This is a genomic window from Erythrobacter donghaensis (genome assembly GCF_002155425.1).
Taxonomy (GTDB): domain Bacteria; phylum Pseudomonadota; class Alphaproteobacteria; order Sphingomonadales; family Sphingomonadaceae; genus Erythrobacter; species Erythrobacter donghaensis.
Genome location: NZ_MUYG01000006.1, coordinates 224184 through 277725 on the forward strand (window position 1 = coordinate 224184; position 53542 = coordinate 277725).

General features: G+C 66.3%; 64 protein-coding genes (1 of these 64 running past the window's edge). 42 read left to right on the top strand and 22 right to left on the bottom strand.

Features of this window, described 5'->3' with window-relative positions:
* Nucleotides 1–14 precede the first annotated feature (14 nt).
* Both BZF59_RS02360 and BZF59_RS02365 read right to left on the bottom strand, forming a co-directional pair.
* The gene (locus BZF59_RS02360) at nt 15–1766 is read right to left on the bottom strand and encodes a hypothetical protein (RefSeq protein ID WP_143738070.1); all 1752 of its coding nucleotides are present in this window, start codon (nt 1764–1766) and stop codon (nt 15–17) included.
* A gap of 168 nt (nt 1767–1934) precedes the next feature.
* Nucleotides 1935–2882, bottom strand: a complete 948-nt coding sequence (locus BZF59_RS02365; RefSeq protein ID WP_086606629.1) for an SDR family oxidoreductase — start codon at nt 2880–2882, stop codon at nt 1935–1937.
* Between the two features lie 145 nt (nt 2883–3027).
* Here BZF59_RS02365 and BZF59_RS02370 point away from each other — a divergent pair, with 145 nt between their 5' ends.
* Both BZF59_RS02370 and BZF59_RS02375 read left to right on the top strand, forming a co-directional pair.
* On the top strand, nt 3028–4029 hold the full coding sequence (locus BZF59_RS02370; protein ID WP_086606630.1) for an NADP-dependent oxidoreductase: 1002 nt from the start codon (nt 3028–3030) through the stop codon (nt 4027–4029).
* Nucleotides 4026–4565 carry a nuclear transport factor 2 family protein gene (locus tag BZF59_RS02375; RefSeq protein WP_086606631.1) on the top strand — a complete coding sequence of 180 codons (540 nt, stop codon included), beginning with the start codon at nt 4026–4028 and terminating at the stop codon, nt 4563–4565. The genes BZF59_RS02370 and BZF59_RS02375 overlap by 4 nt, the downstream gene beginning before the upstream one ends.
* Before the next feature lie 128 nt (nt 4566–4693).
* Here the strand turns inward: BZF59_RS02375 and BZF59_RS02380 are convergent, their stop codons facing one another.
* The gene (locus BZF59_RS02380) at nt 4694–5098 is read right to left on the bottom strand and encodes a PaaI family thioesterase (protein WP_086606632.1); all 405 of its coding nucleotides are present in this window, start codon (nt 5096–5098) and stop codon (nt 4694–4696) included.
* A gap of 85 nt (nt 5099–5183) precedes the next feature.
* On the opposite strand from BZF59_RS02380, the gene BZF59_RS02385 reads away from it, so the two are divergent.
* A complete protein-coding gene (locus BZF59_RS02385) occupies nt 5184–6776 on the top strand; it encodes a fatty acid--CoA ligase (RefSeq protein WP_086606633.1) in 1593 nt (530 codons plus the stop codon).
* A gap of 82 nt (nt 6777–6858) precedes the next feature.
* On the opposite strand, the gene BZF59_RS02390 is transcribed toward BZF59_RS02385, so the two are convergent.
* Nucleotides 6859–7230 carry a hypothetical protein gene (locus tag BZF59_RS02390; protein ID WP_086606634.1) on the bottom strand — a complete coding sequence of 124 codons (372 nt, stop codon included), beginning with the start codon at nt 7228–7230 and terminating at the stop codon, nt 6859–6861.
* Nucleotides 7227–7760, bottom strand: a complete 534-nt coding sequence (locus BZF59_RS02395) for a carboxymuconolactone decarboxylase family protein (RefSeq protein WP_143738071.1) — start codon at nt 7758–7760, stop codon at nt 7227–7229. Before BZF59_RS02395 ends, BZF59_RS02390 begins: the two co-directional genes overlap by 4 nt.
* Nucleotides 7761–7883: 123 nt before the next feature.
* Here BZF59_RS02395 and BZF59_RS02400 point away from each other — a divergent pair, with 123 nt between their 5' ends.
* Both BZF59_RS02400 and BZF59_RS02405 read left to right on the top strand, forming a co-directional pair.
* The gene (locus BZF59_RS02400) at nt 7884–8240 is read left to right on the top strand and encodes a nuclear transport factor 2 family protein (RefSeq protein WP_086606636.1); all 357 of its coding nucleotides are present in this window, start codon (nt 7884–7886) and stop codon (nt 8238–8240) included.
* 4 nt (nt 8241–8244) lie between these two features.
* Nucleotides 8245–9027 (top strand): SDR family NAD(P)-dependent oxidoreductase, encoded by a 783-nt coding sequence (locus BZF59_RS02405; RefSeq protein ID WP_086606637.1) that lies wholly within the window; start codon nt 8245–8247, stop codon nt 9025–9027.
* Between the two features lie 76 nt (nt 9028–9103).
* On the opposite strand, the gene BZF59_RS02410 is transcribed toward BZF59_RS02405, so the two are convergent.
* Nucleotides 9104–9913: an SDR family NAD(P)-dependent oxidoreductase gene (locus tag BZF59_RS02410; protein ID WP_086606638.1), complete on the bottom strand. Its 810-nt coding sequence runs from the start codon at nt 9911–9913 to the stop codon at nt 9104–9106.
* A gap of 122 nt (nt 9914–10035) precedes the next feature.
* Between BZF59_RS02410 and BZF59_RS02415 the strand changes: the two genes are divergently transcribed.
* Genes BZF59_RS02415 through mobA form a run of 3 tightly spaced genes read left to right on the top strand, consistent with a single transcriptional unit; the run spans nt 10036 to nt 11302 of the window.
* On the top strand, nt 10036–10446 hold the full coding sequence (locus BZF59_RS02415; RefSeq protein WP_086606639.1) for a nuclear transport factor 2 family protein: 411 nt from the start codon (nt 10036–10038) through the stop codon (nt 10444–10446).
* A 5-nt stretch (nt 10447–10451) separates the two neighbouring features.
* On the top strand, nt 10452–10793 hold the full coding sequence (locus tag BZF59_RS02420) for a putative quinol monooxygenase (RefSeq protein ID WP_086606640.1): 342 nt from the start codon (nt 10452–10454) through the stop codon (nt 10791–10793).
* A gap of 14 nt (nt 10794–10807) precedes the next feature.
* Nucleotides 10808–11302 carry a molybdenum cofactor guanylyltransferase gene (gene mobA, locus BZF59_RS02425; protein WP_342744106.1) on the top strand — a complete coding sequence of 165 codons (495 nt, stop codon included), beginning with the start codon at nt 10808–10810 and terminating at the stop codon, nt 11300–11302.
* Between the two features lie 112 nt (nt 11303–11414).
* Here the strand turns inward: mobA and BZF59_RS02430 are convergent, their stop codons facing one another.
* The gene (locus tag BZF59_RS02430; protein ID WP_086606641.1) at nt 11415–12419 is read right to left on the bottom strand and encodes an NADP-dependent oxidoreductase; all 1005 of its coding nucleotides are present in this window, start codon (nt 12417–12419) and stop codon (nt 11415–11417) included.
* 120 nt (nt 12420–12539) lie between these two features.
* Here BZF59_RS02430 and BZF59_RS02435 point away from each other — a divergent pair, with 120 nt between their 5' ends.
* From BZF59_RS02435 to BZF59_RS02485, 11 genes are all read left to right on the top strand, one after another.
* Complete coding sequence (locus BZF59_RS02435) at nt 12540–14678, top strand: molybdopterin-containing oxidoreductase family protein (RefSeq protein WP_086606642.1); 2139 nt, start codon at nt 12540–12542, stop codon at nt 14676–14678.
* Nucleotides 14679–14703: 25 nt separating this feature from the next.
* The gene (locus BZF59_RS02440) at nt 14704–15714 is read left to right on the top strand and encodes an NADP-dependent oxidoreductase (protein WP_086606643.1); all 1011 of its coding nucleotides are present in this window, start codon (nt 14704–14706) and stop codon (nt 15712–15714) included.
* 14 nt (nt 15715–15728) lie between these two features.
* A complete protein-coding gene (locus BZF59_RS02445) occupies nt 15729–16118 on the top strand; it encodes a limonene-1,2-epoxide hydrolase family protein (protein ID WP_086606752.1) in 390 nt (129 codons plus the stop codon).
* A gap of 98 nt (nt 16119–16216) precedes the next feature.
* Nucleotides 16217–17458: a cytochrome P450 gene (locus BZF59_RS02450; RefSeq protein WP_086606644.1), complete on the top strand. Its 1242-nt coding sequence runs from the start codon at nt 16217–16219 to the stop codon at nt 17456–17458.
* Nucleotides 17459–17463: 5 nt separating this feature from the next.
* Nucleotides 17464–18546 (top strand): acyl-CoA dehydrogenase family protein, encoded by a 1083-nt coding sequence (locus BZF59_RS02455; RefSeq protein WP_086606645.1) that lies wholly within the window; start codon nt 17464–17466, stop codon nt 18544–18546.
* A gap of 10 nt (nt 18547–18556) precedes the next feature.
* A complete protein-coding gene (locus tag BZF59_RS02460; RefSeq protein ID WP_086606646.1) occupies nt 18557–18982 on the top strand; it encodes an OB-fold domain-containing protein in 426 nt (141 codons plus the stop codon).
* On the top strand, nt 18979–20133 hold the full coding sequence (locus BZF59_RS02465) for a thiolase C-terminal domain-containing protein (protein WP_086606647.1): 1155 nt from the start codon (nt 18979–18981) through the stop codon (nt 20131–20133). The genes BZF59_RS02460 and BZF59_RS02465 overlap by 4 nt, the downstream gene beginning before the upstream one ends.
* Nucleotides 20130–20900 (top strand): SDR family NAD(P)-dependent oxidoreductase, encoded by a 771-nt coding sequence (locus BZF59_RS02470; RefSeq protein ID WP_086606648.1) that lies wholly within the window; start codon nt 20130–20132, stop codon nt 20898–20900. The genes BZF59_RS02465 and BZF59_RS02470 overlap by 4 nt, the downstream gene beginning before the upstream one ends.
* Before the next feature lies 1 nt (nt 20901).
* Nucleotides 20902–21657 (top strand): ThuA domain-containing protein, encoded by a 756-nt coding sequence (locus tag BZF59_RS02475; RefSeq protein WP_086606649.1) that lies wholly within the window; start codon nt 20902–20904, stop codon nt 21655–21657.
* Between the two features lie 15 nt (nt 21658–21672).
* On the top strand, nt 21673–22881 hold the full coding sequence (locus BZF59_RS02480) for an acyl-CoA dehydrogenase family protein (RefSeq protein WP_086606650.1): 1209 nt from the start codon (nt 21673–21675) through the stop codon (nt 22879–22881).
* Between the two features lie 129 nt (nt 22882–23010).
* Nucleotides 23011–23913: an SDR family oxidoreductase gene (locus BZF59_RS02485; RefSeq protein ID WP_086606651.1), complete on the top strand. Its 903-nt coding sequence runs from the start codon at nt 23011–23013 to the stop codon at nt 23911–23913.
* Here the strand turns inward: BZF59_RS02485 and kynU are convergent.
* The 6 genes from kynU to dksA all read right to left on the bottom strand — a co-directional run bounded on the left by kynU (nt 23910) and on the right by dksA (nt 28952).
* Nucleotides 23910–25133 carry a kynureninase gene (kynU, locus tag BZF59_RS02490; protein ID WP_086606652.1) on the bottom strand — a complete coding sequence of 408 codons (1224 nt, stop codon included), beginning with the start codon at nt 25131–25133 and terminating at the stop codon, nt 23910–23912. The two genes, BZF59_RS02485 and kynU, sit on opposite strands and share 4 nt — an antisense overlap.
* Entirely contained in the window at nt 25130–25921 is a 792-nt protein-coding gene (locus BZF59_RS02495) for a tryptophan 2,3-dioxygenase (RefSeq protein ID WP_086606653.1), read from the bottom strand. Before BZF59_RS02495 ends, kynU begins: the two co-directional genes overlap by 4 nt.
* A gap of 36 nt (nt 25922–25957) precedes the next feature.
* Nucleotides 25958–26347: a DUF4112 domain-containing protein gene (locus tag BZF59_RS02500; protein WP_342744104.1), complete on the bottom strand. Its 390-nt coding sequence runs from the start codon at nt 26345–26347 to the stop codon at nt 25958–25960.
* 39 nt (nt 26348–26386) lie between these two features.
* Nucleotides 26387–27853, bottom strand: coding sequence for an ABC transporter substrate-binding protein (locus tag BZF59_RS02505; protein WP_086606655.1), 1467 nt, complete (start codon nt 27851–27853; stop codon nt 26387–26389).
* Nucleotides 27854–27910: 57 nt separating this feature from the next.
* On the bottom strand, nt 27911–28288 hold the full coding sequence (locus BZF59_RS02510) for a PilZ domain-containing protein (protein ID WP_086606656.1): 378 nt from the start codon (nt 28286–28288) through the stop codon (nt 27911–27913).
* 205 nt (nt 28289–28493) lie between these two features.
* Nucleotides 28494–28952 (bottom strand): RNA polymerase-binding protein DksA, encoded by a 459-nt coding sequence (gene dksA / locus BZF59_RS02515; RefSeq protein WP_086606657.1) that lies wholly within the window; start codon nt 28950–28952, stop codon nt 28494–28496.
* 274 nt (nt 28953–29226) lie between these two features.
* Here dksA and BZF59_RS02520 point away from each other — a divergent pair, with 274 nt between their 5' ends.
* On the top strand, nt 29227–29547 hold the full coding sequence (locus tag BZF59_RS02520) for an SEL1-like repeat protein (protein WP_086606658.1): 321 nt from the start codon (nt 29227–29229) through the stop codon (nt 29545–29547).
* A gap of 6 nt (nt 29548–29553) precedes the next feature.
* On the opposite strand, the gene BZF59_RS02525 is transcribed toward BZF59_RS02520, so the two are convergent.
* The 5 genes from BZF59_RS02525 to BZF59_RS02545 are packed head-to-tail and all read right to left on the bottom strand — an operon-like array spanning nt 29554 to nt 32738.
* Nucleotides 29554–30693: a GNAT family N-acetyltransferase gene (locus tag BZF59_RS02525; RefSeq protein WP_245805979.1), complete on the bottom strand. Its 1140-nt coding sequence runs from the start codon at nt 30691–30693 to the stop codon at nt 29554–29556.
* Nucleotides 30690–31418: a glycerophosphodiester phosphodiesterase family protein gene (locus BZF59_RS02530; protein ID WP_086606660.1), complete on the bottom strand. Its 729-nt coding sequence runs from the start codon at nt 31416–31418 to the stop codon at nt 30690–30692. Before BZF59_RS02530 ends, BZF59_RS02525 begins: the two co-directional genes overlap by 4 nt.
* Entirely contained in the window at nt 31415–31870 is a 456-nt protein-coding gene (locus BZF59_RS02535) for a RidA family protein (protein ID WP_086606661.1), read from the bottom strand. The genes BZF59_RS02530 and BZF59_RS02535 overlap by 4 nt, the downstream gene beginning before the upstream one ends.
* Before the next feature lie 2 nt (nt 31871–31872).
* Nucleotides 31873–32493, bottom strand: coding sequence for an HAD family hydrolase (locus tag BZF59_RS02540; protein ID WP_086606662.1), 621 nt, complete (start codon nt 32491–32493; stop codon nt 31873–31875).
* The gene (locus tag BZF59_RS02545; RefSeq protein WP_086606663.1) at nt 32490–32738 is read right to left on the bottom strand and encodes a DUF3572 family protein; all 249 of its coding nucleotides are present in this window, start codon (nt 32736–32738) and stop codon (nt 32490–32492) included. Before BZF59_RS02545 ends, BZF59_RS02540 begins: the two co-directional genes overlap by 4 nt.
* A gap of 93 nt (nt 32739–32831) precedes the next feature.
* Here BZF59_RS02545 and BZF59_RS02550 point away from each other — a divergent pair, with 93 nt between their 5' ends.
* Nucleotides 32832–33200, top strand: a complete 369-nt coding sequence (locus BZF59_RS02550; protein ID WP_086606664.1) for a response regulator — start codon at nt 32832–32834, stop codon at nt 33198–33200.
* Here the strand turns inward: BZF59_RS02550 and BZF59_RS02555 are convergent.
* On the bottom strand, nt 33197–33682 hold the full coding sequence (locus BZF59_RS02555; RefSeq protein ID WP_245805980.1) for a Pycsar system effector family protein: 486 nt from the start codon (nt 33680–33682) through the stop codon (nt 33197–33199). The genes BZF59_RS02550 and BZF59_RS02555 overlap by 4 nt on opposite strands.
* A gap of 173 nt (nt 33683–33855) precedes the next feature.
* On the opposite strand from BZF59_RS02555, the gene BZF59_RS02560 reads away from it, so the two are divergent.
* The 3 genes from BZF59_RS02560 (at nt 33856) to BZF59_RS02570 (ending at nt 36877) form a co-directional block, all read left to right on the top strand.
* Nucleotides 33856–34098: an acyl carrier protein gene (locus BZF59_RS02560; protein ID WP_086606666.1), complete on the top strand. Its 243-nt coding sequence runs from the start codon at nt 33856–33858 to the stop codon at nt 34096–34098.
* Nucleotides 34099–34100: 2 nt separating this feature from the next.
* Complete coding sequence (gene spt, locus BZF59_RS02565) at nt 34101–35339, top strand: serine palmitoyltransferase (RefSeq protein WP_245805981.1); 1239 nt, start codon at nt 34101–34103, stop codon at nt 35337–35339.
* 191 nt (nt 35340–35530) lie between these two features.
* The gene (locus BZF59_RS02570; RefSeq protein ID WP_143738072.1) at nt 35531–36877 is read left to right on the top strand and encodes a PQQ-dependent sugar dehydrogenase family protein; all 1347 of its coding nucleotides are present in this window, start codon (nt 35531–35533) and stop codon (nt 36875–36877) included.
* Between the two features lie 21 nt (nt 36878–36898).
* On the opposite strand, the gene BZF59_RS02575 is transcribed toward BZF59_RS02570, so the two are convergent.
* Nucleotides 36899–37168 (bottom strand): usg protein, encoded by a 270-nt coding sequence (locus BZF59_RS02575; protein WP_086606668.1) that lies wholly within the window; start codon nt 37166–37168, stop codon nt 36899–36901.
* A gap of 302 nt (nt 37169–37470) precedes the next feature.
* Here BZF59_RS02575 and BZF59_RS02580 point away from each other — a divergent pair, with 302 nt between their 5' ends.
* A complete protein-coding gene (locus BZF59_RS02580; protein WP_086606669.1) occupies nt 37471–37929 on the top strand; it encodes a hypothetical protein in 459 nt (152 codons plus the stop codon).
* A gap of 59 nt (nt 37930–37988) precedes the next feature.
* Nucleotides 37989–39251 (top strand): phage terminase large subunit family protein, encoded by a 1263-nt coding sequence (locus tag BZF59_RS02585; RefSeq protein ID WP_086606754.1) that lies wholly within the window; start codon nt 37989–37991, stop codon nt 39249–39251.
* Here BZF59_RS02585 and BZF59_RS02590 read toward each other — a convergent pair.
* Nucleotides 39238–39822 (bottom strand): hypothetical protein, encoded by a 585-nt coding sequence (locus BZF59_RS02590; RefSeq protein ID WP_086606670.1) that lies wholly within the window; start codon nt 39820–39822, stop codon nt 39238–39240. The genes BZF59_RS02585 and BZF59_RS02590 overlap by 14 nt on opposite strands.
* On the opposite strand from BZF59_RS02590, the gene BZF59_RS02595 reads away from it, so the two are divergent.
* From BZF59_RS02595 to BZF59_RS02670, 16 genes are all read left to right on the top strand, one after another.
* On the top strand, nt 39821–40978 hold the full coding sequence (locus tag BZF59_RS02595) for a phage portal protein (protein WP_086606671.1): 1158 nt from the start codon (nt 39821–39823) through the stop codon (nt 40976–40978). The genes BZF59_RS02590 and BZF59_RS02595 overlap by 2 nt on opposite strands.
* Nucleotides 40975–41280, top strand: coding sequence for a DUF6127 family protein (locus tag BZF59_RS02600; RefSeq protein WP_086606672.1), 306 nt, complete (start codon nt 40975–40977; stop codon nt 41278–41280). Before BZF59_RS02595 ends, BZF59_RS02600 begins: the two co-directional genes overlap by 4 nt.
* Nucleotides 41265–41681: an HK97 family phage prohead protease gene (locus BZF59_RS02605; protein ID WP_086606673.1), complete on the top strand. Its 417-nt coding sequence runs from the start codon at nt 41265–41267 to the stop codon at nt 41679–41681. Before BZF59_RS02600 ends, BZF59_RS02605 begins: the two co-directional genes overlap by 16 nt.
* A gap of 78 nt (nt 41682–41759) precedes the next feature.
* The gene (locus BZF59_RS02610; RefSeq protein WP_086606674.1) at nt 41760–42908 is read left to right on the top strand and encodes a phage major capsid protein; all 1149 of its coding nucleotides are present in this window, start codon (nt 41760–41762) and stop codon (nt 42906–42908) included.
* A 145-nt stretch (nt 42909–43053) separates the two neighbouring features.
* On the top strand, nt 43054–43599 hold the full coding sequence (locus tag BZF59_RS02615) for a head-tail connector protein (RefSeq protein ID WP_086606675.1): 546 nt from the start codon (nt 43054–43056) through the stop codon (nt 43597–43599).
* A 159-nt stretch (nt 43600–43758) separates the two neighbouring features.
* The gene (locus BZF59_RS02620; RefSeq protein WP_086606676.1) at nt 43759–44148 is read left to right on the top strand and encodes a DUF3168 domain-containing protein; all 390 of its coding nucleotides are present in this window, start codon (nt 43759–43761) and stop codon (nt 44146–44148) included.
* Nucleotides 44149–44160: 12 nt separating this feature from the next.
* Nucleotides 44161–44568, top strand: a complete 408-nt coding sequence (locus BZF59_RS02625; RefSeq protein ID WP_086606677.1) for a phage major tail protein, TP901-1 family — start codon at nt 44161–44163, stop codon at nt 44566–44568.
* The gene (locus BZF59_RS02630) at nt 44565–44879 is read left to right on the top strand and encodes a GTA-gp10 family protein (RefSeq protein WP_086606678.1); all 315 of its coding nucleotides are present in this window, start codon (nt 44565–44567) and stop codon (nt 44877–44879) included. The genes BZF59_RS02625 and BZF59_RS02630 overlap by 4 nt, the downstream gene beginning before the upstream one ends.
* Nucleotides 44876–45076 (top strand): phage tail assembly chaperone, encoded by a 201-nt coding sequence (locus BZF59_RS02635; protein ID WP_086606679.1) that lies wholly within the window; start codon nt 44876–44878, stop codon nt 45074–45076. Before BZF59_RS02630 ends, BZF59_RS02635 begins: the two co-directional genes overlap by 4 nt.
* On the top strand, nt 45069–45650 hold the full coding sequence (locus BZF59_RS02640) for a tail tape measure protein (RefSeq protein ID WP_086606680.1): 582 nt from the start codon (nt 45069–45071) through the stop codon (nt 45648–45650). Before BZF59_RS02635 ends, BZF59_RS02640 begins: the two co-directional genes overlap by 8 nt.
* 17 nt (nt 45651–45667) lie before the next feature.
* Nucleotides 45668–47989 carry a DUF2460 domain-containing protein gene (locus tag BZF59_RS02645; RefSeq protein ID WP_086606681.1) on the top strand — a complete coding sequence of 774 codons (2322 nt, stop codon included), beginning with the start codon at nt 45668–45670 and terminating at the stop codon, nt 47987–47989.
* Entirely contained in the window at nt 47989–48798 is an 810-nt protein-coding gene (locus BZF59_RS02650; RefSeq protein ID WP_086606682.1) for a DUF2163 domain-containing protein, read from the top strand. The genes BZF59_RS02645 and BZF59_RS02650 overlap by 1 nt, the downstream gene beginning before the upstream one ends.
* Nucleotides 48795–49214 (top strand): NlpC/P60 family protein, encoded by a 420-nt coding sequence (locus tag BZF59_RS02655; protein WP_086606683.1) that lies wholly within the window; start codon nt 48795–48797, stop codon nt 49212–49214. Before BZF59_RS02650 ends, BZF59_RS02655 begins: the two co-directional genes overlap by 4 nt.
* Nucleotides 49215–49218: 4 nt before the next feature.
* Entirely contained in the window at nt 49219–51402 is a 2184-nt protein-coding gene (locus BZF59_RS02660; RefSeq protein ID WP_158094258.1) for a phage tail protein, read from the top strand.
* A gap of 16 nt (nt 51403–51418) precedes the next feature.
* Complete coding sequence (locus BZF59_RS02665) at nt 51419–51883, top strand: DUF2793 domain-containing protein (RefSeq protein WP_158094259.1); 465 nt, start codon at nt 51419–51421, stop codon at nt 51881–51883.
* 168 nt (nt 51884–52051) lie between these two features.
* Nucleotides 52052–53197 (top strand): OmpA family protein, encoded by a 1146-nt coding sequence (locus BZF59_RS02670; protein ID WP_086606686.1) that lies wholly within the window; start codon nt 52052–52054, stop codon nt 53195–53197.
* 258 nt (nt 53198–53455) lie between these two features.
* On the opposite strand, the gene BZF59_RS02675 is transcribed toward BZF59_RS02670, so the two are convergent.
* On the bottom strand, nt 53456–53542 hold the end of the coding sequence (locus tag BZF59_RS02675; protein ID WP_086606687.1) for a spinster family MFS transporter. 1470 nt of this gene lie beyond the right edge of the window; 87 of the gene's 1557 nt are visible here — the last part of the coding sequence; the start codon falls outside the window, past its right edge — the gene reads right to left on this strand; the stop codon is at nt 53456–53458.

A 53542-nucleotide genomic window follows, 5' to 3' on the forward strand; every position in this document is an offset into this window, starting at 1 on the left:
TTTCCTGCGGCGGATCAGCGCTTGGGCGCGCGCCGCCGGCTCAACTGGTATTCGTAAAGCGAGGGGGCAGAGGCCACCGCCGCGTTCAGCATTTCGACATAGGGTGTCGGCCGGTAATCGAGCTTCACCGGGCGATTGCCATGCAGCCCGACGATCCGCGCGCCCGGCCCTTCGAGCCCGCTGGTGATCGCAACCTCGGCCCCCTCCGGCACGCTGCCGGGAAACACCAGCCTGATGTTCCAGTGGGTGTTGAACAGCCCGTGGCCTGGCTTCCAATAGGGCGCGCCCCCGGCCTCCCACAGCCGGTAGGTCCAGCCATCGGCGGTGCTGCGCGGCGCGACATGCATGGTCAGCTGGTCGAACAGGTTCTGGTGGTTCGATCCCGAATGCTGATCGATGATCGCATCGCGCCGCACATCGGCGCGCAGGAACACCGACCGGGTCGACCGGGTGTTGACGCTGACCGGGTGAACCGCAGGATTTTCCACCACCAGATCGCGCACCAGCACATTGTGCACCGCGCCGACATGGACGGCGTAATGCGCCTTGTGTTCGCCCGTGGTGCGCACCGCGTCGATGGTGAGCGAGCCGGCATTGTCGGTCAGGATGCCGCTGTCGGCGTCGCGGATCTCGACATCGCGCACCCAGCCATCGAACAGACCGGTCAGGTAGATGCCGTTAAAACCCGCCTCGAGATGATGGCCGTACCAGGGGTTGTCGGGAAAGGTCAGCTTCATCGCCTCGATCCCGACCTCTTCGAGGTGCTCCCACGCAGCCAGCACAGCGGGTTGCCCGGCGGAAATGCCATGCAGCAGCGGATCGCCGATGGTGACGGTGTTGCCCTTGATCGCGGTGATCCGCGTCGGCTGCGCCACCACCGGGCGGTTGATGAAGGTCCAGTGGTGAGAGCCGATGGTGAGCGGCGCGGCGGCTCCGGCGGCACTGTCGTTCCACGGCGACAGGTCGCCATACATCGACCGCAGGATCGCGCTGTCGGCCCCATCGACCGAATACCACTGCACCTGCACCACCTGCCCGACCGAGAGGCGCGAGGCATCCTTCACCCGGATCGTCTGGCCGAATTGCTGGCCCGACATCGGATCCGCCAGCACCGGCGTGCGGCGGTCGCGCGCGGGATCGTAGGATACGGGGCGATCCCCCTTCGGCCCCACCAGCAGGAACCCGCCCGACCAGCTATATTCGCTGAACAGGAAATTGATGTTCTGATCGGGAATGACCTCGTACTTGTTCTCGTACTTCAGATAGCCGCGCAGCTCTTCCTGCCGTGCCGGATCGTCGACGATCTTGAGCGGGCGGGGGAAGTAGAGCTCGGTGCCGTCCGCGCCAGAGCCTGCGCCGCGCAGCACGAAATTGCTGCGCTCCAGCGGGATCACTTCGCCGATCTGGATTCGCCCTTTGGGCAGTTGCAGCGTGACCTTGCCGTCGATCTGGTCCGCCGCGGCGATGGCGCGCAGCAGGGCCTTGGCATCGTCTTTCCCGTCATCGGGGATCACGCCATGCGCGGTGGCATCGATCACCGTGTCCTGTGTGTCCGGCAGCGGGGCCAGCCCGAAGCGATAGCCCGCATAGCTGAAATCGGGGCCGCCGCCTTTGGCCGCAAGCATCTGCGGCAGGCGCGCCTGCGACGCGGGGGCCGCATTGGCGAGGCTGACGGCAAGCGCACCGCCGGCTGAAACGGCAACCAGCGCAAGGCGCACCAATTCTCTGCGATACCGCAAGACCATGACGGGTTGACCTCTCTCCATGCTGCCTGCCTTCTTGTGGTGCAGGTTGCTGTCGAAGGGCCATTGTTTATGCGAAAGACACCGGTGTCAACAGGCGAATGGTGCGAAGGCGGGAAATCCAGCGATCGCCCCTCAGGCGCTCACAACAAGAAGCGGGAGCCCCGCCTGCGCGGGGATCAGGATGCGGCCCTATCCGAAAGCTGGGCGATAGTTGGACTCGCCCCACTCCTGCCGCTTGGTCCAGCTGCCCATCGTCTCCAGCTTGCCTTCGAGTTCCGGGAAGCGCTCGTAAACGTGGTCCATGTCGACGGCGAAAGGCTTGGTGGGGGCTTCGTTGTTGTATTCGTAGAAGGCCTGAATGCCCTTGGCGAAGTCGGCGCGCATTTCCGCTGGCATGGTGTCGCCCGCGGCTTCGACCAGATAGCGGCCGAATTCTTCCGGGGTGCAGGGATCATATTTGATTGCCTTGCCGAGCGCGTCGCTGAGGCACTGCGTCACCTGCTTGCCGACCAGCCGCTCCGGCCCGCCGATATTCAGCCAGGCGCCTTCCATGTCGGGCCGTTCGAGGCTGGCGAGCATGAAACGCGCGACATCGTCGAGGCTGATCCAGTTGGCTTCCAGATCGGGATTGTGGGGGTACACATAGCGCCCCTCGCCGACGATGAAGGGCCGTGCCCAGTTGGTCAGCAGGTTGTCCATGAACAGCACCGAGCCAAACACCGTTCCCGGCGCGCCGCTGCGCCACAGGGCATTGATGCCCTTGGTATTCTCGCCATAGGTGAAGGGATCGCCGGGCTTGTCGGGAATCCAGCTCGAGGTGTTCCAGACCACGCGCTTGACCCCGATATGCGCGGCGACCTTGCCGACCTCTCCGATCAGGTAGGCACGATCGGCGCGGGCCTGCAGCGGGTGGGTGTAGAAGATGTAGTCCGATCCTTCGAGCGCATCGTGGAAGGTGGACGTGTCGTAGAGGTCCATGGGCCGCACCTCGACCCGCTCGACACCTTCCACCGGCGCGCCCTCCAGCGCATCGGGACGGCGCGAGATCGCGCGCACGTCGTAGCCTGCCGCCAGCGCCTGACGCACCTGCGCAAGGCCCTGCCTGCCGCTCGCGCCGATCACCGTGATAAGTGCCATTCGTCTCTCTCCCCATTGGCAATTGCGCGCGAGACTAGGAACCGCCCTCCCGCTTCGCACCGCGCCAAATTGATAGCCGGGGGCCGAGAGGCCCTAGCGAAAAGGCGGGGTTGCCGTAGCGGCGCGGGGGCCGGACAGTGCGGCGATGCAGAACCGCTTCTGGCGCATCGCCCGCCGCCCCGAAGGCACCGATTTCGCCAGCGCGCTGGAACTGGCCGAGGCCCCGCTTGCGCCTCTGGCCGAGGGCGAAATCCGCATCCGCAATTCGCACCTGTCGATGGACGCGGGCACCCGGCTGTGGCTCACGAGCCGCGAGGACGGCTACCAGCCGCCGCTCCCGCTCGGCGCGCCAATGACGGGACTGGTGCTGGGAGAGGTGATCGAGAGCCGCGCGGACGGGTTCGCGCAGGGCGATCTGGTGCGGGCTTTCGGGCAGTGGGCGGATGTCAGCACGGTGGATGCGGTGATGTCGGGCGCGCTGCTGCTCGATCCCGCAGTGACCGACCGGCGCGCATGGTTCGGCCCGCTCGGCATGAACGGCTGGACTGCTCTGTGGGGCGTCGAGCGCACCGGCGCGGCAAAGCCAGGGGAGCGGGTGTTGGTCTCCGCTGCGGCAGGGGCGACCGGCATCCTCGCGGTGCAGATCGCCAAGCTCCTCGGCTGCGAGCCGTGGGGAATTGCGGGCGGGGCGGCGAAGTGCGCCTATCTGACGGGCGAATTGGGGATCGCGGGAGCCGCTGATTACAAATCAGATGCTCTGGCCGAACAGCTCGACAACGCAGGCGGCTTCGACGTCTATTTCGACAATGTCGGCGGCCCGCTGCTCGATGTGGTGCTGACCCGCATGAACCACTATGGGCGTGTCGCGGTGTGCGGGCTGCTCGCCGACTACACCGCTGGCACCCGCACCACCCCGGGCGAGTTCGATCAGGTGCTGATGCGGCGACTGCGGATTGAGGGATTCTTCTCGCCCGACTTCATGCACGAAGGCCCCGCCCTCACCGAGCGGCTGCGCGCGTGGCACGAGGCGGGCGATCTGGTGATGCGCTACGACGTGACGCGGGGCCTCGAAAACACCCTCACCGCCTATGCCAAGCTGTTCACCGGCGGCAATCTCGGCAAGGTGATCGTGGAGCTCGAACCATGACAGGCACGCTCGAAGACCGCGAGGCGATCCGCGACATTCTCGCCGCCTATGCCCATGCGATCGATCGGCGGCGATGGGGGATGATGGAGCGATTGTTCCACCCTTACGCAACCTTCCGCTTCGGGGTGATCGAGGGCGACTGGCGCGGGTTTGTGGAACAGGCCCGCGCGGTGATCGACCCGTGCCTCGCCACCCAGCACCAGCTCGGCCAGACGATCTTCGGGTTCGAGGGGCAGGACGTGTGTCACACCGAAACCTACATGACCGCGATGCACACCATCCCCCCCGGCTATCCGCTGGCGGCGGTGTTTCCTGACAAGGGCGTCATCTATTCGGCGGTCGTGGCAGGGCGCTATGTCGACCGCTTCGAGAAGCGTGGGCACGAGTGGCGCATGGCCCAGCGCACGGGGCTTTACGACTGGCGCGAGTTCCGGGTGGTCGAGGGCGTAGACCTGTCAGACACGCCGGAGGGTGCGGCGGGGTATCACGACAAACGCGATCCCTCGACCGCGGCGGTCACAGCTTGGTTGGGGTAAGCAGGCACTTCCAGTTCTTCGTCACCCTGAACTTGTTTCAGGGTCCATCGTTCCTCCCGCACCATCCGCGCCTGCGGAGAAATGGATGCTGAAACAAGTTCAGCATGACGAGAAAAAGAGAGCGAGCCCTACCGCCTGAAATTAAACACGCCCGACATCGTCGCCACCTGCTCCTCCCCGCGCCACACGCCGCCCGAGGTATAGGCCGTATGCCCGCCCAGCCGGTCGATCCGCACCCGCGCCTCCAGCCAGTCGCCCAGCCTTGCCGCCGCAAGATAGTTCACCGTCAGCGTCACGGTCGACGGCGTCAGCCGGGGGCGTTCGGCGTCATAGACAGCGTGGCTCAAGGCGACATCGGCGAAGGTCGAGATCACCCCGCCATGCGCCGCATCCTGATAGTTAATGTGATGCGGGCAGATCATGAGGCCCACCACGCGCACGCCCTCCACCGCCGGCCCGATGTAATAGGGCCCACCGTGATCGAGAAAGCCCGGCGAGAAACCGGCGGGTGCAAAGCCTGACGCAACAGCCATCCCGCCAGCCTAGCGCCGCCGCGCGCCTGCGCTGCTATGAAATGTGTGAATGACAGCCCGGCGTGCAGGGGGTATCCCCGCGCGGATGGGAGAGAACACAGCATTGGCCGCAGAGTCCTTTTGCGACGTCGTGCGCGAGCACGCCCGCGTGGCTGGAGACGTGATCGCCTTCACCTACGGGCAGGAGGATATCAGCTTCGCCGAACTCGATGCAGGCGCAGACCGGGCAGCCAATGCGCTCGCCGCGCTGGGGGTGAAGCCGGGGGACCGGGTCGCCTTCCTCGGCAAGAACCATCCGCTCTATTTCGAGGCCTTTCTGGGCGCGAACCGGGTGGGCGCGGTGATGACGCCGGTGAACTGGCGCCTCGCCGCGCCCGAGGTCGCCTATGTGCTGGACAACAGCTGCGCGCGCGTGGTCTTCGTGGGCGAGGGCTTTGCCGAGGTCCTGCGCCAAATCCGCGCCGATTGCCCCCATGTCGAACAGGTAATCGGCATCGACGCGCCTGACTTCCCCGGCACCGATTACCGCATCTGGCGCGATGGCTTCCCCGCCAGACCCCCGGCGCACCGGGTGCGGGCCGAGGACGACGCGCTCCAGCTCTACACCTCGGGCACCACCGGCAAGCCCAAGGGGGCGGTGATCACCCACGGCTCGATCCTTTCCAGCCGCGACGGCACGGCGGCGGGCGATGCAATGCGCGCCTGGCAGGAGCCGGTCCCCGGCGATGTCACGCTGCTCGCCATGCCGTGCTTCCATATCAGCGGAACGGGCACTGGCATCGGGACGATGGTGGCGGGGACGAATGCGATCGTCCTGCCCGAATATGATCCGACCAAGGCATTGGACCTGATCCAGAACTACAACATCTCGAAGATCTTCCTCGTGCCCGCGGCACTCCAGATTCTGCTGAATCACCCGAAGGTGGGCGAGGTCGATTTCTCACGGCTCAAATACGTCACCTATGGCGCCTCCCCCATCCCATTGGAGCTGATGCGCGAGGCGATGCGGGTGATGGGCTGCGGCTTCGTGCAGATGTACGGCATGACCGAGACCAGCGGCACCATCGTCGCTTTGGACCCCGAGGATCACGTGCCCGAAGGATCGGTGCGGATGCGGAGTGTCGGCAAGCCGCTCGCCGGGGTCGAGATCAAGGTGATCGACGAGGCGGGCCACGAAGTCCCGGCGGGCACCGTCGGCGAGATCGCCACGCGCTCGGCCAAGAACATGCGCGGCTATTGGAACAACGCGGATGCCACCGCCGCCACCATCGACGCCGAAGGCTGGCTGCGCACCGGGGATGCCGGGTATCTTGACGAGGACGGCTACCTCTACATTCACGACCGGGTGAAGGACATGATCATCTCGGGCGGCGAAAACGTCTATCCCGCCGAGGTCGAGAACGCGCTCTATTCGCACCCCAAGGTCGCCGATGTCGCGGTGATTGGCGTGCCCGACCCCAAGTGGGGCGAGGCGGTCAAGGCCTGTGTCGTCGTGAAGGCGGGCGAAGAGCTAAGCGAAGCGGACCTCATCGCCCACGCGCGCACGCTGATTGCGGGTTACAAGTGTCCCAAGTCGGTCGATTTCATCCCGGCGCTGCCGAGAAACCCCTCGGGCAAGATCCTGCGCCGCGAGCTGCGCGCGCCTTTTTGGGTGGGGAAAGACCGCGCGGTCAATTGATTCACCCTCCCCCGGCTTCCGGCTACCTATCCCGCCGGACGAAAGCTCGGTCCCGGGTCAAGCCCGGGACGGGGGAGGTTCGTCAAACCCCCGCCAGCTCCGGCAGGCCCACCAGTTCCGCGCGGCATTCCGCATCCGCCAGCGCCGTGAGCACGGAGAAGGCGACATATCCCGCCTCGCCCAGATGGGCCGAGACCGCCGCCGCCTCGGCATCGGTGATCGCGGTATGCTCGAAGGGCATCCGGTGGGCATAGGCGAGGCAAGTGCGGGTGCCTTCATCGAGGCCGCTCTCGTCCGGTGCTGGCCCCATGCGGTGCACCGCTGCCACCGCCTGCCGGGTCAGCGCCACAAAGGCTGGATCGAGCGCAGCATCGGCGCTGGCGCGGAAGGCGGCGTAGTGCTCGGCCAGCACCGGATTGCCCGCCAGCGCGGCCACCAGTGGCCCGCCGCTCACTCCGCCGCCTCCAGCACCGCGGGCGTGGGCAGCACGGTGCGGTCCATCGCCTCGGGCTCCAGCCCCAGCGTGATCAGCGCCTTGGCGAGCGCGAGGAACAGCGTCACGCCCAGTCCCAGTTCGGCGATCTGCGCGGGGGTGAGGTGGCGCTGCAAGGCCGCCCGCGCATCGCCGGTCAGCAGGTCAGGATCGTGGATCAGCGCGTCGGTGAACTTGAGTGCCGCCTTTTCGGCATCACTCAGCCTGGCCGAGGTCTCGTAGCCATCGGCGATGTCGCCGACCGCCTCCTCGCGCAGGCCTTCCGCCACCGCCTTGTCAAAGCGGACATTGCGGCAGAACCCGCATTGCGTGACGCGGGCGTTGCGCATCCGCGCGACCTCCTTGATCCGCGCGGAGAGCACGTCCGATCCCCAGAAGCGGCCATAGAGCGCGAAGAAATGTTCGGCGATCGCGGGCTGGTGCGCCAGCACGGAGCCGAAATGCGCCGGCTCTCCGGGGGTCGCGGATGACACGCGGGGGATGGTCGACATGCAGCCTCTCCTTCGCGCCGACAGTAGCGCGCCCGGCCCGCATCGCTCGCCTCGCCATTTTCGCAGGGGCAAGCGCGGCAGCGGGCGTGGCACAAGGCACTGACGAACCCTTGGGAGAGAACAATGCCGGGCGAAGCACAGCGCGTGATCGAGGAATTCTGGCGCATCCAGGACGGCGGCGACTACACCCGGCTGGTCGATCTGTTCGCCGAGGACGCCTTTCTCGAAGACCCGATCTGGGGGCAATACCGGGGCCGCGAGGCGATCATGGGCTTCATGACGACGATGGTGAAGGAGATGGGCGAGCGCCGCGTCCACTTCACCGTCGACGAGATCTGCGGTGACGATCACGCGGCCTGGGCGCGCTGGACCATGCACATGGACGGCGCGTCCCCCCGCGGCGGCGTAGGCATCTACAAGGTCGAAGGCGGCAAGCTCACCTATTACCGCGATTACATCGACCCGGCGAAGGAGGGGTAAGGCAATGGCAGGCAAACTCGAAGGCAAGATCGCCGCGATCACCGGGGGCACGGCAGGCATGGGGCGCGGGATCGCTGAGGCGTTCCTCGAAGAGGGCGCGCGCGTCGCCCTGTTCGCCCGCAATGCGGACAAGGGCGCGAAGGTGCTCGAAGAGCTGGGGGTGGGCGACAGGGCGATCTTCGTCGCGGGCGACGTGATGGCGCAGGGTGACCTCGAAGGCTTCGTCGATCACACCATCGCGCAATTCGGCACGCTCGACATTCTCGTGAACAACGCCGGTGGCGCGGGTGATTTGCAGCCGCTCGTCAACCTCTCCGACCATGCCTTCGACGAAGCGATGAAGTGGAATGTCTATTCGACCTTCTGGGCCACTCGCCGCGCGCTGCCGGTGATGCTTGAAAAGCAGGACGGGCGGATCATCAACATCTCCTCGATGGAAGGCAAGCACGGCAAGCCGGTGCTCACCGCCTATTCCGCCGCCAAGCACGCGGTGAACGGCCTGACCAAGAGCCTCGCGCGCGAAGTCGGGGCGCAGGGGGTGACGGTCAACGCGATCTGCCCCGGGCTCGTCATCACCGACATCATCCGCAACAACGGCCCCGCCACCGCCAAGGCGATGGGCATGGAGTTCGAGGACATGGTGACGATGTTCGCCTCCGAAGCCGCGATCAAGCGCCCCAACGAGGTCGAGGAGATCGCCGCTGTCGCGGTGCTGCTCGCCAGCAAAGCCGGGGCCGGGATTACCGGGGCGCAAATCAGCGTCGACGGCGGCACCGCGCAGTACTGAGGTCATCGCGCGGTCGTTGCCGGTTCATCGCCATCCCGTCGATGTTCCACGTGGAACATCGGTGAGGGCTTTCGGACTACCCCTGCAACTTCGCCATCGCCGCACCCACCGCCGCCTCGATATCGCGCGCTTGCGGATTGCCTCGGAGCGTCAGCCCGCCATTGGGCTGGATGTTCTGCCCGGTGATGAAGGCCGTATCGGTGCACAGCCACAGGCAGGCGTAAGCGACATCCTCGACCGTGTTGAGCCGCCCCAGAGGATAGCGCGGCAGGAAGGCATCGACGAGGCCGGGCACCTGAAAGCTCTCGTGAGTCATCGGGCTGTCGGTGAAGGCGGGGGAGACGGTGTTGGCCTTGATGCCCAAGTGCCCGAAATCATTGGCAACGCACTCGATCAGCGCCTCGCTGCCGCGCTTGGTGCCGATATAGGCGGCGTGGTTGGGTATCAGCGCCTTGGTGGTGGCCGACGACAGGCTGATGAGCGAACCGCCGGTCGGGGCCTGCGCGCTCATCACCCGGACGAAGGCTTGCAGGAAATGGTGCACGCCCTTGAACTGGAGGTCGACGATCTGGTCGAGCTGCTCCTCGGTGATCTCCAGCATCGAGGCGAGCAGGCCCCAGCCGGTGGTGTTGATCGCGATATCGACCCGGCCGAAGGTCGCCGCGGCCTTGTCGGCCATGGCATTGACCTCGGCCTTGCTGGTGATGTCGCACAGCGCATAGGCGCCGCCGATCTCCTCGGCGAGCGCGGCGAGCGGGGCTTCCTTGCGGCCCGCCACCATCACCTTCGCCCCCTCGGCCGCGAACAGGCGGGCGATGACCTGGCCCATATTGCCCTCCGATGCCGCCCCCAGAATGACCGCGGTCTTGCCTTCGAGTTGTCCCATCGCGCCTCTCCTTTCGGCGGGGGAGTAACACGGCGGGCGGGCTGCCGACCCTTCCCAAAAGTGGGCATTGTTCGCCCGGCGCGCGCGCCCGATAGCGGCGGCAGACCAAGGGGAGAGCCGCCATGTTTACAGGACCGCTGGAGGATCGCGTCGCGATTGCCGAACTCAACGGCACCTATGCCGATGGCGTGGTGCGCTTCGATGCCGAGACCTGGGGCAGCGTCTGGGCCGAGGACGCAGACTGGGACCTGATGGGCCACAAGACCAGGGGCAAAGACGCGATCGTCGCCTTCTGGAACGGCGCGATGGGGGGGTTGCATGCGGTCAGCTTCCAATGCGTGCCTTGCATGATCGAAGTCACCGGAAACACCGCGAAATCGCGGGTGCAGACGCAAGAAATCCTCAAGCCTAAGGAGGGCAAGGCGCGCCATGTTGGCGGGCTGTATGAGGACACTCTGGCCAAGATCGACGGGCGCTGGGTGTTCACCAGCCGCACGTTCCGTATTGTCGCCGAATTCGGTGTGGAGAGCTGAAGACCATGGCCAAGATCCTGATTTCCGCCCAGATCGATCTCGATCCCGCCCAGCGCGACGAGGCTCTGCGGACCGCGCGTCCGCATATCGAGGCAGCGCTCGCCGAGAAGGGCTGCATCCACTACGACTGGAGCGCCTGTTCGATGAATCCCGCGCGCGTGAACGTGTTCGAGGAGTGGGAGAGCGAGGAAGCGCTCGCTGCCCATTTCCGCGATCCGGCCTATACGGGCATGCGCGACCACATTGGCCAGTTCGGCATCACCGGCGCGGTGAGCTGCAAGTATCGAGTCGACGCGGAGGGCCCGGTCTACAACGCGCAAGGCCAAGCGACCGAGGCCTTCGACTGAGGCTGCTGGGCGCCATCCTCGCTGGCGGACAGGCGCGGCGGTTCGGCAGCGACAAGGCGCAGGCGCTGTATCAGGGCGCGCGGCTGATCGACCGGGTTGCCGAGGCACTGGCGGCACAATGCGAAAGCGTGGTGGTCTGCGGGCGCGAGGAGACAGGCTTCGTGTGTGTCCCCGACTGGCCCGAAGCAGGTCTCGGCCCCCTCGGCGGGCTGGCAGCGGCGCTGCGCCATGCCAAGGCGGGCGGGTTCACCCATGTGCTGTCCGCCGGGGTCGATGCGCCTGATTTGCCGCATGATTTGGCCGCGACGCTCGCGGGCGACGGCGCAGCGATTGTGGAGAGCCAGCCGGTGGTGGGGTTGTGGCCGGTCGGCGCTTCGCCCGCGCTCTCAGCGTTCATAGAAGGCGGCGGGCGGTCGCTTTACCGCTGCGCCGATCATATCGGCGCGCGGCGGGTGGAGCTCCCGGCCCCTCTGATGAACGTCAACCGGCCCGAGGATCTAGCACGCTGACCCCAAACCGTTCGGGCTGAGCTTGTCGAAGCCCCGTCCTTTCTTTCCACCACAACGAAGGAAGAAGTGCGGCCCTTCGACAAGCTCAGGGCGAACGGATTGAAGACGAGGGTTAGAGCTTCAGCAGTTGCTTTCCGCGATTTTGCCCCGTGAACAGGCGCTGGAGCGCCTGCGGCGCGTTTTCGAAACCGTGCTGGATGTCTTCCTGATAGGTCAGCCGCCCGTCCTTCACGAAGCCTTCCAACCGCTTGCGGATAGCGGGAAACTCGCTCACCCAGTCGAGGACGATGAAGCCTGCCATCGTGCCGCGCCGGAACACGAGGTTGAAGTAGTTCTCCGGCCCTGCGGGAAGCGAGCCGGTCTCGTAGCGGCTGATCCCCCCGCAGATCACCACGCGGGCATTGGTGGCGATGCAGGCGAGCATGTCGTTCAAGATCTTGCCGCCGACATTGTCGTAGATCACGTCCACCCCGCGCGGGCAGTGCTCACGGATCTGCTCCTTCACGCCGCCCGCCTTGTAATCGATCGCGGCATCGTAGCCCGCTTCCTTGACGAGCCAGTCGCACTTGTCGGGTCCGCCCGCGATGCCGACCACGCGGCACCCGGCGATATTCGCGAGCTGGCCGACAATGCTCCCGGTCGCCCCGGCTGCGCCGCTGACCAGAACGGTATCGCCCACCACCGGCTTGCCGACCTTGAACAGCCCGCAATAGGCGGTCAGCCCGGTGGTCCCCAGCACCGAGAGCACGGCGGTGGGGGAGAGTTCGGTCTCGACCCTGGTCAGCTCCTTGCCATCGGTGACGAGCCATTCGGTCCAGCCCGTCGTGCCGAACACCATGTCGCCCACCGCGAAGCGACCGCCATTGGAGGCGACCACCTCGGCGATCCCGCTTCCGCGCATCACGTCGCCGATCGCCATGGGCGCGACATAGTCGGCGATGTTCTCCATCCAGCCCTTCTGCGCCGGGTCGAAGCCGAGATAGTGCAGCTTCAGCAGCATCTCGCCGGGGGCCGGATCGGGAAGCTCGGTGGTGACGAGCCGGAAATCACTGTCGATCTCGATCCCGCGACCGCGCGGGTGTCCGTTGAGCAGCCATTGGCGGGTGATGGTGGGCATCAGAACTCTCCTTGGTTCGCCTGCCCTATTGCGGGGGCGCTGCCCGCCTCTCCACGGGCAAAAGTGTCAGTCGAGCGCCCTGCCCCCTGTGGTAGTCTCCCGTCCAAAGGGAGAGAGACGATGGGCGTCCAGACTCACAAGACCTTCTGCCGTTTCTGCCATGCCAATTGCGCGATGGAAGTCGACGTCGCTGACGGCAAGGTGATCGAGGTGAGAGGCGATCCCGACGATCCGGCCTATGGCGGCTACACCTGCATGAAGGGCCGCGAGCTGCCGGATTCGCACAATTCGGAAAACCGCCTGCATCACAGCCTCGTTCGCAACGATTCCGGCGAATTCGTTCCCACCGCGATGCCCGAGGCACTCGCCCATGTGGCGAGCGAGCTGCGCCGGATCATCGACCAATACGGTCCGCACTCGGTGGCGGTGTTCATGGGATCGGGGGGCTTCCAGAATAGCGCGGCGATGGCCGCCTCGCTCAGCTTCGCGCAAGCCGTGGGAAGCCGCAATTTCTACACCTCGGTGACGCTCGACCAGCCCGCCAAGGTGTTCACCACCGCGCGCTACGGCAAGTGGATGGCCGGGCCGAACACCTTCTCCGAAAGCGATGTCGCGCTGTTCATCGGCAACAATCCGATCGTATCGCACTACGCGCCGGTCGGCGGAGTGCCGCCCTTCAGCCCCTCGCGCCGCATCCGCGACAAGAAGGCGGAAGGCCTCAAGCTGATCGTCGCCGATCCGCGCGAAAGCGATGTCGCGCGGCTGGCCGACATTTACCTCCCCGTGAAACCCGGCGAGGACCCGGCAATGCTGGCGGGGATGCTCAACGTGATCATCGCCGAGGGGCTGTATGACCGCAATTTCGTCGCGGCCCACGTAGACGGATTCGATGAAATCGCCGAGGCGGTGAAGGCCTTCCCGCCTGAGGTGGCAGCGGAACGTGCCGGTCTGGACAAAGACCAGCTCATCGCCGCTGCACGGATGTTCGCCAGCGGGTCGAAGGGCTGCGCCACCACCGGCACGGGGCCGGAAATGGCGGGCCACGGCACGCTGACCGAATATCTCGTCACCTGCCTCAACACGATCTGCGCGCGCTTCAAGCAAGAGGGCGAGAAAGCCGCGATCCCGGGTGTGTTCAGCCCCTACCAGACCGCGCGCCGCGCACAGGTGGCGCCGCCGGTGCCGATGTTCGGCGCAGAAGGGATGCCGAAATCGCGCTTCCGCGGGCTGGGCCATCTGGGCTGGGAAATGCCGTGCAACGTGCTGGCGGATGAAATCCTCACACCGGGCGACGGTCAGGTGCGCGCGCTGATTTCGGTCGGCGGCAATCCGGTGGTCGGCTTCCCCGATCAGGCCAAGATGGTTCGCGCGCTCGATGATCTCGAGCTGTTCGTACAGATCGACCCGTGGATGAGCGCGTCTGCGCGGCGGGCCACTGTGGTGCTCGCGCCCTCGCAATGCCTCGAGCGCGAGGACATCACCAACCTTAGCGAATGGTGGCACGAGGAACCCTACGCCCGCTACACCGAAGCGGTGGTCGAGGCGCCGGGCGACTGCATCGACGAATATGAGATGTTCTGGACGCTGGCGCATCATCTCGGCATCCAGATGGTGCTGGGCGGCGGCCCGCTGCCGATGGACCGCAAGCCCACCAAGCAGGAGTTCCTCGACCTGATGGTCGCCGGCAGCCTCAAGAAGCCCTCCGACGTGCGCAAGGATTGCAAGGCGAATGGCGGCGCGGCGGTGATCTATCCCGAGGTGCACCCGCTGGTCGAACCCCTCGACGAAAGCGAGTTCCACCGCTTCGATCTGGCAGTGGGGTCGATGCCTTCGGAGTTGCTGAAATATGCCGAAAACCGCGCCGCGCGCGAGGGCTTTGACTTCCGCCTGATCAGCCGCCGCTCCAAGACGCGGTTCAACTCGATCGGCCACCCGCTCAAGAAGTTGCAGGAGAAGACCACCACCAACCCGGCCTTCATCCACCCCGACGACATCGCGGCATTGGGCCTCGAGGAAGGCGGGCTGGTCGCGGTCACCTCGCCCCACGCCACGATTCATGGCGTGGTCAAGGCGAGCGACAAGGTGCGGCGCGGGATCGTCTCGATGGCGCACGCCTATGGCGATGCCGATGCGACCAAGGACGACGTGCGCGAGCGTGGAGCTTCCACCAACCGGCTGGTGAGCGAGGTGGTCGATTACGATCCGATCACCGGACAATCCCTGCAAAGCGCCATTCCGGTGAAGCTCGAACCGGCCTGATATTCTCTCCAACCGAAAGACCGATATGCCCCAGAACCGCCGCTTCCTTCTCCAGCGTCGCCCTGATGGCACGCCGGTGCCCGAGGATTTCGCCCTCGTCACCGAGGACACCCCCGCGCTGGAAGACGGCCAGTTCCTCATCCGCAACCACTACGCTTCGCTCGATCCGGCAATGCGCGGGTGGATGGATGCCGAGGGCAACTACATGCCCCCGATCCCCTTGGGCGAACCGGTGCGCGCCAGCACCATCGGCGTTGTTGAGGAAAGCCGCGCGGACGGCTTTGCGCCCGGTCAGTGGGTGATGGGGCTGAACGCGCTCGAGGATTATTCCATCGGCGTCGCGGGCGGTTTCACCCAGCCGATCGACCCGTCGCTGGTGCCGAGCGTCACCAACTACCTCTCGATCTTCGGCGCTGTCGGGATGACGGCCTATTTCGGCTTCCTCGAAGTGTGCGAACCCAAGGCGGGAGAGACCGTGTTGATCTCGGGTGCCGCAGGCGCAGTCGGCAGCCTCGTAGGCCAGCTCGCCAAGATCCACGGCTGCCGCGCGGTCGGGATCGCGGGCGGCCCCGCCAAATGCGCGCGCCTCACCGACAAATATGGCTTCGATGCCGCCATCGACTATCGCGGCAAGGACGAGGCTGCGCTGACCAAGGCAATTGCCAAGGCCTGCCCTGACGGGGTCGACGTGATCTTCGAGAATGTCGGCGGGATCATCCTCGACGCCGGGCTGATGAACCTCAACCTGCATTCGCGGGTCGGGCTGTGCGGGCTCATCAGCGAATACAACACCGCGCCGCGCGGCATTCGCAACCTGTGGCAGCTGATCGTCAAGCGCGCCCATATCCGCGGCCTGCTGGTGGCCGACTACGTCCCGCGCTTCGCCGAGGGCGCGCAGGCGATGGGCGTTTGGGCCGCGCAAGGGCGGCTCACCATCGACGAGCATATCGACGAGGGGCTGGAGAACGCATTCGACAGCTTCATGCGGCTATTCGCGGGGACGAACGACGGCAAGATGATCCTCAAGATCGCCTGATGGAGACCGGCACGATGACGCCCCAACAAACCGTCGAAGCCTTCATCGGCCACTGGAACGCCTGCGATATCGAGGGCCTGCTCGCGCTGTGCGCCGAAGATATCGTCTATCACAATATCCCGATGGAACCGGTTCACGGCACCGTCCAGATGCGCGCGATGGTCACCGGCTTTCTTGCCGATCTCGCGGGATGCGACTGGCAGACCCACGCCATCGCAGCCAATGGAAACACCGTGCTGACCGAGCGCACCGACGGCTTCACCTTCAGGGACGGGCGCAAGGCCGCGATCCGCGTGATGGGCACCTTCGAACTGGACGCCGACGGCAGAATCGCGGCGTGGCGCGACTATTTCGACATGGCCGAGTTCCAGCGCGAATTCGCACCGCCTGCCGCAGGCGGATGATGTTCGTCGTGCAACCCTAACACAAACGCGCATCGCATCGGGGGGGCGGTCATGGCTAGGCTTGCGCCCTACTTCCAAGGGGTCTGGAGCCACCTGACATGAACAAGCCCGAAGGCAACGTTTTCGCGCCCGAAACGCTGGTCGATCCGTTCGATTACTACCGCGCCATCCACGAGGCGGGTATCGCGATCGAGCACCTTGAGGGCATGAACACCTGGGTGGTCTATTCCTACGAGTTGTGCAGCGAGGCCGCCGCCAATCCGCAGGTCTTCTCGAACGATTTCACCGCGCTGATGGGCCGCGAGGCGGATGCGGATATTCAGGCGATTTTGGCCGAGGGCTGGCCCGATCTGCCCACCCTGCTCACCGCCGACCACCCGGTCCACACCCGCAACCGCAAGCTGGTCAACCTCGCCTTCTCGGCCCCGCGCGTCAACGCGATCGAGGCCGACATGCGCCAGAAATCGATCGACCTCATCGAAGCCTTTGCCGACCGGGGCCATTGCGAATTCGTCGAGGAATTCGGCGTGCCGCTGCCGGTCGCCATGATCGCCGGGCAGATCGGGCTGGATGATGATCCGGGCCGCGTGAAGCGCTGGTCGGACGCCGCGGTCGACCGCTTCAGCCAGATGGTCGATCACGAGCGCAAGCTGGAATGCGCACGCAGCCTTGTGGAGTTTCAGCACTATATCAAGGGCCTCATCGACGACCGGAAGGCGAATGGCGGCAACGACCTGCTCACCGATCTGGTCGAGGCGCGGATCAAGGGCGAAACGCCGCTCGAAGACGCCGAGATCATGTCGCTGATGCAGCAGTTCATGGTGGCAGGCAACGAGACCACCACTTCGACGCTGGCGGGCGGCCTGCTCCAGCTGATCCGCAATCCCGACCAGATGGCGAAGGCCAAGGCGGCGGCGGGCGGGCGGGATCCCAAGGTGATCATGAACCTCGTCGAGGAGGCGCTGCGTTATGAAACCCCGACGGCTGGCATGTGGCGGATCGTCAAGCAGGACACCGAGCTTGGCGGCGTCGCGATCCCGGCCGGCGCGGTGATGCAGCTGCGCTACGCCGCGGCGAACCGCGATCCGTCGAAATTCCCCGATCCGGACAAGTTCGATATCGACCGCGCGAACGCCCGCACGCATCTCAGTTTCGGCAAGGGGCCGCATATGTGCGTGGGCAACATGCTCAGCCGCAAGGAGATGCTGGTCGCCTTTGACGAGCTGCTCGAACGGCTCGATAACTTCGCGGTCGCTGACGAGAACGAAATCCGCATCCTTCCGAACATCCTGCTGCGCGGCGTGACCCATCTGCCGATTACCTTCACACGGAAGGCCTGAGCCTCATGAATTTCGACCTGTCTGAAGAACAGGAAATGTTCGTTTCGTCGGTCGAGCGCTTCGCCGCGCCGGTCGATGTCGAGTGGCGGCGGCGCCTGCGCCTCTCGCCCACGGGCTATGACCGTGCGCGCTGGCAACAACTCGCCGAGCTGGGCCTGATCGCGCTGGCGGCGGGCGAGGATGCGGGCGGCATGGGCGGCTCGGCGGTCGATCTGGCTCTGGTGTGCGAAGCGATCGGCAAAGCGAATGCGCCCGACCCGCTGCTCGAACACGGCATCTTGCCTGCACTGCTGCTGGAACGCGGGGGGGCGGGCGATGTGCTGGAAGACGTTCTCTCGGGAGAGACCATCGCGACCCTGGCGTGGACCGAACGCGGGCAGCGCTACAGCCTCAAGGCCAAGGGGATGAAGGCGGACGGCGGCGGAGACGGCTTCACGCTCACCGGCGAGAAGACGATGGTGATGGGCGCGCTGATCGCCGACCTGTTCATCGTCACCGCCGACCTTGGCGGAGAGACGGCGTGCTTCCTCGTGCCGCACGATGCGCCGGGCCTCGAAGTGCGCGCCTATCGCCTCGCCGATGGAAGCATCGCCGGCGAGATCAAGCTCACCCGCACGCCTGCGAGCGCGAAGCTAACGCTTGATCCGGCGGCACTCGACAGCATTGTCGCCGACCTCAGGCTTTATGCCGCAGCGGAAATGGTCGGCCTCGGACAGCGCCTGCTAGACGATACTTTGGCCTATGTGAAAGAGCGCGAGCAGTTCGGCGTCGCCATCGGTTCCTTCCAAGCCTTGCAGCACCGTCTTGTCGATTGCTACGCCAAGGAAGAACAAGCGCGATCAATGCTTTACCGCGCAGCATTGACCGATCGGGGGGATGCCGCAAGGTGGGCCCGTGCGGCCGCCGGGGCCAAGGTCTACATCGGCGAAAATGTCGACGCCATCGCCCGCGAGGCGGTGCAGATGCACGGCGGCATGGGCATCACCGACGAACTCGCCATCGGCCATGCGCTGAAGCGTGTGCTGGTGCTCGCCCGCCTGTTTGGCGATGTCGACACCGTGCTCGCCGAATATGCGTTGGCAGCCTGAGGGGACGCGGATGGGACAGAAGATCGACCCGAACCTGTGGAGCGACGATCCGCAACCGCACCTGATGGGCGGCAGGCTGCCCTCGGGCCAGATCGTCTTCCCGATGCCCACCGGCGATTCGGCTGAGGGCGTGGAGCCCTACAAGCTCGCGCGCCGCGGCAAGCTGTGGTCGTGGACCTCGCAAGGCTTCCTGCCAAAGGAACCCTATGAAGGCCCCGGCTCCGGCCCGGGCGAAGGCCCGCCCGATTTCCAGCCGTTCCTGCTCGGCTATGTCGAACTGCCGGGCGAGGTGATCGTCGAGAGCCGCATCGTCGATGCGCGGCTGGAAGACCTCCATCTCGGCATGGATCTAGAATTCTGCATCGTGCCGTTCAACGCGCGCTACGACACCTTCGCCTTCCGCCCCGTCGCAGCAGCAGAAAGTCAGGCCGCATGAGCGAGAACGTCTACATCATCGGGGCAGGCATCCACCCCTTCGGCCGCACCGACAGCCGCTCGGGCCGCGAACAGGGCGTCTATGCGGTGCGCGAGGCGCTGACCGATGCAGGGCTCGAATGGCCCGATATCGAGTGCGCCTATGGCGGCAGCGCGGCGGCGGGCAATGCCGACATCATGGTCAACGAGCTGGGGCTGACCAGCCTGCCTTTCACCAACGTGGCGAACGGCTGCGCGACCGGCGGCAGCGCGCTCGCGGCGTCGCAGCAGGCGATCGCCAGCGGGATGTATGACCTCGCGCTCGCGGTGGGCTTCGACAAGCACCCGCGCGGTGCGTTCAACGCCAAGCCATCGGATTATGGCCTGCCCGAATGGTACGGCCAGACCGGCATGATGCTTACGACGCAATTCTTCGCGCTCAAAATCCAGCGCTACATGCAATTGCACGGCATCAGCCGAACGACGCTCGGGCGGGTGGCGGAGAAAGCCTTCCGCAACGGCACGATCACGCCCCATGCATGGCGGCGCAGTCCGGTCGATCTCGACACGATCATGAACGCGCCCATGATCAACGACCCGCTCACCAAATACATGTTCTGCTCGCCCGCCGAGGGCGCAGTGGCGCTGATCCTCGCGTCCGAGAAGAAGATGAAGGAGCTGGGCGCGGACGGCGTGAAGATCCGCGCGGTGGCGGTAAAGACGCGCCCGCCCAATTCCTTCGAAGTATTTCAGGCCGGCATCAGCATCGAGGAGGGCGGCAAGCCCACGATACTCGCCAGTCAGGCCGCCTTCGAGAAGGCCGGGATCGGGCCCGAGGACATCTCTGTCGCGCAGTTGCAGGACACCGAAAGCGGCGCGGAAATCATGCACATGGCCGAAAACGGCTTCTGCAAGGATGGCGAGCAGGAGGAATGGCTCGCCAATGGATGGACCGAGATCGCGGGCGGGAAGCTGCCCGTGAACACCGATGGCGGGTGCCTTGCCTGCGGGGAGCCGATCGGTGCCTCGGGGCTGAGGCAGGTCTATGAGAACGTCACCCAGCTGCGCCAGCGCGCGGGCGAGCGGCAAGTCCCGGGCAAGCCGCGGTTCGGCTATTCCCACGTCTACGGCGCGCCGGGCCTCTCGGGCGTCGCAATTCTGGAGCGCGAATGAGCAGGATGAAGGGCAAAGTCGCGCTGGTCTCGGGCGGTGCGGAAGGGATTGGCGCGGCGGTCGCGCGGCTGATCGTGGCCGAGGGTGGCAGCGTGATGCTGGGCGATGTGCAGCTGGAGAAAGCGCAAGGCCTCGCCGCCGAGCTGGGCGAGCGGGCGGCAGCAGTGCAGCTCGACGTGCGTGACCTGCACCAGTGGGAAGCCGCCGTCTCCGCCACCCGCGGGCGCTTCGGCAAGCTCACTGTGCTGTGCAATATCGCCGGCATCTCCGAGCCCGGCAATGTCCCCGACGGGTCGCTCGATGTGTGGGAGCGCACGATCGACATCAACCTCAACGGCCCCTTCTACGGGATGCGTGCGGCAATCCCGGCGATGGCGGCGAGCGGGGAGCCCTGCGCGATCGTCAATATCGGCTCGATGATCGCGATGCGCCCGGCAGCTTTCGTGGCGGCCTATTCGGCGTCCAAGGCGGGGCTGCGAGGCCTCACGCAATCCGTCGCGCTCGATCTCGCCGAACGGGGCCTGCCGATCCGCGTCAACATCGTCCACCCCGGCGCGATCCGCACGCCGATGTACAACCGCTACAAGTTCTCCGGTGCCGACACGCCAGAGAACATCGAGACCAATTTCGCTGCCACCCACCCGATGAACCGCATCGGCGAGCCCGAGGAAGTCGCCCGCGCGGTCGTTTTCCTCGCCAGCGACGAGGCGAGCTTCACCACCGGCTGCGATTTCACCGTCGATGGCGGCGGGTCGATAAGGAGCTGACATGGCCGAACAACCCGCCACCCGCATCGACGCGCATTTTATCGCTGCGGGCAAGTATCACGATATTGACTACCCCCGGCTCGAAATCCTCAAGCTGCTGGCCGAGCATCCGCATATCCGCACTACGGTCGCTGCGGACTATTCGGGACTCGAGCGGCTCGACCAGTGCCGCTTCCTCATCACCTATACCTGCGATCTGATGCCGACGCCGGAACAGGCCGCGCAGTTGAAAGCGTGGATGGAGAAGGGCGGCAAGTGGATGGCGCTCCACGGCACCAACTCGATCCTCGTCTTCACTGCCGATGGTCTGGTCGATGCGCCCGATGATCGCCCTGACGTGATGGAAATGCTCGGCACCCAGTTCGTCGCCCACCCGCCTATCGACAAGTTTACGGTCGAGGTGGTCAACAAGGATCACGAGCTCACCCGCGGGATCGAGGATTTCGAAGTGGTCGACGAGCTCTACCTCTCCAAGACCACCGCACCGATCGACACGCTGATGCAGACCACTTTCGAAGGCGAGGCGACCGGCTTCACCCACAGCCAGTGGCCCAAGACCACGGTGCCTATCGTTTATACGAGGGATATTGGCGCGGGGCGGATCGTATACAATGCGCTGGGACATTGCCGGGGGCATTACGATCTTCCGGGCATGGCCGATTTCTACCCGCACAAGGAAATGTGCGCCTGGAATTACGACGTCTATTATGACCTGCTGCGGCGCACGATCCGCTGGGCCATGAGGGACGGGGACTGATTGGGATCGCTGTAGATGGACATGGACTTCTCGCCCGAGGATATCGCCTTCCGCGAGGAAGTGCGCGCCTTCCTCAAAGATAACCTGCCCGAACGGCTGCGCGACGGCGCACGCCGCACGCCGGGGGTGTTTGTCGAGCCCGACATCGGGATGGAATGGCACCGCGTCCTCTTCAAGCAGGGCTGGGTCGCGCCGCACTGGCCCAAGGAGGACGGCGGCACCGGCTGGACGCCGACGCAGAAATTCATCTTTGAAAAGGAATGCGCGCTCGCCGGCGCGCCTGCGCTTGCGATCCTTGGCCTCAGGCTGGTCGGCCCGGTGATCTGCGAATTCGGCACGCCCGAACAGAAAGCGCGCTTCCTGCCGCGCATCCTGTCGGGCGAGGATTACTGGTGCCAAGGCTATTCCGAGCCCGGCAGCGGCTCCGACCTCGCCAGCCTCAAGACGTCTGCGCGCCTTGAGGGCGACGAATATGTCATCAACGGCTCCAAGATCTGGACCACTCACGCGCATCACGCCGACTGGATCTTCGCGCTGGTGCGCACCGATGCGAGCGTGAAGAAGCAGGCGGGGATCACGTTCCTGCTGGTGCCGATGGATCAGCCGGGGGTCAGCGTCACCCCGATCCACTCGATGTCGGGCGATCACGAGGTCAATGCGGTGTTCTTCACCGACGCGCGCACAGGGCAAGAAAACCGCATCGGCGAAGAGGGCGCCGGGTGGAGCATCGCCAAGTTCCTGCTCGAAAACGAACGCGGCGGATCGTGCTATGCCCCGCGCCTGCTGCAATCGATCGAGCGGCTCGAAAACCTCGCCCAGACCCAGCCCTCGGGCGTCAACGGCGCGATTGCGCATGATCCGCGCTTCCGTGACAGGCTCGCCCGCGTACGGCTTGAGGCCGAGGCGCTGGAGGTGACCGAACTGCGCATCCTCGCCGAACTCGCCAAGGGCCGCGCGCCGGGGCCGCAGACTTCGCTGGTGAAGCTGCTGGGTTCGAATATCGGCCAGCAGGTCGATGTGCTGCGCTTGGAACTGCTCGGGCCGGATGCGCTGCAATTGCCGCTCGAACGCCCGCTATACGGCAACGAAGCGCCTGAGCCGGTCGGCAGCGAATATGCCCAGACCGCAATGGGCCGCTACTTGAACAACCGCGCTGCGACGATCTTCGGCGGATCGGATGAAGTGCAGAAGAACATCATCGCCAAGACCGTTCTCGGCTTGTGATTGCACCTTCGCTCGTCATTGCGAGCGGAGCGAAGCAATCCATGAACTGACCGCGAAACCGAGGACGACGGGCCATGGATTGCCGCGTCGCTTCGCTCCTCGTAATGACGAAACACAGAGGATTGTGAAATGGACACTGCAAAATTGATGTTCCGCGAAGGCCTGATGGCGGGCGAGCGGATCCTCGTGACCGGCGGGGGCACCGGCCTCGGGCGCGAGATGGCCGAGGCGTTTTTGAAGCTGGGCGCGACCGTGTACATCTGCGGGCGAAGGCAGGTGAAGCTGGACGAGACCGCAGCGGAACTTACCGCGCTGCACGGCGGCAAGATCGTCGGCATGGCCTGCGATATCCGCGATGCGGACGCGATCCACACGATGGTCGACGCGATCTGGGCCGATGGCGGCGCGCTGACCGGCGTGGTCAACAACGCCGCGGGCAACTTCATCAGCCGCACCGAGGACCTGTCGGTCAATGGCTTCAACGCCATCGCCGACATCGTGATGCGCGGCACCTTCTACGTCACGCTCGACATCGGCAAGCGGCTGATCGCGGAGAAGAAGCGCGCCAGCTTCCTCTCGATCCTCACCACCTGGGTGTGGTCGGGCAGCGCCTTCGTGGTGCCCTCCGCCATGTCCAAAACCGCGATCAACGCCATGACCCAGAGCCTTGCGACCGAGTGGGGCCGCTATGGGCTGAGATTCAATGCCATCGCGCCGGGCCTTTTCCCGACCAAGGGGATGAGCGCGCGTTTGTCCCCTGGGGGACAAGGCGGCAATTCAAAGAACGACCTCAATCCGATGGGCCGCGCGGGCGAGATGCACGAACTGGCAAACCTCGCGGTGTTCCTGATGGGGCCAGGGGCGGAATATGTGAACGGCCAGACCATCGCAATCGACGGCGCGGGCTATCAGGCCAATGGCGGGACGTTCTACCCGATGCTCCACGCGCTCGGCGATGCCGAGTGGGAGCAGATGCGCGCGATGATCAAGGGCACCAACGCTGCGGACAAGGCCGACCGGACGGTGGGTTAGGTCACCGCCGCCCGCCGGTTGAACTCCGCGCGCTCCCACTCGCCGCTCGCCAGCACCTCGGCGAGGTGACGCGCGGCGGCGGCCATGTCGGCGAAGCTCAGATAGGCAGGCGCAAAGCCCAGCCGCAACACGTCGGGCGCGCGGAAATCGCCGATCACGCCGCGCGCGATCAGCGCCTGGCAGATGGCGTAAGCCTCCGGGTGGCGGAACGACAGCTGGCTCCCGCGCTCGCTCGCGCGCGGCGGGCTGACCAGTTCCAGCGCGACATTATGCGCCATCAGGCTTTCGAGGAAGAATTCCGAAAGCGCCTGCGACTTGCCGTAAAGCCGCGCCACGCCGATCTCGGCGATCAGATCGACCCCGACCTCCAGCGCCGCGAGGCCGAGCACCGGGGGCGTGCCGCATTGCAATCGCTCGATGCCGGGTGCGCCTTCGTAATCGTCGGAGAAGGCAAAGGGCGCGGCGTGGCCGAACCACCCGGTGAGCGGTTGCTGCAAGTCCGCCTGATGGCGCTCAGCGACGAAGGCGAAGGCCGGAGCCCCTGGCCCGCCGCACAGGTATTTGTAGCCGCAGCCGACCGCGAAATCGGCTCCGACGCCATCGAGATCGACCGGCAACGCCCCGGTGGAGTGCGACAGATCCCACAGCACCAGCGCGCCTGCCTCATGCGCGGCGCGGGTCAGCGCGGCCATGTCGTGTAATGCGCCGGTCTTGTAGTGAACGTGGGTCAGCATCAAGAGCGCGACGTCGTCGTGAAGCGCGGCGACCAGCCGCGCCCGCTCCGCCAGCCGCCGCGTGGCGAGGCCCTGCGCTTCCAGCCCGGCAATCATGTAAAGATCGGTCGGGAAGTTGCCGGGTTCGGACAACACCACCTTGCGCCCGGGCCGCATCCGGAGCGCAGCGGCGATCAGCTTGAACAGGTTCACGCTGGTTGAATCGCAAGCGATCACTTCGTGCTTCGCAGCGCCGATCAACGGCGCAATCTTGCCGCCAATGCGGCTCGCCATGTCGAACCAGTTCGCGCTGTTCCATGACCGAATCAGCCCCTCGCCCCACTCCTGCGCAACCACCTCTTGCAGCCGCTTGGGGGTTGCCTTAGGCAGCGCGCCCAGCGAGTTGCCGTCGAGATAGATCACTCCCTCGGGCAGTGTGAAGTGCGCACGGAAATGCCCCAGCGGATCGGCGGCGTCGAAATCGGCGGCGCGGGCTTCGGGGGTCATATCGCGGTCCTGACGCTGAGCAGTTCGGGGAAGAAGGCCTGCTTCAGCACGCCCTCGAGGTAGGGCACGCCGGGCGTGCCGCCGGTTCCGCGCTTGAAGCCGATGATGCGCTCGACGGTCTTGAGATGCCCGAAGCGCCAGCGCTGGAAGTGGTATTCCAGATCGACCAGCTTCTCAGCCAGTTCGTACAGATCCCAGTGGCTCTGGGGATCGCGGTAGATCGTCGCCCAAGCCACCTCGACGCTGGCGTTGTGGACATAGGGCGCCGCCGGATCGCGCGACAGGGCCGCAGCGTCGATGGCAAAGCCGCGACGCGCCAGCAGGCGGATCGCCGCATCATAGAGGCTCGCCCGCCCGCGCTCGGTCTCCAGCCGCTCTGCCCAGTCGGCGTTCGACTTGTGCAAGCGCACATGCTTTCCATCGCGCCCGCCGAGCATGAACTCCATCATCCGGTACTGCGCCGACTGGAACCCGGAGGACGCGCCCAGATGGGGGCGGATCGCGGAGTAATCATGCGGGGTCATGGTGGAGAGCACGTCCCAGCTCTGGATCAATTGCTGCTGCGCTCGCGCCACCCGCGCCAGCATCTTGAAGGCGGGGCGCAGGTTATCCGCCTCGATGCACTCACGCGCGGCGGTCAGCTCGTGCAAGCAAAGCTTGAGCCACAGCTCGCTCGCCTGATGGACGATGATGAATAGCAGCTCGTCATGCGCATCGGACGCAGGGTGCTGCGCTTCAAGGATCCGGCCAAGATCGAGATAGCTCGCATAGGTGACATCGGCGCTCATGCCTCGCCTCCTAGCGCGCCGGGGCGGCCATGGAAACTAGCCCTCGATCACGCGGGTCTGGGGATGGTGCTTGTCGATGTGCTTGAGCAGGATCTTGAGGTTCCGGGTGTTCGAGCGGAACAGCAGGTCGGCCGCATCTCCCACCACGGGGATCGCACCGATCGCAGTGTCGAACAGCACATTGGCGCCCATCCGGGCGAGCTTCCACTTGGGCAGGCCGAGATTGCGGGCTTCCCACACGATATAGGCCCCCATCGCACCGGTCACGATCTCGCCCAGCACCGGGATGAGGCCCACCAGCGCATCGAGCCCGACAGGCATGTTGACGCCGGGGATGGTGAAGCTGCGCTCCAAGAGCCGTTCCAGTGCAACCACGCGGGCACGCACCGAGGCCGGGTCATTGCCGGTCGGGAGAGTGAAGGTCATGGGCTCAGGGCGGCGGGGCATGGGCTGTTCCATACCCGCTTATGTGGGGGGCTGCGAGAGCGCGAACAAGGGGTGCAATGCCCAGCCATTGGGCTGGTAGTTGCGGATCGTCCCGCGCACCAGCGACCAGCGCACGGGGACACCCAGCGGAATGAAGGCCTCGCGTTCGACCAACGCCGCATGGGCTTCGATCAGCAACTGCTCGCGCGCGGCGGCATCGGGCTCGGCGAGCGACTGGCGCACCAGCGCATCGGCCTGCGGTGCGCAGAGCCCGGCCCCGAGGCTGCAATTAAACTGGTTGAGATACCAGCGCGGCGAGGCATAGCGCGCCAGCGTGTCGCGCAATTCCAGATCAGCAGGGGCACCGGGGGCCACGCGCTTGACCGAAACCCCGATCTCGCCCCACGCCCGCGCCAGCCCCCGCAGCAGCACGTCGCTGCCAGGCCCGCGTGGCAGGGCGAGGCGCACCACCGCCTCGCGCTCAGGCCCGGTGGCCCAGGCCCTCACCCGCGCGGCGGCGATCCGGCGGCGGTCTTCGAGCGAGGCCCCATCCCAGCGGTCAGCCGGGAAAGGCGGGGCGGAAAAACTGCCCGGCGGCACCACCCAGCTGCTTTCGCGCCAGCCGCTCAGCCCGAAGCTCTGGATCAGCGCCCCCCGGTCGATCGCCATCGACAGTGCCTCGCGCCGGGCGGGATCAGCCATAAAGCCTTCCTCGCTCTTCACTATCAGCCCGAGCAGCCCGATGGTCGGATCGACCTGAATCGTCCCGCGCGACAGCGGGCCGACTTCGGCGAGCGGGAAGTCGATCAGCGTGCCGCCCAACACCAGATCGACCTCCCCGCGCGAAAAAGCCGCCACGGCGTTGCGCGCCGACAGCGCCCGCACCGCAACCGGGCGCGCGACTTCTTCCCAATCCTCGCGTGCGGGCAGGCCGCGGGTTTCGGGCGGGAGCGCAGTGAGACGCGCCACGCCGGTCTCCTCATTGCGCGACATCGCCATCGGCCCCGCTCCGCTGCCGGCCTTGACGAAGCCCAGTTCGGGCTGGGCCAGCAGGCGCAGGAAGTCGGGCATCGGCGCGGTCAGCCGCACCTCGACCACACGCCCGGTCATCGCCCGGATGTCGCGCACCTTGCCCAGATCGAGCCCGAGCGAGGTGCCCTTCACCCGTGCCAGCGCATCGCGCAGCTGCTGGCGGACATCGGCGGCGGTGATCTCGTCGCCATCGGGCCAGGTGCTGTCCCGCAGGCGAAAAATGTAGCTGAGCCCGTCATCGGTGACGATCCATCGCTCGGCCACGGCAGGCACGACCTGTCCTGCCTGATCGAGTGTGACGAGGCCTTCATGCGTAGCGGCGCGCAGGTGCTGGGCGGCGGGGGAAAGGCGCACGCCTTGCTGGAACAGGCTGTCCGGCGCGCCGATCACCGCCACTTCGACCGCGCCGCTGCCGCCCGACGGGCCGCAGGCGCAGGTGGCAAGGGCAGCAAGCAGGGGCAGCCAGAATCGCATCGCGCCTGCCTAGCAGGTTGCAACGCGCTGGTCAGCTTGTGGAAAAATGTAGCGCGATCAGATCTTGCGCAGCTGGGTGGGATGCGGCGGCGGCGGCGCGCGGTGGGTCCACGAGGCCTTTACCACCGCAGCGGCCGGATCGTCGGCGGTCTGCAACGGACGGCGCGCCTTCTGAGAGTCGATTTCGTCGTCGAAGGCGATGCCGAAGCGGTCGTCCTGCACCCAGGCCACCGTGCCGCCGACCTTGCCGATATTGCGCAGTTCGATCGTGACCCGGTTTCCGCGCTGCACGCGCATCATGCCTTCGCCCATCATACCGCCATCCGACAGATTGCGCACGCGCACGCGGTGGACATCGCTGCCCTGCTCGACGCAGATATCAGCCAGCAGAAACAGGCTGTCGCGCGCGACACTGCGGGTTTCAACCCCTGTCATCTCCGGTTCGCCTCCTCAGCAATTCGCCATCATGCGGGACGTGGATCTGCGCATGGCATGACCGCCCGTCATATGCCACACGTCGTGCACCCAACGCGGTTAACGGGTGGTAAAATTTGACCTCGCAGCGGCCGCGCGTTGCAGCAGCGTCCCAGCGCGGCACAACCTTGCCGCAGTCTGTTTCGCGTTAATCATCGCGTTAGCGTCAATCGTCGCGCGAGACCTTTTCGCGGCGCTCGTGCGCTTCCTGCGCCTCGACCGTCATGGTCGCCACCGGGCGCGCGATCAGGCGCCTGAGGCCAATCGGGTCGCCGGTCACCTCGCAATAGCCATATTCGCCCGAATCGATCCGCCGCAGCGCTGCATCGATCTTGGAGACCAGCTTGCGCTGGCGATCGCGGGTGCGCAGTTCGATCCCCCAGTCGGTCTCGCTCGAAGCGCGGTCGGTGAGATCGGCTTCGCGGATCGGGCCGTCGGCGAGCGATTGCAGGGTCTGCCCGGCAGCCGAATGGATCGAGCGCTTCCATTCCAGCAGCAGCATCCGGAAATAGGCCTGCTGGCGTTCGTTCATATATTCCTCGTCATCGCTCGGCACATAGTCCGGCGCGAGCAGGCGCTTGGCCTTTTCGAGGATGTCGATTTCGTCAGACGCGGCAGTAGGCATCAAGCTTTCTCGTCCCATGAGTTGCCGGGAAGTCCATCGCGTCCTGACGCCCTGAATATTTTCATGGGCTCACCTGGTCCCGGCAAGCTGAAGCAATGCGCGCCCTATAGGGAAGGCCCCCAGAGCGCACAAGCGGCTTTGGGGGCAGGCAAGTGCAAAACCGCTCCGACGATAAAGTGTGCGCGGCGTTAACTAATTTTTGACCATAAGCGCCGCACTTCTGGGGCCACGGAAGGTCGCCGGGGGGCGATCTGGTGAGACACGGGGACCAGACATGAACATCATCACGATCAGCGCCAAGACCGCGCAGACAACTTCGCCCGAAAGCCCGCTGGCGGCCTGGCTGGCCGCAGCGAGCGAAGGCGAGGCCGGGGCCTGCTTCGACCTCGGGGTGGCTTTTTCCACCGGTAGCAATGGTGCGCCCTGCGATCTGATCGAAGCCCACAAATGGTTCAATCTGGCCGCCGCGCGCGGGCATGAGGAAGCCGCCTATTGCCGTGCCGACATCTCCGACGAGATGACCGCGCGCGAAATCGCCGAGGCCCAGCGCCGCGCGCGGCAATGGCTCGCCGAAGGACGCCTGCGCGCTGCGTAAACCCCGTTAGCTGCCCTTCCTGAACGGGGTGCGGCTGTCGAGGTAAAGCTGGTCGCTCGCCACCCCGGCACGCTCGCGTTCGAGGAAATCGGCGACCGCCGCGCGGAAGCCGGGATCGGCGATCCAGTGCGCCGAAAAGGTCTGGACCGGCTCATAGCCGCGCGCGAGCTTGTGACCGCCCTGCGCACCCGCCTCGACCCGCGCGAGGCCGCGCGCGATGGCGATGTCGATCGCCTGATAATAACACAGCTCGAAATGCAGGAACCGCACCTCGCGCGTGCAGCCCCAATAGCGCCCGTAGAGCGCTTCCTTGCCGACGAAGTTCAATGCCCCCGCGATCGGCTCGTCCCCGTCATAGGCGAGGATCAACACGATCCGGTCGCCCATCCGCTCGCCCAGCAGGCTGAAGGCCTCGCGCGTCAGGTAGGGGCTGCCCCATTTGCGCGCACCGGTGTCCTGATAGAACACCCAGAAGGCGTCCCAGTGCTCTTCGCGGATTTCGCTGCCGGTGAAGTGCCGGATGGTAAGACCTTCGGTGGCGGCGGCGCGTTCCTTGCGCAGATCCTTGCGCTTGCGCGATGATAGCGCGGCGAGGAAATCGTCGAAGCTCGCATAGTCGCGGTTGAACCAGTGGAACTGGATATCGGCGCGCGGCATCCAGCCAGCCTCTTCGAACAGCGGCAGTTGCTCGGGCGCGATGAAGGTCGCATGGGCGCTCGACATCTTGTTCTGAAGGCACACCGCCTCCGCGCCCTTGAGGAGGTGCGGAGCAAGGCTCGGATCGGACAGCAGCAGGCGCGGGCCAGTCGCGGGGGTGAAGGGCGCGGCGATCTGGAGCTTGGGGTAATAGCGCCCACCCGCGCGGTGCCACGCGTCGGCCCAGCTGTGATCGAACACATATTCGCCCTGACTGTGGCCCTTGGCGTAGGACGGCATGGCGGCGAGCAGCTTGCCCGCCTCATCGGTGATGACGATCGGAGCAGGTTCCCAGCCGGTGCCGGGTCCGACGCTGCCCGAGTCCTCCATCGCGGTGAGGAATTCGTGGGAGACAAAGGGATTATCCCTGCCGCCCAGAGCGTTCCATTCCTTACGGTCGAAGCTGCCGACCGAAGAGGCGATGCGCACGGTCAATTCGGGATTACTCACGCCAACCCCGCCCCTTCGGCGATGAGCGCATCGGCCAGCGCAAGGCCCGTCGCCCGCGTCTCGGGCGAGCGCACTGTCCATGTGAGCAGCGGCCTGCCGCCCGCGCGCCATGCTGCTGCCTCGGGCCGGTGAAGATCACGCACGTCGATGGCGAGGAAATCCGGCTGGGCAGCGGCGAACACGTCGGCTGTGCGCCACACGCCCTTGAAGCCGTTTTCGAGCGTGTCGGTCCCGACCAGCCCGCGCGCAATCTGCGGCGCATGGCTCGCGAACCATTCCGGCACACGCGGATCGAAGCTCATAACCGCAACGTCACCCCGATAGCTGGCAAGCCCTGCCGCCACGGCCCGGCACGATGGTTCAACAACATAGCCAGGCATCGACTTCACTTCGATCAGGAGCGGCGCAGCCCCCGCGACCGCTGCGAGTAATTCGGCCAGCCGGGGCGGGCGCTGATCCGTGCGGCGCAGGCGGAGCGCCAGCACGGCTTCAGCGGTGTGCCGCGCGACCATGCCTTCCGCACCGGTCAGGCGAGACAGATCCCAATCGTGGAATACCAGCGGCTCGCCATCGCCGCTCATCTGGATATCACACTCGATGCCCATACCGCGCGCAATCGCGCCCCTGGCCGCCGCCAGCGAATTCTCCGGCACGCCCTCGCCGTGCAGGCCGCGGTGGGCGTATTCCCACTGTGTCAGCCAGCCGGGCGCGGGCCTTGCGCTCATGCCTTCAGCGCGACAATCGCATCGACTTCGACCGCGGCATTCAAGGGCAGAGCCGCCACCCCCACCGCCGCGCGGGCATGCTGGCCTGCGCCGCCGAAGACCTGTTCCATCAGGTCCGAAGCGCCATTGGCGACCTTGGGATGATCGAAGAAATCGGGGGTTGAGGAAACGAAGGCACCCAGCTTCACCACGCGCGACACCTGATCGAGCAGCCCTGCGGCCTCGAGCTGGGCGAGGATCATCAGCCCGCAGGCGCGCGCGGCAGCCTGCCCCTCTTCAAGGCTGACATCCTTGCCGAGCGTCCCGGTGATGACCTTCCCGTCGGCAAAGGCGATCTGGCCCGAAACATAGGCCATGCCGCCGCTCACCACGACGGGCACATAGCTGGCGACCGGCGCGGCAGGCTTGGGCAGGGTGATGCCGAGTTCGGCGAGGCGGGCGGTGTAGCTCATCTTTAGTCCTCCAGTCGTTCGAGCAGCCAGGGCAGCGCCTCGTCCCAGCGGTCGATCCGGGCTTCGGCGTGGCCGGCCTTGTGGGCGCAATCAATGGCATGGGCGATCATCGGCTCGCCGCACAGGTGCAGGCGGGTGACGTGCGGGGTGATCTCGGCAACGCTGGCGTGGTGCTGGGCGAGATCGTCGATGAAGAGCGCGCGGGTTGGCGCATATTCGTCGATGATCGCCTTCAGCGCCGGACCCTTGGGTCCCTGATTGGTGAAGACCCGCGCGTTGATCCCGACCTTGGCGAGCTGCTCGGCCCGCGCATCGCGGTGGTGATCTACGAGGTTGGTGAGGATCACCACATCGGCCTTCTCCGCCAGCGTGTTGATCCCCTCAACCGCACCCGCGATGGGTGCTTGCGAATCCATCTCGTTGTCGAAGAAAAGCCGCAGCATCCGCCAGATATCGGGCGGCGCGAGCAGTTCGCCGCTTTCCTGCCAGCGCAGGGCTTCGGCAAAGTTGTGGCCTTCGAGATGGAAGCTGACGCCTTGCGAAGCCTCCAGCCAATCCTTGAAGGGCGCGACCATGTGCAGCAGCACTTCGTCGCAATCGGAGATGATGAGGGGGCGGTTCATGCTTGCAAAGCGTCCTTGGCGGCAACCAGTTCCTCAGGCGTGACAGCGAGCGCTTCGGCCGCGCGGATCAGGTCGGGTTCGTGATTGGCGAGAAATTCGAGCGGCGCGGCAAGGATCAGCGGATCGCCCAGCCCGGCGCGCAGCGAATCAGGGTCGAGGCCAGTCAGATCCAGAAACCGTGCGGCCCGCTCCTCGCACTCCAGCACCCAGCCGAGCGCCGCCAGCGCCAGCGTCTGCGGGTTCATTTGAAGGCCTTGGGGCTCGGGGGCGGATCGGGATGGGATTGTCCTGTCCTTTGTGCAAAGCTAATCGTAAGGGGTCGTTATGCGGGGCGTGCAGTGACAAAGCGGATCATGGTTGTCGAGGATAATGACCTCAACCGGAAATTGTTCTGCGATGTGCTGCGCGCGAACGGGTTCGAGGTCGAGCCGGTCGCGGATGGCAATCTGGTGCTCGACACCGCGCGCGCGGCGATGCCCGATCTCATCATCATGGATATCCAGCTGGGCGGCGTTTCGGGCGTCGATCTGATCGAGGCGGCCAAGCGGGACCGCCGGCTGGCGGGCATTCCGGTGCTGGCGGTGACCGCCTTCGCAGCCAAGGGTGATGAGGAACGCATCCGGGCGGCGGGGGCGGCCGGCTATCTCTCCAAGCCGGTGTCGATCAGCCCCTTCATGAACGCCGTGCGCGAATTACTGCCGCTTTAAAAGGCGTTTTCAATCAGATAGATCGCCAGTGTCAGGCCCAGCCCGGCCAGGAACAGACGATAGGCAAGCGCGAGGTAGCGATACTTGCGCCGGTGCAGCACTTGCCCGTTCTGGTAGAGATCGCGCAGCATCACCCGATAGAGCGCTTCGTCCGATTGCAGCCGCTCCAGCATACCGGCGATCCATTCCTCTTCCGACACGGTCGCAAAATGCCCGAAGAACAGAGGATTGAATTGGTCGGGCGCCACTGCCTTGGCGCGCATCGGCGGGGTGATCGCCAGCACTGCACAGATCGCCGCAAGGAAGGATGTGACCGCAAGGCAGATCACCGACCACTTCACATCTTCCGAGAACGTCTGCGTGATGACCAGCGAGAACACCACGAAGGTCGCACCGATCAGGATATTGGCCTTGCCGTCGGCCATCTGCGACAGGGCAAGCGTGTTGGACTGCGCGGTGCGGATCAGATGAACACTCTGCACCGAAAGCGGCGGCGAAGGCCGCACCGGGGTGTCATTGTCCTGCCCTTGTCTCGTCACCCGGCACCCCCCACATGCGTGCACACCTTGACAAGCTGCATCATCCGCCGCTTTGCAGTCGTAATATCTGGCTAAGCCCTGCACGACAACCGACGCAAACGAAAGCAACCCGCGCCATGACCCCTGCCGACGTCGACGCTTCGATCCGCACTCTGGTAGAGCCCTTCAACAAGAAGGGCATCGCCATCGAGGATGCGACCACCTTTGCCGGCGATCTCGAATTCGACAGTCTGACGGTGATGGATTTCGTCGCCGCGATCGAGGACGAGTTCGACATCATCATCTCGATGAACCAGCAGGCCGAGATCGAAAATTGGGGCCAGCTCGTCGCGGCCGTCCACAAGTTGCAGGAGAGCTGATAATGGCCACTGCCATGACCGACACTGCCACCGCTGCCGAGCCCGTCGACCTGCTCGCCAAGTTCGATCCGATCATCCAGACCCGCGAGCAGCTGCTTGCCGCGGGGGTCGAGGATCCTTTCAATCTGGTGATGGAGCAGGTGCTCTCTCCGACGCGGGCGATCTGCAACGGGCGCGACACGATCCTGCTTGGCACCTATAACTATATGGGCATGACCTTCGACCCCGACGTGATCGCGGCGGGCAAGGCGGCGATGGAGGATTTCGGCGCGGGGACGACCGGCAGCCGCGTGCTCAACGGCACCTTCCGCGACCACCGCGATGTCGAAGCCGCGCTGCGCGATTTCTATGGCATGGACCATGCGATGGTCTTCTCGACCGGGTACCAGGCCAATCTCGGGATCATCTCCACGCTGGCGGGCAAGGGCGATTACATCATCCTCGACATCGATAGCCATGCCTCGATCTGGGATGGTTGCGCGATGGGCAATGCCGAGGTCGTGCCGTTCAAGCACAACGATGTCGAGGCTCTGGAAAAGCGCTTGAAGCGCATCCCCGAAGGTGCGGGCAAGTTGGTGGTGCTCGAAGGCGTCTATTCCATGATGGGCGACGTTGCCCCGCTCAAGGAAATGGTGCGCGTCTGCAAGGAAAACGGCGCCATGGTGCTGGTCGACGAGGCCCACTCGATGGGCTTCATCGGCGAGCATGGCCGCGGCGTTGCCGAGGAACAGGGCGTGCTCGACGATGTCGATTTCATCATCGGCACCTTCTCCAAGAGCGTCGGCACGGTCGGTGGCTTCTGCGTTTCGAACCACCCGAAGTTCGAAGTGATGCGCCTGGTGTGCCGCCCCTATGTCTTCACCGCCGCCCTGCCGCCGAGCGTGATGGCGTCGAGCGCCACCTCGATCCGCAAGCTGATGCACGGCGGCAACAAGCGCGCGCACCTGTGGGAGAACAGCCGCACGCTGCACGGCGGCCTCAAGGCGCTGGGCTTCAAGCTTGGCACCGAGACCCCGCAGAGCGCGATCATCGCGGTGATCATGCCCGACCTGGAGCGCGGCGCGATGATGTGGGAGGCGCTGCTGAAAGAGGGCCTCTACGTCAACCTCGCGCGTCCCCCGGCGACACCGGCGGGCATGACCCTGCTGCGCTGCTCGCTGTGCGCGGAGCATTCCGCGGAGCAGGTTCAGACCATTCTCGGCATGTTCGAGCGGGCGGGCAAGGCGATCGGGATTATCTGATCGCGGCCGCGTGAAACCCGGTTGCCTTTTGATTTTGCGACGATAGTTTGCCCCTGTTGCTTCAGGGGTCGCTTTCCATGAGTTGTATGTCGTCGATACGTCGCGCTGCCTTGGGCGCGTGCACAAGCGTGTCTGCATTGGTGCTTTCGGGTTGCGGCGGAGGCGACGGCGGTTCGAGTTCCCCGCCAACTGTGGTCGTCCCGACCCGTCCCAGCTTCACCTCCTCCGCCACGCCGAGCGTTGCCGAAAACACGACCGGGGTGTTCTACACGGCGACTGCCACTGATCCGCAGGGCGACCCGATCGCCTTTTCGCTGTTTTCGGGCGCCGATGCGGACAAGTTCGTGCTCGAAAACAATGGCGGTCTGCGATTCAACCAGACACCCAATTTCGACCTTCCTGTCGATGCCAATCTCGACAATGTCTACGAGGTGACCCTGCGGGCGACCGCGGGGGGCGAGACCACGGATCTTGCCATGCGCGTGCGCGTCACTAACGATGTCGAGGGCATCCGGGTCACGCGCGTCGCCAGCGGCATCGTCGATCCCGTTGCATTCGCACGGGTGCCCGGGGAGGAAACGCTTCTCGTGGCCGAAAAGAGCGGTCGCGTGATGCGGTTCAATTCGGCAACCAATGCGGTCAGCGAAGACACCTTCGTGCGTGACAACCGTCGGCCGGGTGAGGTTCTGGCGATCAGCTACGGCTTTGAGGCCAATATCTGGCAGGAAGGCATCTATCTTGTCACGCACAGCCCTGCCGACGGGCTGATGGTGCAGGCGTTCAACCCTGCGCGCGGCACGACCGGTTTTGCGACGCTCGGGCCGGCCTGGAGTGCGCCGACGACCGCAACGATGATCCTCAGCGGCTCGATCTTCGTTGCCGTCGGCTCACCGGCGGAAAGCGATGCGCAGAATGCCGCGACCCCTTACGGTAAGCTGATCGAACTGCCCTTCATCGACCCCTATGCAGGAGCCAGCGTGCTGCCGTCCGATGTGGTGAACATCCGACCGCGGATCATCGGCGACGGGATCAGGCAGCCGGGCGGTTTCTCGATCGGGTTCGGCGGACTGTTTCTCGCCGACCGCGGAGGTACCCGCGAACACGAATTGACGAGCTTCCTGACGAACGCGCGCCCGCTCGATTTCGGTTGGCCCTTTTACGAAGGCGCGCAGGAAACGCGCGCGAACCCGCCTGCTGCGGTGAACGGGCCGACGCTGGTCTATCCGTTCGGCACCGGCATCAGGCAGGGCACCGGGATCGTGGCCGGCCTCATCAATGACTACCGATTCCTCCCGGGCGGCGGGGACGCCTATATTTTCGCCGATATCAACGGCACGATTTTCTCGGTTCCCACCCCGCGGCTGTTCGACGGCTTCCGGCACACAACCAATGTCTTCGAGAACCGCAGCGAGGATTTCGCACCCGATTTCGGCAAGATCGACAGTCCGGTCGGTTTTGCACCGGGTTCAGGCACGGACCACTTCTTCATTCTCGACCGCGACGGCGAGATCTTCAAGGTGTCGCAGCGCGCTGGCTGATTGCGGCCTGACGCAGGCGCCTCAATTGATCGTCACGATCCCGTCGACGGCACGCCATTCCTGCGGGCCGATCAGGTGCTTGTGCGCGACCCGGACCGAATGCAGCACCGCATCGATCTCGCGCCGCCAGAAGGCGAGGAAGCGGTCAAGCTCGGGGAAGCTCGGCGCGACGTCGTATTGTTGCATCACGAATTGCTGCAGCAGGCTGCGGTGATCGGGCATGTAGTAATGGATCTGCACCGTGGTGAGGCCATAGCCCTGCATCTGGGCAAGAAACGCGCGATCCGACATCAACTCTCCTCCTGAGGCATTTGAAGAAAGCGGATGTCCAGAATTCGCATGAATCGATTAACCGTCAATGAAATGGCGCAATTTCATTGTTGAAAGCGGGGAACGCCTTTGCAGACATCATAGAGCCCAACGCAGGCCGACATAACGCTAACGCCACCGCGATTAACCTATTTGGTTATTTCGATTGACATCGTAACGCTCTTTGGTTAGAAGAAGGCATAGTCGAGAAATAGCGATTCGCCAGCAGGCGGCCTTCCCCCGGAAGTGCCGCCTTTTTGATGTTCCCACAGGGAGACCTGCCCGTGGCAAAATCCGATCCCGAGCGGACCAGCGCCGACACGCCTGAAGGCGGCAGTGCGAACTGGAGGGCGCTCTTTATCGAAGTGCTCGCCATCACCTCCAGTCTCGAGCTTGCTGCCGCGGCTGCGGGCGTCGCACCCGCCCGTGCCTGCGCGGAGCGGCGGCGCGATCCGGATTTCGCTCGCGAATGGAGCGCAGCGCTGGCCGAAGGATATGTGCATCTCGAGCTCGAGATCGTCCGGCGGCTGCGTACGGGTGACTTCAAGACGGTCGACGCCGAGAAATATGATTTTGCCAACGCCATTCGCCTGCTCACTGCGCACCGTGACGCCTCGGCGCGCGGGGGAGGTCAGGTTCGCCACGTCACCGCCGCCGAGGTGCGCGCCTCGATCGACCGGAAGATCGAGGACATCCGGCGGCGCAAGGCGCGGATCGAGGCCGATGCCGGTGCGCCTTCGTGACCGAACCCTTCGAATGGTTGCTCCGCCACCCCTGGGCGCACGGCGAAGCAGTCAGCTCCATGAGTCAGGACGAGCGGGACAGCTTCGAATACCTTTGGGAATACACCGCCCGCGCCAATCAGCTGCCGCCGCCGGGTGACTGGCGCATCTGGATGATGCTGGCAGGCCGCGGTTTCGGCAAGACGCGGTCGGGCGCGGAATGGGTGCGGATGATCGCCGACAGCCAACCTGTCGCGCGCATCGCGCTGGTATCCTCCTCGCTGGCCGAAGCGCGCGCGGTGATGGTCGAGGGCGAAAGCGGCTTACTCGCGATCTACCGTCCCGATCACAGGCCGCACTTCGAGCCCTCGCTCAACCGTCTGCGCTTTCAGAACGGGGCGCAGGCCCAGCTTTTCTCCGCCGCCGAGCCCGAAGGCCTGCGCGGGCCGCAGCACAGCCATGCCTGGTGCGATGAGATCGGCAAGTGGCCGCTGGCGCATGAGCGCGCCACGCGGTGCTGGGACAATCTGCTGCTCGGGCTGAGGCTGGGCGATGATCCGCGCATCGCCGTCACCACCACCCCGCGCGCCGTGCCATTGGTGCGCCGGCTGGTGGCGCAGTCCGAGGCGGGCGAGGAGGTGATGATCACCCGCGGCTCGACCCACGACAACGCCGGGCGGCTGCCTGAACGCTTCCTTCAGGCCATCGCCAGCGAATTTGGCGAAACCCAGCTTGCCCGGCAGGAAATCGATGGGGAATTGCTGGAGGATATCGAAGGCGCCTTGTGGACCCGCACGCTGCTCGAACAGGCACGCGAACGGGCTGCCTATCCGATCGCGGCGCGGATCGTGGTCGCGGTTGATCCGCCGGCCAGCGCGGGCGGGGACGAATGCGGGATCATCGTAGCGGGGCTCGGCCCGGACGGCATCGGGCGGGTGCTGGCGGATTGCTCGGTCAGCGGCGCGGCGCCCGGTGAATGGGCCCGCAAGGTTGCCGAGGCAGCGCGCGAATGGGAGGCCGACCGGGTCGTGGCCGAAGCCAACCAGGGCGGCGCCATGGTCGACAGCGTGCTGCGCGCCGCCGATCAGGCACTTCCGGTCAAGCTGGTGCATGCCAGCCGCGGCAAGATCGCCCGCGCCGAACCGGTCGCCGCGCTCTATGAGGCCGGCCGGGTGCGCCATGTCGGGATGTTCCCGCGGCTGGAGGATCAGCTGTGCGGGATGCTGGTGGGCGGAACCTACGCCGGCCCCGGCCGCAGCCCCGACCGCGCCGACGCGCTGGTCTGGGCGCTGACCGAGCTGATGCTGGGCAAGGCCGCACGGCCAAGCGTCACGGCGCTGTGACAGGGTGAAGGTCGGCCTCGCGCGCCAGCATATCGAGGACCGCCTCGTAGTGCTTATCGGCTTTCGCGTTGAAGACTAGGTGCAGACCGATCGGAAAGAACGCGAGCGCCAATGCAGCGCCGATCATGACCAGCACTCCAACACCGTCATCGTTGGTGACGCCAATGATGAGCGCGGTGACGCAAAACAACGTCAGGAAAAGATACCACACTATCAGGAACGCCTGCAGGACAGGCGGCGCGCCATACACCGTGTGGAGCTCAGTCGCGCGGCCCTGTTCGACAAACCGCCCGCGAAACACCGGCCGAAACCCGTTGCTGAACAGCGGAATGTCCCACGCAAGTCGCAAGCGGCCAAAGAACATGCCGCCTGAGATGCCGCGATTCATGAAACCGAAACGCGACGGGACGGCGCGCTTGATCCGCTCGATTGCCCGATCCTTGCGGTGCGGTGTGCGTAGCACCAGCCGCCGCCCGAAAAGGTATTCCCTTAGCGTCACGTCCCTGTCTCGCGGTTGATGCCCGTGCGCAAGGATTAGCGCCGCCTTCCGGCAAAACAAAGGAATTTCCATGTCATTCCTCACCAATCTCCGCTCCGCCTTCAAGGGCGGGGAGCGCGCTCGTGTGCCCCTGGCGGGCACCATTGCGCAGGGCTGGTTTCCGGCCTTCGAGCAGGGCCCGGCCCCGCGCGGCTATGAGTACACCCGCGGCATTGCCGAGGGATTTCTTGCCAATCCCATTGCCCAGCGCTCGGTGCGGCTCTTGGCCGAGGGCATCGGGCAGGCCCCGCTGCATTGCTCCGACCCGCAGCTGGCCGCCCTCGTCACCGCGACCAGCGCGGGGCAATCGCTGATTGAGACTCTCGCGGCGAACCTGCTGCTGCACGGCAATGGCTATGTGCAGATCCTGAAGGATGCCAGCGGCGTGCCGTTCGAGCTGTTCGCGCTGCGCCCTGACCGGGTGCAGGTCGTGCTCGACCGCAATGGCTGGCCCTGCGCCTATGATTACACAGTGACGGGCGAGGCCACCCGCCTCGCGATCGAGGACGAGGACGGCTGGCCGGGGATGATCGCGATCCGGGCGATGCACCCGCTCGACGATCACCGCGGCGCGGGCGCGCTTGAGGCGGCCTGGCAGGCGGTGCTGATCCACAATGCTGCCACCGCCTGGAACCACTCGCTGCTGGAGAACGCCGCCCGCCCCTCGGGCGCGCTGGTTTACGAGACGGGCGACGGGGCGACGCTGGCGCACGAACAGTTCGAGCGGCTGAAGCGCGAGCTTGATGTCGCCTTCTCGGGCGCGGCCAATGCCGGCCGGCCCATGCTGCTCGACGGCGGGCTCAAGTGGCAGACCATGGCGCTCTCGCCCGCCGACATGGACTTTGCCACGCTCAAGAGCGCGGCCGCGCGCGACATCGCGCTCGCCTTCGGGGTGCCGCCGATGCTGCTCGGCCTCCCGGGCGACAACACCTATGCCAATTACCGCGAGGCAAGCCGCGCGCTGTGGAGGCTGACGCTGCTGCCGCTGGCCGAAAAGCTGTTCGCCGCCCTGCGCGAAGGGCTCGCCCCGTGGTTCCCCGATGCCGAGTTGCGGATCGATCTCGATCGCGTCCCAGCCCTGTCGGAAGATCGCGAGCGGCTGTGGTCGCAGGTCTCCGACGCCGATTTCCTCAGCCGCGCCGAAAAGCGCCAGATGCTGGGCCTGCCGCCCGAGGAGACTGCCCAATGAGCCGTGAAGACATTCTTGCCAGCCTGATGGCGCAGGCGCGTGAAGAGGGGGCCGAATTGGTCACCTTGCGCGGTATCGTGGAGGAAGCCAGCGCGCTCGCCACCGACCGGGTGCTGGAGCGGCTGGGGCTCGGCGATCCGGGCGCGATCGGCGACCTCGGCGAGTTGCGCGAACTGCTGCGGGCCTGGCGCGATGCCAAGACGAGCGCGTGGAAGGCGTTTGTCGACTGGATGATCCGCGGGATGCTCGCCCTGCTGCTGATCGGGATCGTGGTGCGGCTCGGCGCGTGGGACAGGCTGTGAGCGGCGCGCCCTTTCGGTTCGCGGGCTATGCCGCGCTGTTCGACATTGCCGATGCCGCGCGCGACACGATCCGCCGCGGCGCCTTCGCCCGCACGCTCGCCGCGCGCAAGGGGCCACTGCCGCTGTTCTGGCAGCACCGCCCCGATCAGCCGATCGGCCTGATCGAGCACGCCAGCGAGGATGCCCGCGGACTGAGGGTGATCGCCCGGCTCGACCGGCCCCACAGCCGCGCGGTGCAGCTGCTCGCGCAAGGGGCGGTGCGCGGGCTCAGCTTCGGCTTTCGCACCCGCAGCGCCCGCCAGACCGCCACGGGGCGCGAATTGCTGGAGCTCGACCTGTTCGAGGTCAGCCTCGTCACTCACCCGCTCCACCCGATGGCGCGCGTCCACCTGATCCGTTGAATACCTTCAACGCTTCCGTTCCCCGCAGGCCGCCACTGGGGCGGCCTATTTTCTGCCCAACCGAAAGGCCACTGCCCCATGGACAATGCCCCCACCACCCCCACCGACGCGCTGGATGCGAGCTTCGACATCGTCGCGCGCCAGGATCAGGCCGAAGCGGACATCACCGCGCTGCGCGGCGATGTCGATGAAGTGAAATCGCGGCTCGACAAGGTCGCCCGCGCCGCCACCCGCCCGGCGATGGGCGGCAGCGGCGCGCCTGCCGAGGCGGCGGAGGTCAAAAGCTTCGTCGATGGCTATCTGCGCCGCGGCCAGGAAACCGAGCTGAAATCGATCAGCGGGATGACGCCGGGTGACGGCGGGTATGCCGTGCCGCGCCAGATCGACGCCGCGATCGCGGCCGAACTGGTCGACATCAGCCCGATCCGCGCCATCGCTCAGGTGGTGCAGACCGGCACCGCAGGCTATCGCAAACTGGTGGCGACCAGCGGCATCGCCTCGGGCTGGGTCAGCGAAGTCGCCGGGCGGCCTGAGACCGGCACGCCCAAGTTTGCCGAAATCGCCCCGCCCGCGGGCGATCTCTATGCCAACCCCGCCGCCAGCCAGGCGATGATCGACGATGTCGCTTTCGATCTCGAAAGCTGGCTGGCAGGCGAAATCGCGACCGAATTCGCCCGGGCCGAGGGCAGTGCCTTCGTCAAGGGCAGCGGTCTGGGCCAGCCCGAGGGCTTCCTCACCGCCCCCAAGGCCACGGCAGAAGATGGCGTGCGCGCCTTCGGGACGATGCAATATATCGGCAGCGGCAGCGCCACCGGGCTCGGCACCGGGCTCGACGGCAAGCTGATCGACCTGATCCACGCGCTCAAGTCGGGCCACCGGCAAGGGGCGGTGTTCGTCATGAACTCCGCGACGCTCGCCAGCGTGCGCAAGCTCAAGACGTCGGACGGGGCGTTCCTGTGGCAGCCGGGGATGGTTGAAGGTCAGCCCGACCGCCTGCTCGGCTATCCGGTGGTCGAGGCCGAGGACATGCCCGATGTGGCGGGTGGCAGCTTCCCGATCGCCTTCGGGAACTTCCGCAACGGCTATCTCATCGCCGAGCACAGCCCGACCCGGATCCTGCGCGATCCCTTCACCAACAAGCCCTTCGTCCACTTCTACGCGACCAAGCGGATCGGCGGGAAGGTGCTGGATTCGAACGCGATCAAGCTGCTCAAGATCGAGGCCTGACGCCCCGTTCCTGACGACCGGCGGGGCCGCGTGCCCCCTTCGCCCCCGCCGGTCTCTCGCGCCCGCATCGCCCCAGGCCGATCCCCCGCCTGTTGCGCGCGATGCGGGCGCACTTCTTGTGGATCACATTCAGGGAGACACCGCGATGCAGCGGACAATCGTGCAGCCCCCGGTGCCGGGCGAGCCTGCGCTGGCGGAGCTCAACCACTGGCTCGGGATCAGCCGCCCCAACGACGACGAAGCGCTGGTCGGTCTGCTCGATACGGCGGTGACCATTTGCGAGGCCTTCACCGGCAAAGCGCCGCTGCGCCAGACGGTGGAGGAAATCATCCCCCTTTCGGCCCAGTGGCAGGAACTGGTCTCGCGCCCGGTGATCGCGGTGACGGCGGCTTCGGCCATCGCGGCGGACGGCACGCGCGCCGATCTCGGCCCGCTGTCCGAAGCGCTCGAATGGCGGATCGCGGCGAGTGCCTGCATCCGCCTGCTGCGCCCGGTCGAGGGCGAGCAGCTCGCCCTGCAACTGACCGTGGGCATCGCCGCCGACTGGGCGGGCTTGCCCGCGCCCCTGCGCCACGGGATCATTCGCCTCGCCGCACATTACTACCGCGACCGCGAGAGCAAGGGCAGCGCCGCGCCCCCGGCCAGCGTCACCGCCCTGTGGCGGCCGTGGCGCGAGCTGCGGCTCGCATGATCCGCGCCGCCGCCCGCACCGCCGGGCTCGTCCAGCGCCTTCGCGCGCGCGCCGCCGACACCGCGGCGCGGCGTGTCGCCTCCCTGCGTCGCAGGTCCGCACGCGCCGACTGGCATTCGCCCGCCGCGCTCTGGCCCGACCTTTTCGGAGACCTCCGCGATGGAAAATGACCTGCGCGCCGCCCTGATCGCCTGGCTTGCCGCCGACCCCGCTCTCGCCGGCCTCAACGCCATCGAGGAGGAGGCCCCGCTCAGCGTGACGCCGCCGTGGCTCGGCATCGCTGCCAGCGCCTCGACCGACTGGGGCACCAAGGACCGCCCGGGCCGCGAGGTGCGGATCGCGCTTGAGCTCGAAAGCTACACCGATCTGACCGCCGGCGACGCGTCCATGCTCGGCGCGATCGAGCGACGTGTGCTTGACCTGCCGCCGTTCCATCCCGGCTTCGAACTCGCCTCGATCCGCTTCCTGCGCGCGCGCAGCGAGGCCCGCAGCGACAACCGCCGGGCGGCGCTGCTCGAATACCGCATCCGCCTTTTCGCACCGCTTTAGGAGTAACCCATCATGCCCGCACAATCCGGCGCCGCCTTCCTGCTCAAGATCGCCGACGGGGCCTCGCCCCCCGCCTATCAGACCATCGCGGGCCTGCGCACCACGCAGATGTCGATCAACGGCGACACGGTGGTTGTGACCCACAAGCAATCGGGCGGCTGGCGCGATCTGCTGTCCGGGGCGGGCACCCGCTCGGTATCGGTCAGCGCGGCGGGGATCTTCCTCGGCAGCACCGCCGAGGGCACGGTGCGCGCCCACGCCCTGGCCGGAACGCTCGACGATTACGAGCTGTCCTTCGAGGATGGCGAAAAGCTGCGCGGGCGGTTTCTCGTCCAGCGGCTCGACTATGCCGGGGATTTCAACGGCGAGCGCAGTTACACGCTCCAGCTCGAAAGCTCCGGCCCGGTGGCCGCGGCGTGAGGCCGGGCGCCAATTCCCTGCGCGGCGAAACCGCGCTGACCGTGGCGGGCGTGAGCTACGTGCTGCGCCCGAGCTTCGAGAGCCTCGTTCTGGCCGAGGCCGAGGTCGGCTCGCTCTTCGCGCTGGTTGAACGCGCAGCGGCAGGCGGGCTGACCCTGACCGAGATGACCGCGCTGCTGTGGCACTGCCTGCCTCCCGAAAACCGCCCCGATCGCGTTGCGGTCGGGCAGGCGGTGCTGGCGATGGGACTGATCGGCGCGACCCAGCCGGTGCGCGCGGTGCTCGCGCAGGTGCTCAAGGGCGAGGCATGAGCGCGATGTTCGCTGATGCCGCCGCCCGCTGGTGTGCGCTTGCCGCACGCCTGCTCGGGTGGCGGCCGGGCGAGTTCTGGCAGGCGACCCCGGCCGAACTGGCGATGGCCCTCGCCGCCCCTGACGATCCCGCCGCCCCCCTTCCGCCAAGCCGCGAGGCAATCGCCCGCATGATGGAGCGCGACGCTCATGAATGACAATTTCGAAGACCTCGTGATCGACGTGCGCGCGCGCACCGATGGCTTTGCCAGCGATGTCGAGGCGATGCGCCGCACGCTCGACGGGTCGCTGCTCGATGGCTTCGCCCGCGCAGGCGATGTGCTGGAGCGCGGCCTGCTGAGCGCGCTGCGGCGCGGGAGCCTGGGGTTTGACGATTTGAAGCGCGTCGCCTTCAGCGCGCTGGGCGAAATTGCGAGCTATGCGATCCAATCCGGGATCAGCAGCCTGTTCGGCGGCGGGGGCGGGAGCAGCGGGGGTGCGAGCGGGCTCGGCAATCTCCTCGGCCAGTCGCTCGGCACGCTGCTTGGTCTGCCGGGGCGCGCAACCGGCGGCCCGGTCTCTCCGGGACGAGCCTATCTGGTTGGCGAGCGCGGGCCCGAGGTGTTTGTGCCGACCGCTTCGGGGCGGGTCGAGACGGGCGCGGCGCCGGGCCGCGATGTGCGTGTCGCCATTCAGGTCGCCGTGCCGCGCGGACAGGCCGCGCCGACCGCGATGCAGCGCTCCTCCCGCCAGATCGCCAGCGCCGTCCGCCGCGCCCTGCAACAAGCCTGATCGAAGGAACACCGCCTATGGCATTCTGGCTCGCCCGCGAACGCCGCGCGCAGGAAAGCACCTTCATCCAGCGCTTCGATCCGCGTTTCTGGACCGTCAATTTCCCCCGCCCCGCCATGGCGAGCGTGGTCACGACCGGGCCGGACAGCTTGCGGGTCGATGTCGAGCTGCATCACGCGGGCGAGCTTGTCGGGCTGATCTGGGAGAGCATCGACAGTCTGGATCACCCACTGCTCGCCTATGCCACCGACCGCGATTATGTGCACACCACTCTGAGCTTCCGCTGGCAGTCGCAAGGCGTGATCGCGCTCGATCAGCCCAATGGCCCGACGCTTACGATCGAGGGGCGCGATGCCGCAGGCACCCCGCGCACCTGGTATGTCCGGTTGTGGAACTATGCCACTGGCACGCCAAACGACGCGCGGATCACGCTGCCGTTCTCAGCGCTTGAGAGCGGCTACGGCCTGCCGGGCGAGCCGATCTTTGCCGGCGATATCGACCGCATGTTCATTTCGCTGGTCGCCCCCGGCTTTGTCGCGGGAAGCCCCGCGCCACTGCCTGCGCGGTTCAACGGCTCGGTGGTGATGTCCGAGATCCGCGCCGACGGCGCGCGGGCGATGCTGGAGCTGGGCGACGTGCTGGTGCCGCCACATGGGACACGCATGGCGACTGCCTATGACGACGGTTACAACCAGACTCCGGCCCGGCTGCTTCGCACGATCACCGGACTCGGCTACCGTGACGATATCGTCCACTATGTCGGGATGAGCCACTTCATGCGGCTTGCCCGCGTGCCGGAAGGCAATCTGGCGGCAGCGGTAGACGGCGCGCTGTGCACGCCTGCGACCGCATGGCACGCAAGCTATTTTACACTCGCCAAGGCGGCGGGGTTCGAAGTCATCGCGTCGCTGTCCTATGAATTGTTCGATGCCTATTGCCCCGCCAGCTGGAAACAGCGGACCGCCAGCGGCGCACCTGCGCTGACGGGATGGGTGCCGCCCTCGACCCTGCTCTCGCCCGCAAACGCGCAGGCGATGGGCTGGCTGCACGATGTCGCGGCAGACTTTGTCGGGTTGCTCGAAGCAGCGGGCCAGCCGGTGCGGTTCCAGATCGGCGAGCCGTGGTGGTGGGTCACCCCCGCGCGCGAAATCTGCCTGTATGACGATGCCGCCAAGGCTGCTTTCGGCGGCAATCCGCCGGTCATCGCCGATATCGCCACGCCGCAGAGCCCTGCCGCCATCGTGCTGCTCGATGCCGCAGGCGCGCTCCTCGCGCAATCGACCGCCGCGCTGACCGCCGCCGTTCGCGCGGCTTCGGGGGGTGAGGCCGAGGTGCTGTTGCTTGCCTTCACCCCGACCATTCTCGCTCCCGAAACGCCCGAACTCTTCCGCGCCAACCTGCCGAGCGGCTGGGCCCACCCGGCTTTCGACCGCTTGCAACTGGAAGATTACGACTGGCTCACCGCCGGGGCCGATGCGGCACGGCGGGCGGCCTATGCCTTCGTCGACGAGCGGCTCGGCTACCCGCTGTCAGGTCAGGACTACCTCGCAGGCTTCGTGTTCGACCCCGCCGATGCCGAGACCTTCTGGCCGCGCATCGACGCCGGGCTCGACGAGGCCGCCGTGCGCGGTGTCACCCGCCGTTATGTGTGGGCGCTGCCGCAGGTCAGCCGCGATGGTTACACCCGCCTCCCCCTTTCCCCGGAGCCCGCCATGGACCCCTTTGACGACGTGCTGTACCCCTTCGCCCTGGGCCGCAGCGCTTCGGTCGCGCCCGAATTCTCGACCTCGATCGCGGTCACCGCATCGGGGCATGAACGGCGCAATTCGCTGTGGTCTGATGCGCGGCTGCATTTCGACGTCGGGCCGGGTATCCGCTCGGAGACCGAGCTGTCCGAACTGATCGCCTTCTTCCGTGCCCGGCGCGGGCCGGCGCGGGGGTTTCGGATCATGGACCCGTTCGACAACAGCTCCAACGGGATGACCGGTTCGCCGACCATGCTCGACCAGCTGATCGGCAACGGTGACGGGGTGCGCGCCGATTTCCAGCTGGTGAAGGCCTATGCCGGACCCGAGCCCCAGATCCGCCCGATCACGCGCCCCCGCGCCGCGACGCTGCTAGTCAGCATCGGCGGCGCGGCCAGCACCGCCTGGACGCTCGGCGAGAACGGGGTGCTGCGTTTCCTCGCCGCCCCGCCCGCCGGCGCCGAAGTGCGCGCCGGCTTCCGCTTCGATGTGCCGGTGCGCTTTGCCGAAGACCGGCTCGATGTCTCGGCGGTCAGCTTTGCTGCGGGCGAGGCACCTTCCGTGCCGCTGATCGAGATTCGGGAGAGCGCGTGATGCGGGTGTTCTTCGACCGCGAGCTCGATACGGTTGCGACCTTCTGGCGCATCTTCCGCCGCGACGGCGTGGCGCTCGCTTTCACCAGCCATGACCGCGACCTGACTTTCGGCGGCATCCGCCATCTCGCCGCACCCGGCATGATCCCCGCCGCGATCCGCCTGACCGCCGAACTCGCCAACGACAGCGCCGAAGTGCAGGGCGCGCTCAACCACGATTCCATTCGCGAGAGCGAACTGGCTGCCGGGCTGTTCGACGAGGCAGCCATCGCGATCGGCGCGGTCGACTGGACCAGCCTTGATCACCACACACTCTACACCGGCCAGATCGGGCGGATCGAGGACGACCAGACCCAGTTCGCCGCCGAGCTGCGGTCGAGCAAGAGTCTGCTCGAACGGGATCTCGTGCCGCGCACCAGCCCGACCTGCCGTGCCGCGTTCTGCGGCCCCGGCTGCGGGCTTTCGGCGGTGCGCTTTACCTCCTTCGGAGTGCTGGCCGAGACCGATCTCGAGGGCAACCGGGTGCGGATCGCGGGGCTCGATGGCGAGAGGCATGTCGACGGCCACCTGCGCCTGCTGGGTGGGCCGCAAACCGGGCTGGTGTTCGGGATCATTGATGCAAACGGCGAATGGCTGCTGCTCGACCGTCCGCTGGTGGCGGGCACGCCTGTCGGCACGCGGGCCGAGCTTCGCCAAGGCTGCGATCACACCATTGCGACATGCAGCACCCGATTCGGCAATGCCGCCAATTTCCGCGGCGAGCCGTTCCTGCCGGGCAATGATCTCCTCGCCCGCTACGGCCAGCCATGAGTGCGTGCGGAGAGGCGCTGGCCGCTGCCGGGCTGGCGCTGGTGGGCAGCCCGTTCCGGCTGCATGGACGCGATCCGGCCACCGGACTCGATTGTGTCGGGCTGGTTCACGCAGGCCTGCTCGCGGTCGGCGTGCAACCCGTGACCCCGCGCGGTTATGGCCTACGGAATCTGGGTGTCGGACAATGGCTCGGGTTGGCGCAGAATTCCGGGCTCGTGCCGTTCACCGGCCCGCATGCGGCGGGCGACGTTCTGCTGATCGCGCTTGCCCATTGCCAGCATCACCTCGTCATCGTCGCTGGTGAGGGGGACGTGATCCACGCCCATGCCGGGCTGCGCAAGGTGGTGCGTCAGCCGTTCGATCCCGCCTGGCAGGTTTGCGCCCACTGGCGCCTCGCGCCCACAGCGAAAGAGTAATCCCATGGCGACCATCATCCTCACCGCCGTCGGCAGCGCGATCGGCGGGCCGATCGGCGGCTCGATCGGCGCTTTCATCGGCCAGCAGATCGATCAGAGAATCTTCGCGCCGCCCGGACGCGAAGGGCCGCGCCTGCGCGATCTGGCGATCAGCACCTCGAGCTATGGCCAGCCGATCCCGCGCCAGTTCGGAAAGATGCGCGTCGCTGGAAGCATCATCTGGTCGACCGATCTGATCGAGAGCAAGCGCAAGGAAAAGGGGCGCAAGGGCCAGCCTTCGACCACCGTCTACTCCTATTCCGCGTCTTTCGCGGTGGCCCTGTCGAGCACGCCGATTTCCCGTCTCGGTCGGATTTGGGCCGATGGCAACCTGCTGCGCGGGGCGCAGGAGGATCTCAAGGTCGGCGGTGATCTGCGGGTCTATCGCGGCTTCGGCGATGATCCTGTCGACCCGCTGATTGCCGCCGCCAAGGGTGCCGCTGCACCGGCCTTCCGCGACTGTGCCTACGTCGTGTTCGAAAACCTCGAACTGGGCGATTACGGCAACCGCATCCCGGCGCTGAGCTTCGAGATCTTCGCCGATGGCGGCGAGGACAGCGTGTCGCTGGCGCAACTGGTGCCCGCCGCCGCACCGATCGCCGCAGCCGTCCCGCTGGCTCACGCGCGCGGCTTTGCTGACGAGGGCGGCGCGCTTGCCTCGACCCTCTCCGCGATCGATCAGGTGATCCCGCTGGTAGCGATGTCGGGCAGCGAGGGACTGACCGTGGCACCGCGCGATCCGGCGGTCAGCGACATCGTCACCCTGCCGGTCCAGCTCGCCGCCGATGCCAATGCTAAGGACGAAGCGCGTCAGAAGCAACGCGCCGGAATCCCGGCGCGCAGTCCTGCGGCGCTGCGCTATTATGACGAGGAACGCGACTACCAGACGGGGGTGCAGCGGGCATCGGGAACGCGGCAAGCGGGGCGCGAGTTGATGATCGATCTGCCGGCGACTCTCACCGCCAGCGGTGCGCGCCAGCTGGCCAACGACAGCGCCAATCGCGCACGCTGGCAGCACGAAACGGTATCTTGGCGCATTGCCGAGCTCGATCCGCGGATCACCCCCGGCAGCATCGTCCGCCTGCCGGACACGCCCGGGCTATGGCTGCTGCGCAGCTGGGAGTGGATGGACCGCGGCATCGCGCTTGAGCTTGAACGCCTTGCACCCGCTAGTGCGGGTGCCCGCGCCAGCGATCCTGGCGAGAACCTCCCCCCGCGCGATCTGCCGATCCCGCCGACTCGGCTCATTGTCGTCGAGCTGCCGAGCGAGGGCAGCGCCAACGCCGCTACCCCGCAGATCGTCGCTGCCGCCTCGGCCGCGAACTCTGCCTGGCGCGGCGCCGCGCTGTTCGCGGTTCAGGGCAGTGCACTGGTCGATCTGGGCACCACCGGCACCGCGCGGGCGGTGCTGGGAACGCTCGCCGAGCCGCTCGCGCCGTCAGCGGGCTTGCTGTTCGAACCGCAGGCGAGCGTCGTAATTGATCTGGTGGCGGAGGATCTCGATCTGAGCGACACCGACATCGCCGGCCTCGCCAACGGGGCCAACCGCCTGTTGATCGGCGGAGAGCTGGTGCAATTCCTGCGCGCCGATCCCCTTGGCGGCGGGCGCTGGCGGCTGTCGGGGCTGCTGCGGGGGCGGGGGGGGACGGAACCTGTGGCGATGGAAGGCCATCCCGTGCTCACCCCTGCGGTGCTTATCGACGACGCGCTGGTCCCGCTCGACCCGCAATTTGTGCCGCCGCTCGCCTCGTCGCGGGTTGCCGCGATCGGCACGGGCGATGCCGAAACCGTGATCGTCCCGCTCGCCAACCCTGGATTGTCACGCCGCCCGCTGTGCCCCGTGCATCCGCGCCTGTCGCTCGATGCCGACGGGGCATCGCGCTTCGCCTGGACGCGGCGCGCTCGCGGGCAGTGGCGCTGGGAAGACGGCGTCGACGTTCCCCTGATCGAGGAGCGCGAGGCCTACCGCGTGGGATACGGTCCCGTCGATGCGCCCTTGGCGGTGTGGGAGCGCGATACGCCATCGTTCATCCTGTTTGCTGCCGAGCGCAGCGCCGTGCTGAGCGCCCATGGCCCCGGCCTGCTCTGGGTCAGGCAGATCGGCACCTTCGACCTCTCCCCGCCCCTTTTGCTCGCATCCATTGTCTGATTTCACGGAGGTTTGCATGTCCGACCCGATTGCCTTTCCGAGCATCACGCCCATCATCGGCCTCCCGCTGCTGATCGCGGGACAGGCGCAGAAGGAGTTCGTCGTCAATGAGGCCCTGTGCCTGCTCGACGCCCTTTATCCACGCGTTATCAAGGCTTCGGTCGCGGCGCCGCCCGTCGCGGTCGAGGAGGGCGACTGCTTCCGCGTGACAGCGCCCGCCACCGGCGCGTGGTCGGGGCAAGAGGACGGCATTGCCGTGCGCATCGGCGGCGACTGGCGCTTCGTAACCCCGCGCGAGGGGATGCAGGTTTTCGATCAAAGCGACAATCGCCAGCTCGTTTATCGCACCCAGTGGGAGCAACCAAGCGCACCTGCGAGTCCGGTCGGCGGGGCTGTGATCGACAGCGAGGCCCGAACTGCCATCATCGGCCTGATCGAAGCGCTGGCAACAGCCGGACTGATCGGTGCCAACGGCCCATGATGGCAAGGAATGGCTGTTTTCGGGCCCTTTCGCGGTTGCATTTTTATCCACAACCGCCTCAACGCGACATTCTTGCAACACCCAGAGGGCATTGATCGCTTGCCTCGGCCAAGGGGAAAAGATAGAGACCAACGGTGCCTCAAGTCCAATACAAAGGGGAATTTTAGAATGCGCAAACTCGTCATTGGAATGGCGATGGCCTCGACCGCGCTGACCACGCCCGCCATGGCTCGCGAAGGTCAGTGGTATATCGAGGGCAACGGCGGCGTCATGCTTGTCGAAGACCAGAGCATCGACGTCAACGGCGTGCCGGAAAACGCGGTGGCCAACTACGACACCGGTTATGATTTCGGCGGGATCGTCGGCTACGACTTCGGGGCCTTCCGTCTGGAAGCCGAAGCCAGCTACCGTGCGGCCGATCTCGGGGATGTACAGGCCGGCAATCAGGGCCTCGCTGACAACCCGCTCGCTTCGGCTCCGGGTGGTTTCACCACTTTCACCGGCACCCGCGAAGCGCTGGGCGAAGTTAACGCGCTGAGCTTCATGCTCAACGGCCTGTTCGACTTCGGTTCGGATGACGGCCTGCAGGCCTTCGCCGGCGGCGGTATCGGTGTGGCGCGTGTCGACATGGACGGCCGCGTGAATGCCAACGGTCCGGGCGTCTGGAACGATTCGGACACCGGCCTCGCCTGGCAGCTGCTCGCGGGTGTCCGCGCTCCGCTGAGCGATTCGTGGGACGTGGGTCTGCGTTACCGTTACTTCAACGTGCCGAACGTGAACCTGATCGATCCGCTGGGCCGCGATCTCGAAACCAAGCTGAGCAGCCACTCGCTGCTGGGCACCATCACCTACAACTTCGGTGGTGATGAGCCCGTGGCCGCGCCGGTGGCTGTGCCCCCGCCGCCGCCCCCGCCCCCGCCGCCCCCGCCGCCCCCGCCGCCCCCGGCTCCGCCGAAGGTTGCGTGCAACACCGGCCCGTACATCGTGTTCTTCGACTTCGATAAGTCGGACATCACGCCGGCGGCTGCGAACATCCTCAACAGCGCTGTCACCGCCTATGCCAACTGCGGCACGGCGCGCGTGATGCTGGCCGGTCACACCGACCGTGCGGGTAGCGCGACCTACAACATCGGTCTGGCCGAGCGTCGCAACGCTTCCGTCAGCGCCTACCTGACGGGCCGTGGCATTCCTGCCGCGCGCATCACCGGGGAAGCCTTCGGTGAAACCCAGCCCAAGGTTCCGACCGCCGACGGTGTGCGCGAAGCGCAGAACCGCCGCGTGGAAGTGACCTACGGTCCCGGCTCGGGCATGTAAGCCACGGGTTCCAAGGAACACGAAGAGAGGGGCCGGAGTGATCCGGCCCCTTTTTTGTTGCCCTTCGCTCAGGCGGGTGGAGGGAACCGGGGTGAAGGACGCAAGAGGCTCGCTGCGGGTCGAACCCTGCGATGTCGGCAGCCAGACGGAATGACCTCATGGCCACGCGGGGGCTGCCCAGATGCGAGAAGGCAACGGTCGTGGTCCGACCCATGCCAAAGCCGTGCGCTCCAAAGGGAAGATCAGAGCGCGGCGGCGCTACTCTCCCGCAGCGGCCCGGGCCCGCTCGACCATTGTCGCTTCGGCCTGAGGCAGCGTGCGATAGGCATAGATCAGCAGAACGAA

What these genes read in the sequence shown, in the direction of transcription:
- BZF59_RS02435 (WP_086606642.1), top strand. Translation starts at nt 12,540, where the DNA reads ATGGGCGTCCAGACTCACAAGACCTTCTGCCGTTTCTGCCATGCCAAT.
- BZF59_RS02455 (WP_086606645.1), top strand. Translation starts at nt 17,464, where the DNA reads ATGAATTTCGACCTGTCTGAAGAACAGGAAATGTTCGTTTCGTCGGTC.
- BZF59_RS02640 (WP_086606680.1), top strand. Translation starts at nt 45,069, where the DNA reads ATGAATGACAATTTCGAAGACCTCGTGATCGACGTGCGCGCGCGCACC.
- BZF59_RS02475 (WP_086606649.1), top strand. Translation starts at nt 20,902, where the DNA reads ATGGCCGAACAACCCGCCACCCGCATCGACGCGCATTTTATCGCTGCG.
- BZF59_RS02445 (WP_086606752.1), top strand. Translation starts at nt 15,729, where the DNA reads ATGACGCCCCAACAAACCGTCGAAGCCTTCATCGGCCACTGGAACGCC.
- BZF59_RS02620 (WP_086606676.1), top strand. Translation starts at nt 43,759, where the DNA reads ATGGAAAATGACCTGCGCGCCGCCCTGATCGCCTGGCTTGCCGCCGAC.
- BZF59_RS02595 (WP_086606671.1), top strand. Translation starts at nt 39,821, where the DNA reads ATGTCATTCCTCACCAATCTCCGCTCCGCCTTCAAGGGCGGGGAGCGC.
- BZF59_RS02655 (WP_086606683.1), top strand. Translation starts at nt 48,795, where the DNA reads ATGAGTGCGTGCGGAGAGGCGCTGGCCGCTGCCGGGCTGGCGCTGGTG.
- BZF59_RS02380 (WP_086606632.1), bottom strand. Translation starts at nt 5,098, where the DNA reads ATGGCTGTTGCGTCAGGCTTTGCACCCGCCGGTTTCTCGCCGGGCTTT.
- BZF59_RS02635 (WP_086606679.1), top strand. Translation starts at nt 44,876, where the DNA reads ATGAGCGCGATGTTCGCTGATGCCGCCGCCCGCTGGTGTGCGCTTGCC.
- BZF59_RS02415 (WP_086606639.1), top strand. Translation starts at nt 10,036, where the DNA reads ATGTTTACAGGACCGCTGGAGGATCGCGTCGCGATTGCCGAACTCAAC.
- BZF59_RS02420 (WP_086606640.1), top strand. Translation starts at nt 10,452, where the DNA reads ATGGCCAAGATCCTGATTTCCGCCCAGATCGATCTCGATCCCGCCCAG.
- BZF59_RS02470 (WP_086606648.1), top strand. Translation starts at nt 20,130, where the DNA reads ATGAGCAGGATGAAGGGCAAAGTCGCGCTGGTCTCGGGCGGTGCGGAA.
- BZF59_RS02375 (WP_086606631.1), top strand. Translation starts at nt 4,026, where the DNA reads ATGACAGGCACGCTCGAAGACCGCGAGGCGATCCGCGACATTCTCGCC.
- kynU (WP_086606652.1), bottom strand. Translation starts at nt 25,133, where the DNA reads ATGACCCCCGAAGCCCGCGCCGCCGATTTCGACGCCGCCGATCCGCTG.
- BZF59_RS02585 (WP_086606754.1), top strand. Translation starts at nt 37,989, where the DNA reads ATGAGTCAGGACGAGCGGGACAGCTTCGAATACCTTTGGGAATACACC.
- BZF59_RS02480 (WP_086606650.1), top strand. Translation starts at nt 21,673, where the DNA reads ATGGACATGGACTTCTCGCCCGAGGATATCGCCTTCCGCGAGGAAGTG.
- BZF59_RS02405 (WP_086606637.1), top strand. Translation starts at nt 8,245, where the DNA reads ATGGCAGGCAAACTCGAAGGCAAGATCGCCGCGATCACCGGGGGCACG.
- BZF59_RS02360 (WP_143738070.1), bottom strand. Translation starts at nt 1,766, where the DNA reads ATGGAGAGAGGTCAACCCGTCATGGTCTTGCGGTATCGCAGAGAATTG.
- BZF59_RS02590 (WP_086606670.1), bottom strand. Translation starts at nt 39,822, where the DNA reads ATGGAAATTCCTTTGTTTTGCCGGAAGGCGGCGCTAATCCTTGCGCAC.
- BZF59_RS02610 (WP_086606674.1), top strand. Translation starts at nt 41,760, where the DNA reads ATGGACAATGCCCCCACCACCCCCACCGACGCGCTGGATGCGAGCTTC.
- BZF59_RS02460 (WP_086606646.1), top strand. Translation starts at nt 18,557, where the DNA reads ATGGGACAGAAGATCGACCCGAACCTGTGGAGCGACGATCCGCAACCG.
- BZF59_RS02430 (WP_086606641.1), bottom strand. Translation starts at nt 12,419, where the DNA reads ATGCCCACCATCACCCGCCAATGGCTGCTCAACGGACACCCGCGCGGT.
- BZF59_RS02400 (WP_086606636.1), top strand. Translation starts at nt 7,884, where the DNA reads ATGCCGGGCGAAGCACAGCGCGTGATCGAGGAATTCTGGCGCATCCAG.
- BZF59_RS02500 (WP_342744104.1), bottom strand. Translation starts at nt 26,347, where the DNA reads ATGACCTTCACTCTCCCGACCGGCAATGACCCGGCCTCGGTGCGTGCC.
- BZF59_RS02545 (WP_086606663.1), bottom strand. Translation starts at nt 32,738, where the DNA reads ATGAACCCGCAGACGCTGGCGCTGGCGGCGCTCGGCTGGGTGCTGGAG.
- BZF59_RS02560 (WP_086606666.1), top strand. Translation starts at nt 33,856, where the DNA reads ATGACCCCTGCCGACGTCGACGCTTCGATCCGCACTCTGGTAGAGCCC.
- BZF59_RS02660 (WP_158094258.1), top strand. Translation starts at nt 49,219, where the DNA reads ATGGCGACCATCATCCTCACCGCCGTCGGCAGCGCGATCGGCGGGCCG.
- BZF59_RS02450 (WP_086606644.1), top strand. Translation starts at nt 16,217, where the DNA reads ATGAACAAGCCCGAAGGCAACGTTTTCGCGCCCGAAACGCTGGTCGAT.
- BZF59_RS02650 (WP_086606682.1), top strand. Translation starts at nt 47,989, where the DNA reads ATGCGGGTGTTCTTCGACCGCGAGCTCGATACGGTTGCGACCTTCTGG.
- BZF59_RS02365 (WP_086606629.1), bottom strand. Translation starts at nt 2,882, where the DNA reads ATGGCACTTATCACGGTGATCGGCGCGAGCGGCAGGCAGGGCCTTGCG.
- BZF59_RS02485 (WP_086606651.1), top strand. Translation starts at nt 23,011, where the DNA reads ATGGACACTGCAAAATTGATGTTCCGCGAAGGCCTGATGGCGGGCGAG.
- BZF59_RS02665 (WP_158094259.1), top strand. Translation starts at nt 51,419, where the DNA reads ATGTCCGACCCGATTGCCTTTCCGAGCATCACGCCCATCATCGGCCTC.
- BZF59_RS02385 (WP_086606633.1), top strand. Translation starts at nt 5,184, where the DNA reads ATGGGAGAGAACACAGCATTGGCCGCAGAGTCCTTTTGCGACGTCGTG.
- BZF59_RS02540 (WP_086606662.1), bottom strand. Translation starts at nt 32,493, where the DNA reads ATGAACCGCCCCCTCATCATCTCCGATTGCGACGAAGTGCTGCTGCAC.
- BZF59_RS02625 (WP_086606677.1), top strand. Translation starts at nt 44,161, where the DNA reads ATGCCCGCACAATCCGGCGCCGCCTTCCTGCTCAAGATCGCCGACGGG.
- spt (WP_245805981.1), top strand. Translation starts at nt 34,101, where the DNA reads ATGGCCACTGCCATGACCGACACTGCCACCGCTGCCGAGCCCGTCGAC.
- BZF59_RS02465 (WP_086606647.1), top strand. Translation starts at nt 18,979, where the DNA reads ATGAGCGAGAACGTCTACATCATCGGGGCAGGCATCCACCCCTTCGGC.
- BZF59_RS02495 (WP_086606653.1), bottom strand. Translation starts at nt 25,921, where the DNA reads ATGAGCGCCGATGTCACCTATGCGAGCTATCTCGATCTTGGCCGGATC.
- BZF59_RS02530 (WP_086606660.1), bottom strand. Translation starts at nt 31,418, where the DNA reads ATGAGCGCAAGGCCCGCGCCCGGCTGGCTGACACAGTGGGAATACGCC.
- BZF59_RS02505 (WP_086606655.1), bottom strand. Translation starts at nt 27,853, where the DNA reads ATGCGATTCTGGCTGCCCCTGCTTGCTGCCCTTGCCACCTGCGCCTGC.
- BZF59_RS02670 (WP_086606686.1), top strand. Translation starts at nt 52,052, where the DNA reads ATGCGCAAACTCGTCATTGGAATGGCGATGGCCTCGACCGCGCTGACC.
- BZF59_RS02395 (WP_143738071.1), bottom strand. Translation starts at nt 7,760, where the DNA reads ATGTCGACCATCCCCCGCGTGTCATCCGCGACCCCCGGAGAGCCGGCG.
- BZF59_RS02410 (WP_086606638.1), bottom strand. Translation starts at nt 9,913, where the DNA reads ATGGGACAACTCGAAGGCAAGACCGCGGTCATTCTGGGGGCGGCATCG.
- BZF59_RS02600 (WP_086606672.1), top strand. Translation starts at nt 40,975, where the DNA reads ATGAGCCGTGAAGACATTCTTGCCAGCCTGATGGCGCAGGCGCGTGAA.
- BZF59_RS02615 (WP_086606675.1), top strand. Translation starts at nt 43,054, where the DNA reads ATGCAGCGGACAATCGTGCAGCCCCCGGTGCCGGGCGAGCCTGCGCTG.
- BZF59_RS02645 (WP_086606681.1), top strand. Translation starts at nt 45,668, where the DNA reads ATGGCATTCTGGCTCGCCCGCGAACGCCGCGCGCAGGAAAGCACCTTC.
- dksA (WP_086606657.1), bottom strand. Translation starts at nt 28,952, where the DNA reads ATGCCTACTGCCGCGTCTGACGAAATCGACATCCTCGAAAAGGCCAAG.
- BZF59_RS02440 (WP_086606643.1), top strand. Translation starts at nt 14,704, where the DNA reads ATGCCCCAGAACCGCCGCTTCCTTCTCCAGCGTCGCCCTGATGGCACG.
- BZF59_RS02575 (WP_086606668.1), bottom strand. Translation starts at nt 37,168, where the DNA reads ATGTCGGATCGCGCGTTTCTTGCCCAGATGCAGGGCTATGGCCTCACC.
- BZF59_RS02510 (WP_086606656.1), bottom strand. Translation starts at nt 28,288, where the DNA reads ATGACAGGGGTTGAAACCCGCAGTGTCGCGCGCGACAGCCTGTTTCTG.
- BZF59_RS02370 (WP_086606630.1), top strand. Translation starts at nt 3,028, where the DNA reads ATGCAGAACCGCTTCTGGCGCATCGCCCGCCGCCCCGAAGGCACCGAT.
- BZF59_RS02535 (WP_086606661.1), bottom strand. Translation starts at nt 31,870, where the DNA reads ATGAGCTACACCGCCCGCCTCGCCGAACTCGGCATCACCCTGCCCAAG.
- BZF59_RS02520 (WP_086606658.1), top strand. Translation starts at nt 29,227, where the DNA reads ATGAACATCATCACGATCAGCGCCAAGACCGCGCAGACAACTTCGCCC.